This window comes from Bradyrhizobium sp. AZCC 2230 (assembly GCF_036924495.1).
Classification (GTDB): Bacteria; Pseudomonadota; Alphaproteobacteria; order Rhizobiales; family Xanthobacteraceae; genus Bradyrhizobium; species Bradyrhizobium rifense.
In genome coordinates this window covers 8,613,689-8,670,280 of the sequence record NZ_JAZHRS010000001.1, presented here as the reverse complement: position 1 = coordinate 8,670,280, position 56,592 = coordinate 8,613,689, and the positions used below count along the sequence as shown (strand labels likewise).

The window sequence follows — 56,592 nt, the reverse complement described above, 5'->3', positions numbered from 1 at the left end:
GGCGTTGATCAGCGCGCCGACGTCGGTGTCGCGCGCCGTGACTACGCCGTCGAACGGCACGGTGATCTTCTTGTAGCCCGCGAGCGCCTCGAGCCGCTCGACATTGGCCTGTCCGGAATGGACCGCGGCGTTCTTGTTGGAGAGATCGGCGGTGCGCTCGTCGATCTCCTGCGCCGAGACGAAGTTGGAGGCGACCAGCGTCTTGCGCCGGTTCAGGGTTGCTTCCGACAGCCTGGCGCTGGCCTGCTGGCTGGCGAGGTCGGCGCGGGCCTGCAAAAGCTGCTGGTCGAGGTCGGGCGCCTCGATCTCGGCGATCACCTGGCCTGCCCTGACGCGGGCGCCCATGTCGACGCTCCAGCTTTTGAGATAGCCGGAGACGCGCGCGAAGATCGGCGCGCGATAATAGGCCTCGAGCCGGCCCGGCAGATCGATGGTGGAATTGAGCGCCTTGGCATTGGGCAGGGCCACCGCAACACTGGGAACGGCCTGGTCGTCGGTCCATTCCTTCAGCTTGGAGCTCTGGTCCTCGCGAGCGCGAATGCCGGTGCCGACCACGAGGCCTGCCGCAATCAGCGCCACCACGCCGAAAATGCCCAGTTTCCGGTGCGACACCGGGGAGCGGGGTTCAGTGGGCGACATGCGGCGTCTCCAATGGGGCGGCGGCTTTGGCGCCTTGTTTCTTGTGTACCATACTGAACACTACGGGAACAAACATCAGCGTGGCGAAGGTTGCAAAGATCAGGCCGCCGATCACGGCGCGGCCAAGGGGGGCGTTCTGTTCGCCGCCCTCGCCCAGCCCTAAGGCCATCGGCGCCATGCCGATGATCATGGCGAGCGCGGTCATCAGCACCGGGCGGAACCGGACGAAGCCGGCTTCCAGTGCCGCTGCGATGGGATCGCCGAGCTCCTCGTAGCGCTCGCGGGCGAAGGAAATCACGAGCACGCTGTTGGCGGTGGCCACACCCATGCACATGATCGCGCCTGTCAGCGCCGGCACCGACAGCGTGGTCTGGGTCGTGAACAGCATCCAGACGATGCCGGCGAGGGCTGCCGGCAGCGCAGTGATGATCACGAAAGGATCGGACCAGGACTGGAAGTTCACGACGATCAGGAGGTAGATCAGCACGACGGCGCCCAGGAGACCGAACAAGAGGCCGGTGAAGGCGCTGTTCATGGTCTGCACCTGACCGAGCAGCACCACGGAGGAGCCCTTCGGAACTTCCTTGGCGGTATCGGCGATCAGCTGACGAATATCATTGGAGACCGCTCCGAGATCGCGGCCTGACGTCGTCGCAAAAATCTGCACCAGCGTCTGGATGTCGTATTGCGACACCACTGCGCTCGACGTCGAGCGTTTGATGTCGGCGATGCCGCCGAGGATCGGCGACTGCGAATTGCCGGTCCCCGTGATCGGCAGCGTCTGGAGCGCGCTGAGCGAATCGATCTGGTATTGCGGCGTCTGCATCACGATGGAGTAGGACACGCCGTTGTCGGGGTTGAGGTAATAGGTCGGCGCCACCTGCGAGGAGCCGGCGAGATTGACCACGAGACTGTTGGTGACGTCGCGTTCGGTCAGGCCGACATATTGCGCGCGGGTGCGGTCGACATCGATATTGAAGGTCGGGTTGCTTGGCGACTGCTGGATCCGCGCATCGGCGACGCCGGGAATGCGACGGACCTTGGCGAGCAGCTTGTTGGCATAGGCGAAGTTAGCCGCGGCATTGGCGCCACGGACCTGGAGGTCGATCGGCGCCGGCGCACCGAAGTTCAGGATCTGGCTGACGATGTCGGCCGGCAGGAAGGCGAAGCTGACGCCGGGGAACAGCCGCGGCAACTGCTCGCGCAGCACCTTCACGTGCTCCTCGGTCGGCTTGTGGCCCTCTTTCAGCTTGACCTGGATGTCGCCGTCCTGCGGACCGATCACGCCGGTGTTGTTGTAGGTCATGTTGATGCCGGAGATCGGCATGCCGATGTTGTCGGTCAGCGTCTCGATCTCACCCGGTATCAGCTTGCGGATCGCCTTCTGCACGTCGGCGAGCTGGTTGGCAGTCTCCTCGACGCGGGTGCCGACCTGGGTGCGGACATGCATCAGGATGTTGCCGGCGTCGACCGCGGGGAAGAAGTTGCGGCCCAGGAACGGCACCAGTGCGAACGATGCGCCGACCACGCAGAGGAAGCCGATCACGAACACCGGGCGGTGCGCGAGCGCGAGGCCGAGAAAGCCATGGTAGCCGCCGCGAATGCGCTCGAAGCGAGCCTCGAAGCCGCGCTGGAACCACACCAAAGGATTGCGCGATTTCGGCGGCGCGCCCTTGTGGTGGACGTGCGGCTGCAACAGATAATTCGCCATCGTCGGCACCAGCGTGCGCGACAGGATGAACGACCACATCATCGCGAACATCACGGCTTCCGCCATCGGCACGAACAGGAAGCGCGCGACGCCGGTGAGGAAGAACATCGGCACGAACACGATGCAGATACAGAGCAGCGAGACGAAGGCCGGCGTCACGATCTGGTTGGCGCCATCGAGGATCGACTGCTCAACCGGCTTGCCCTGCTCCAGATGGTAGTTGATGTTCTCGATGGTCACCGTGGCGTCGTCGACGAGGATGCCGACCGCGAGCGCGAGCCCACCAAGCGTCATGATGTTCAGCGTCTCGCCGATCGCCGACAGCATGATGATGGCGCCGAGCACGGACAGCGGGATCGAGACCGCGATGATGACGGTCGAGCGCCAACTGCCGAGGAACAGCAGGATCATGACGCTGGTGAGCAGCGCCGCGATCACGCCCTCGAAGGCGACACCCTGGATCGCGCCGCGGACAAACACGGACTGGTCGCCGATGAAGCCGATCTTCAGCGCATCCGGCAGCTGATCCTTGACGTCGATCACCTTCTGCTTGATGCCGGCGATGATATCGAGCGTCGAGGTCGCGCCCGCCTTCAGCACCATCATCAGCACCGAGCGGTTGCCGTCGACATGGACGATGTTGGTCTGCGGCGGATTGCCGTCGCGCACGGTCGCGACGTCGCGCACATAGACCATGGCACCGTTGACGGTCTTGATCGGCAGATTGCCGAGCTCGTCGATCTTGAGCGGCGAGTTGTTGAGCTGGATGTTGTACTCGAAGGCGCCGATCTTCTGGGTGCCGACCGGCGTGATCAGGTTCTGGGCGGCCAGCGCGTTGGCGACGTCCTGGCCGGACAGGCCGCGGGCCTGGAGCGAAGTCGGATCGAGGTCGATCTGGACCTGGCGCTGCTTGCCGCCGAACGGGTACGGGATTGCAGCACCCGGCACGGTGACCAGCGGCGTGCGGAGCTGGTTGATGCCGATGTCGGCGAGGTTCTGCTCGGAGAGTCCCTCGCCCGACAGCGCCACCTGGATGATCGGCACGGTCGAGGCGGAGTAATTCAGGATCAATGGCGGCGTCGAACCGGGTGGAAGCTGCTTCAGCAGCGTCTGCGAGATCGCGGTGACCTGGGCGTTGGCGGTGCGGATGTCGACGGTCGGCTGGAAGAAGATCTTGACGATGCCGAAGCCGTTATAGGAGTTGGCGACGATGTGCTCGATGTCATTGACCGTCGTCGTCAGCGAGCGCTGGAACGGCGTGGTGATGCGGCCGGACATCTGGTCCGGCGGCAGGCCGGTGTACTGCCAGACCACACCGATCACGGGGATACGGATCTCCGGAAAGATATCGGTCGGCGTTCGGAGCGCCGCCAGCGGTCCGATGATCAGGAGCAGGAGCGCGAGCACGACAAACGTGTAGGGCCGGCTCAGGGCAATACGGACCAGAGCAATCATTCGTCAGGCAATTCCAGGTCGAGAGGATAGAATCCGCTCCCCGCGGGGGTTCCTCTTTCCCTTTACCCGAACACCGCCGAACGCGCCAACATGAAGCAGCGTCGCGCCATTCACTTCCCTGCTACCGCACTGCGGAATTGGCATCGCAGCTATGCGAGGGGAAATGTATCGCAGCGTCGTCCCGGCCTAGCTGCGCAAATTGCGCACGGGAGCCGGGACGACATGGGTGACAGCTGGCGCCCGATGTCGACAGCTTACGCCGCGCGGACGTTGGTCAGGAATTTGCTGACCTCGCTCTTCAACCGGGTCGAGTCGTTGGACAGCATCTGTGCGGCCGACAGCACCTGTGAGGAGGCGGTGCCGGTCTCGGTCGCGCCGCGCTGCACGTCGGTGATGTTGGACGAGACCTGCTGGGTACCCTGGGCCGCCTGCTGCACGTTGCGGGCGATTTCCTGGGTCGCGGCGCCCTGCTCCTCCACCGCGGCCGCGATGGCCGAGGAGATTTCCGAGAGACGCTCGATGGTCGAGGAGATTTCCTTGATCGCACCGACCGAGTCGTTGGTCGCCGCCTGGATGCCGGAGATCTGTTGGCCGATCTCGCCGGTCGCCTTGGCGGTCTGCTCGGCAAGCGCCTTCACTTCGGAGGCGACCACCGCGAAGCCACGGCCGGCCTCACCGGCACGCGCCGCTTCGATGGTGGCGTTCAGCGCCAGCAGGTTGGTCTGGCCGGCGATGGTGTTGATGAGTTCGACAACGTCGCCGATGCGGGACGCAGCCTTGGAGAGTTCGCTGACGCGCTCGGTGGTGGCACGGGCCTGGCCGACGGCGTCGCCCGCCATTCGCGCCGATTCCTGCACCTGACGGCTGATCTCGCCGACCGAGGATGCCATCTCCTCGGTGGCTGAGGCCACCGACTGCACGTTGGTGGAGGCTTCTTCCGAAGCCGCGGCAACCGTGGTCGCCAGCCGCTGCGAACGGTCTGCGCTCGAGGTCAGCGTCGAGGCCGAGGCTTCGAGCTGGGTCGAGGCCGACGACACGGTCTGGACGATCTCGCCGATCATGGTCTCGAATTCGCGGGTCACGTTGTCGACGCGGCGGCCGCGCTCGATCTTGGCCTCGGCGTCGGCGGCAGCAGCCTCGTCGGCAGCCTTCTTGGCGATCAGGGCTTCCTTGAAGACCTGAAGCACGTCGGCCATCGAGCCGATCTCGGTCTTCTCGCCGCGGTGCGGGACCTCGGCAGAGAGGTCGCCGCGGCCCAGCGCCTGCATCGGCTGGATGATCGAGTTGATGCCGCTGGAGACGTCCTGCACGAGGTAGAAGCTGACGCCGATGCCGATGATGACAGCGGCGCCAAGGATGATCGAGACCAGCATGAAGGCGTAATAGTAGCTGTCGCCGGCATCCTTGGCAGCCTGATCACCGCCCTGGGTATTGAGCTCGATGTCCTTAGTCAGGACCTCATCAGACGCAAGTCCGATCTTGTTGACGGTCTTGGTGTTCAGCTCCTGGGCATCGTGCGGGACCTTGCCGGCCTCCTTGCGCGACAGCGCAAAGACTTCGTCCGTGCCCTGCTTGTACTGGTCCCAGAGCTTGGCCCATTCGTTGTAGAGCGTACGCTCTTCGGGCGTGGTGATCATCGGCTCGTAGCTCTTGCGGGCCTTGCCGAGCGCCTCCATCACAGTGCCGGCGGTCTTCTCGTTCGCGAGCTTGTCTTCGAGGGTCTCGGCCAGCATGTGCTGGCGGACCACGTTGCGATAAGTGATGACGCTCGCCCGTATCTCGCCGAGCACGCGCACGCTGGGCAGCCAGCTCGTGGTGATGTCGGTGGTGTTGGCATTCATCGACCGCATCTTCATGACGGCGAGCAGGCCCATGCCAGTCATCGCAACCAGCAGGAACGCCACGACACTGATGATCTTGGCGCGGATGGAGATGGTGGCGAGCATAATCGGGTCTCTTTGCGTTGGCGCGGTCGCGCGTCCTAATGAGTCAACTAAAGGAGCGGCGCCGATATCCAACAACAAAGCGACTGAGCAGTTGTTAACTACGACTCCGTACGAGTACGGAGCCTGAAAGAGATGAACAGGCGACTAAGAATGCTCTGCGCTCAGCGCATGAGCCCAATCGCGTCTGCAAAAAACTCAGGTCCACCGAAGTTGCCGGACTTCAAAGCGAGCAGCATATCGCCCGCGGCGGCGCCGACGGCGCGAAGCACCGGCACGCCCGCAGCGATCTCCACGCCGACCAGGAAGCCGGGGATCCCGAGGCGGTCGACGACGGCGCCGGAGGTCTCGCCACCGGCCACAACCAGGCGCCGAACATCTGATTTCACTAGGTTTTCGGCGATGTCGGCCATGGTCTGCTCGATGGCGTGACCTACTGCGTCGCGACCGTGACGCGCCTGGAGCGCAGCGACGTCAGCCGGCGTCGCGCTCGAAGCAATCAGCACGGGACCCTGGGCCAACCGCTCCTTCGCCCAGTCCAGCGCACGCTGCGTTTCGTTCGCGCCCGTAAGAATACGGTCAGGGTCAAGACGAAGCACCGGCATGACGCGTTCGGCGTTGGCGATCTGCTGCAAGGTGGCCTGCGAGCAGCTTCCCGCGAGGCACGCCACCTGCCCGCCGACGGCGGCGCCCTGATCGCTGCTGGCGGCGGCCGACTTGACCTTGCCGGTCGACACGAGTGCGCGGGCGAGACCCAGGCCGATACCCGAGGCGCCGACCGACAACCGGTGCTCTGCGGCGACAAGGCCGATGGTCTCGAGGTCGCGGTCGAACACGGCGTCGATGATCGCGGCGCCGACGCCCTTGCCTGACAATTCAGCAAGCCGGGCCTGCACGGCCTGCGCCCCGCGCGAGAGGGTCGCGAGGTCGACGAGACCGATCTGCGTCTTGCTCTGGCGCGCCAAGACGCGCACCAGATTGGAGTCATGCATCGGGTTGAGCGGATGGTCCTTGAGTGGGCTCTCGTTCAACGGCACGGCGCCGACGAACAGATTGCCCTGATAGACGGTGCGGCCGGTTTCGGGAAAAGCCGGCGTCACCAGCACGACGCCCTCGCCGCAATCGGCGCGCAGCGCGTCCATCACCGGCCCGATGTTGCCTGCATCCGTGGAATCGAAGGTCGAGCAGATCTTGAACAGCACGTGGCTCGCGCCGCGCCCGCGCAGCCATTTCTCGGCCGCGCGCGAGCGCGACACCGCAATCCCAGCCTCGATCGAGCGGCTCTTCAGCGACACCACGACGGCGTCCACTTCGGGCAGCTTCAGATCGTCGGCGGGCACGCCGATGGTCTGCACCGTGCGCAAACCGGCGCGCGTCAGCGTATTGGCGAGATCGGAGGCGCCGGTGTAATCGTCGGCGATGCAGCCAAGAGAAATTTTCGCTGCAAGTGTCACAGCTTCACTCCCGCATAGGGCTTGAACCAGGCGAGCCCATCGGTGGTCTTGCCGCGCGGATTGTATTCGCAGCCGACGAAGCCGGCATAGCCGAGGCGATCGAGCTCATCGAACAGGAACGGATAATTGAGCTCCTCGCCGTCTGGCTCGTTGCGCGAGGGAATGCTGGCGATCTGGATGTGGCCGATGATCGGCATCATCTCGCGCAGCCGCATGGTAACGTCGCCATGGATGATCCCGCAGTGATAGATGTCGAACTGCAGTTTCAGGTTGGGAAGCCGCAACTCCTGGATCAGGTCGCGCGCAAAGCCGAAATCATTGAGGAAGTAGCCGGGCACATTGCGGGAATTGATCGGCTCGAGCACGATGTCGATGCCATGCGGCGCGAAGAATTCTGCGGCCCAGGCCACCGACTTGTAGAAGGCCTCGATTGCGACCCGTTCGCCGCGGTTGGCGATGCCCGCCATCAAATGCAGCCGCTTGACGCCGGTCGCCTTGGCGTAAGGCAGCGCCGTCTCCAGGCTCGCCTTGAGGTCGGCAAAGCGCGCCGGCAGTGCGGCAAAACCTTTCTCGCCGGCATTCCAGTCGCCCGGCGGCAGGTTGAACAGCGCCTGTGTCAGGCCGTTGCGCTTGAGCCGTTCGCCGATCGCCTCGACCGGATGCTCATAGGGAAAGAGAAACTCGATCGCGGTGAAGCCGGCTGCCGCGGCGGCGTCGAACCGGTCGAGGAACGGCACCTCGGTGAACATCATCGAGAGGTTGGCGGCGAAACGGGGCATTGGAATCCTCTTCTACTTGTCGCCGGGAAGTTTGACGCCGGTGACCTGCGCATACATTCGCGCCACCGACGCATCATCGTCACGCCCCATGCCGGCGGCTGATGTCATCAGGAACATCTGGAGGGCCGCGGCGGAAACCGGCACCGGGAATCTGGCGCTGCGCGCCATGTCCTGGATGATGCCGAGATCCTTGACGAAGATCTCGACCGCGCTGCGCGGCGTATAGTCGCCGTCGAGCACGTGCGGCATGCGGTTCTCGAACATCCACGAATTGCCGGCGGACGCCGTGATCACCTCATAGACCTTGCGGATGTCGAGGCCCTGCTTGGCGGCGAACGCGATCGCCTCGCTTGCGGCAGCGATATGCACGCCGGCCAACAGCTGGTTGATCATCTTGAACGCGGCGCCCTGCCCCGCTGCATCGCCGAGCTCGTAGAGTTTTGCCGCCATGGCATCGAGCGCGGGACGCGCTTTTGCGAATGCAGCGGAGCTGCCGGAGGCGAGGATCGTCAATTCGCCTTGGGCTGCGCGCTGCGCGCCGCCAGAGATCGGCGCATCGAGATAGTTCCGGCCAGTCGTCTCCAGTTGTTTGGCGAGGCGGCGCGCCACATCCGGGTCCATCGTGGCAGAGGAGATGAACACGCTGTCTTTCGGCAGGGTCTCGGCGACGCCGTCCTTGCCGAACAGGATCGTCTCTGTCTGCGCGGCGTTGACGACGACGCTGACGACGATGTCCGCACCCTTGGCCGCCTCGGCCGGCGTTGTGGCGCCGATACCGCCGTCCTTGACAAAACGCGCGACCGCATCGGCCGAGACGTCGCAGCCGGTGACGGCATGGCCGGCGCGCTTCAGCGAGGTCGCCATGCCGTACCCCATCGAGCCGAGCCCGATGACGGCGATGCGCTGATTTTGTGAATTGGAGGCGGACATGCAACTCACCCTTGCGAACGTTTCCCGGCAGGCCGGCCTTTGCGGCGGCTCGTGATCTCGAATAACACGGCTTGGCCACGCTGCCAAAGCGTGAGAGAAGCGAGCATGACGGCCATGAAAACTGAAACGAGCAACGAGACAAGGCTGCGTGAGGATATCTGCCGCTTCGGACGGTCCCTGTTCGAGCGCGGGCTGACGCCGGGCTCCTCCGGCAATATCAGTGTCAGGCTGGATGGCGGCGGCTGGCTGGTAACGCCGACCAACGCCTCGCTCGGCTTCCTTGATCCGGCAAAGCTGTCGCGGCTGGACGATCAGGGCCGGCTCATGTCCGGCGATGCGCCGACCAAGGAAGTTCCGCTGCACACCGCGCTCTACGATACGCGCGGAAGCGCGCGGGCAATCGTGCATCTGCACTCCACCCATTCGGTCGCGCTCTCGATGCTACCCGAGATCGACGCGCGCGCCGCGCTGCCGCCGATGACGGCTTATTATCTGATGAAATGCGGCGCCACCGCGCTTGTGCCCTATTACCGCCCTGGCGATCCCGCGGTCGCGGATGCGATCAAGGGACTGGCCGGGAAATATTCATCCGTGCTGCTCGCCAATCACGGCCCGGTGGTCGCCGGCGACACGCTGGAAGCCGCGGTGTTCGCGACCGAGGAGCTGGAGGAGACGGCGAAGCTGTACCTGCTGCTGCGCGGGATGAACCCGCGGTATCTCTCGCCGGAGCAGGTGGCGGATCTGGTGAAGGTGTTCGGGGTGACGTTGCCGGAGCATGGGCATTGAGCCCGGCTCTAACCTCGTCATTGCGAGCGGAGCGAAGCAATCCAGAGTCTTTCCGCGGAGGGATTCTGGATTGCTTCGCTACGCTCGCAATGACGGAGAAACCTACAGCCCCAGATACGCCTTGCGCACGTCCGGATTGCCCCTGATCTCGGCCGCCGGTCCCTGCATCAGCACGCGGCCGGTTTGCAGGATGTAGGCGCGATCGGCGATCTCCAGGCACTCGGCCATGCGCTGTTCGACGATCAGCACGGTCATGCCGGCGTCGCGGATGGTTTTCACCGCCTGGAAGATTTCATCGACCAGCTTCGGCATGATGCCCTGCGAGGGTTCGTCGAGCATCAGAAGCCGCGGACGCGTCATCAGGGCGCGGCCGATCGCGAGCATCTGCTGCTCGCCGCCGGAGAGCGTTTCGGCGCGCTGATCGAGGCGTTCGGACAGGCGCGGAAACAGCTTGAAGACGAGATCGAGCGGTCCCTCGCGATCCGCCTCGCCGCGATAGAGATAGCTGCCGAGGCGAAGGTTGTCGCGCACCGACAGGCGCGGGAACAGGCGGCGGTTCTCCGGCACGTAGGCAATGCCGGTCGCCGTGATGTGATGCTGCGCCATGCCGTCGAGGCGTTTGCCGTCGAACGTCACCGTGCCCGAGCGCGGACGCTCGGCACCGGCGATGGATTTCAGCAGCGTCGACTTGCCCGCACCGTTGGCGCCGGCGACGCAGACGATCTCGCCCTTCTGGACTTCGATCGACACCGCGGAGATCGCGACCAGGCCCTGATAGGCGGTCGTGACTTCATGCACCGACAGCATGACGATCTCCCAGATATGCCTTGATCACCTTGGGATCGCGGACGACGTCGGCGGGCTTGCCCTCGACCAGCACCTTGCCGAGGTCGAGCACGATGGCGCGATCGACCAGCGGCATCACGATCTCCATGACATGCTCGACCATCAGAACGGTGATGCCGGCATCGCGTACTTTTCGCACCAGCGCCACACCGGTCTGCGCCTCGGTCGGCGTGAGGCCGGTGAGGACTTCGTCAAGCAAAAGCAGTTTCGGTTCGGTCGCGAGCGCACGCGCGACTTCGAGGCGGCGTTTCTCGGCCGGCACGAGGTCGCTCGCGAGCACGTCGGCGCGCGCGGCAAGGCCGGTGAACTCCAGCACCTCATGCGCTTTGCGGCGCGCCTCGCGCATCACCGTGTTGCGCACCAAGGCACCGACGATGACGTTGTCGATGACCGTCATGGTCTCAAAGCTCTTGACCACCTGGAAGGTGCGCCCGACGCCGCGCTGACAGCGCTCGGCTGCCGGCAGTTTTGTCACGTCCTCGCCGTCGAACCAGATCGATCCTTGCGTCGGCGGCAGAACGCCGGCGATAAGATTGAACAGCGTCGACTTGCCGGCGCCGTTGGGGCCGATCAGGCCGACGATCTCGCCGCGGCCGACCGAGATCGAGACGTCCGAGTTGGCGACGAGGCCGCCGAACCGCTGCCAGACGCCGCGGGTTTCAAGGAGCGCGGTCATCGCGTGGCCCCTTTTGCCTTCGAACGGGAGAACAGGCTCACCAGGCCTTGCGGCAGAGCCAGCGAGATCGCGACGATCAGCCCGCCATAGACGATGAGGTCGACGCCGCGGCCGGAGCCGCCGATATAGGAGCGCGTCAGTTCCGTCATCGGGATCAGGATGGCCGCCCCCAGCACGGGACCCCAGAGGGTGCCGATGCCGCCGAGCACGGCCGGGAGTGCCATCAGCAGGGAGAACTGGAAGCCCATGACACTTTCGGGATCGATGTAAGCGAGGAACTGCGCGTAGAACGCACCGCCGACGGCGACAAGAAAAGCGGACACGGCAGCCGCGCCCATCTTGGAGTTGAACACGACGACGCCGAGGCTTTCAGCGGCTTCGGGATTGTCCTTCACCGCGCGCCACCAGAAACCCCATTTGGAGTCTTCAAGCCACCAGGTGACGAACCAGGCGAGGCAGCAAAGCGCCAGCGCGAAATAGAAATACGGCAGCTTGCTGCGCATGAACTGGAATTTCAGCCAGCTGTCGCCGCGCACGGGAATGGTAATCCCCATTGCGGCCCCCGCCCATTCCCAATTCTGGAACAGCAACAGCCCGATCTCGGCGATGACGATGGTCGCGATCACGAAGTAATGGCCGCGCAGGCGGAAAAAGGGATAGCCGAGCCCCATCGCGATGAGAGCCGCGATCGCGCCGCCGGCGAGCATCCCGAACCAGGGCAACACGCCGAACTTGGTGAACAAAAGCTCGGTCGTGTAGGCGCCGATGCCGAAATAGAGAGCGTGGCCCAGCGAGATCTGTCCGCAATAGCCGGAGAGGATGTTCCAGCTCTGCGACAGCGCCGCATACATCAAGGTCAGGACCAGGATGTTCTGGATGTAGACGTTCTTGACGAACAGCGGCGCAAGCGCGGCCAGTGCAGCCAGCACCGCGGCAATGATGAGATCGCGGCGACGCCGCGCGGCAAAATTCTTGTCCATCACATCGACCCGAACAGGCCACGCGGCCGGATGAAGACAACGAGCAAGTACACCGCATAGATGCCGACCGACTTCAGTGAGGGCGGCAGCATCAGGGCGGTCACCGCTTCAACCAGGCCGACAATGATGCCGCCGGCAAAGGCGCCGAACACACTGCCAAAGCCGCCGAGCGCCACAGTGACATAGGCAATCAGCGCAAAGGATGCGCCAACGTCGGGATAGATGTAGAAAAACACGGCCATGATCGCGCCGGCGAGGCCGACAAGCGCAGCGCCAAGGCCCCAACCGAACGCGAACACGCGGTTCTTGTCGATACCGACGAGCGCGACCGCACCGGGATCTTCACGGGTCGCTTCCAGCGCGCGGCCGAAATCGGTGCGGTGGATGAAGAAGTAGAGGCCGGCAAAAGCCGCGATCGAGACCAGCGCACCGACCAGCTGCGGCTCCGGCAGGAAAATGCCTGCAATCGAGACGGTTTTACCGCCGAGCCAGGATTGCGGAATGCTGCGATAGTCCGGCGTGAAGAACAGCTGGGCCAGTCCGCGCATGACGATGGCCAGGCCGAAGGTGGTGAAGATCTGCACCATGCCGGCATTGGCCTTGGCGCGCATGGCGAAGCGTACAATCAACAGGTAGACCACCGCTCCGAACACGAACATCGCCGCCGCGACCAGCGGCGCCGAGAGCAAGGGATCGATGGCGAAGAACGCGAACAGGAAGAAGGACGCGTACATCGCGATCATCAGGAACTCGCCATGGGCGAAGTTCGTGACGTCCATCAGGCCGAAGATCAGTGCGAGGCCGACGGCGATCAGTCCGTAGAGCAGGCCCATCAGCAGGCCGCTCGCGAGACTTTGGACAACGGTTTCGACTGTCAGCAACTTGTCCCCCAGAAAAGCTCTCACCCCCGAGGGGCGTCATCGAACGTGCATCGCAAAGAACGGACGGCCCTCGCCTCTCCCGACGCGGGCTCCGTCTTACTCCGCAGGACCAGGATCGGGAGCTATCGTCCGAGCTCCCGATCCATCCTCACTTCATCGGCCAGACAGCTTCGGCCACCGCCGCCTGCGACGGGAAGATGGTGACAAACTTGCCGCCGATATATTGCAGCAGAACCGGATCGGCGTCGTTGTTCTGGCCCATGTCGTCGAACTTGACCCGCTTCCAGGGCATGATGGTCTGGTCGCCCGGAATGTCGGTTGCGGCCATCGCGTCGCGGATCTTCTCGCCGTCGGTCGACTTGGCACGGTTGATGGCGTCCGCAATCACGATCATCGCCATGAACTGCCGCGACGTGTTGTCGTTGAGATCCTTGCCCGATTTCGCCTTGAACAGATCGTTGATCTTGCCGACCATCGGCCGCTTGGCGGCAAGATCGAGCGAGAAGCTGCCGCGGGTGATTGCGCCTTCGAGCTTGTCGCCGACGGCGTCGTAAAGTGCCTTTTCGGAGAAGCCGGCTGCCTGGGCCAGAATCGCGTTCGGCTTGTAGCCGAGCTCCGCCATCGTCTTGACCAGCAGGATGCCGTCCGTGGTGTAGCTCGAGGGCAGCAGCACATCGGCATTGGCGGCCTTGAGCTGCTGGACTTCGGCAGACAAAGACGGCGAGTTGGCGCGGTACTTGATGTCGGCGACGATCTTGTAGCCGCGCTCGGCTGCGAGCTTGGTCTGGGCGTTGGCAGAGTCGGTGCCGAAGATCGTGTCTTCGTGGAACAGCGCCAGCGTGTCGGCCTTGACGCCCTTCTTCTTCATCGAGTCGAGGAAATCGAACATCCCGGCCGAGAACATCTCGTCATGCGGCGAGGCGCGGAAATAGTACTTCAGTCCGCGGCGATGCAGGCTCGGCGAGGAATTGTCCGCCGACAAGAACGGGATCTGGTAGCGCTCGCAGATCTGGCTGACCGTGACCGCGACTGCGCTCTGATAGGAGCCGAGCACCGCGCAGACTTTCTCCTGGGTGATCAGTCGCTCGGCTTCGGCGCGTCCCTTTTGCGGGTCGCCCTGGTGGTCGGCGTACACCATGCGGATCTTGGCGCCGCCGAGACCCGGCAAGCCGACACCCTTCGCCAGCGGAAGATCGAAGTCCTGGTCGTTGTTGATGATATCGATCGCGGTCTCGAATGCGCGCTGCGCGTCGACCCCGACCTGGGCGCCGGCGCCCGACAAGGGATAGGTCGCGCCGATCACCACCTCGGAGGTTTGCGCGCGCGCGGCTAGCGGCAACAGCGCAGCAGCGGCGGTGGCTCCGAGCAGAACGTCGCGGCGAGTGATCGTCATTGGCAAAGTCCCCTGTTATTGCGCGTATCGAATGAAACGATTGGCAAACTGCGTAAAGCCTGAAGAAGCAGCAAATGCTGCCCACTAAATCACGGCCATGTTCCTGTTCTTCAGATCCGTCACCAGCATCAGGCCGGGCGAATGCGTAATCGCGAACGGGACCTTGGCTGCATTGATGACTGATTGCGGCGTCACGCCGCAGGCCCAGAACACCGGAATCTCGTCATCGGCGACAGGTACGGGATCACCATAGTCGGGCTTGGCGATGTCCTTGATGCCGATCAGATGCGGATGGCCGAGATGCACCGGCGCGCCGTGCACGGCGGGATAGCGCGAGGTGATCTGCACCGCGCGGATCGCATCCGCCGGCTTGAACGGACGCATCGAGACCACCATCGGCCCCGCGAACGGGCCGGCCTCGCCGCAGTTGATGTTGGTGCGGTACATCGGCACCCGCACGTTCTGCTCGATGTGGCGGATCGGCATGCCCTCGTCGAGCAGCGCCTCTTCGAACGAGAATGAGCAGCCGAGCACGAAGGTCACGAGATCATCGCGCCAATGCTTGGTGACGTCGGTCGGCTCGTCCACGACCTCGCCGTCGCGCCAGACGCGGTAGCGCGGGACGTCGGTGCGGATATCGAGATCGGCGCCGAGCGCCGGGATGTGCGGGCTGCCGACGTCGGACATGCCGATGATCGGGCACGGTTTCGGATTGAGCTGGCAGAAGCGGTGGAAAGCCCCAGCGAATTCCGCAGGCAGGATCGCCAGATTGCCCTGGACGAAGCCGGGGGCGACCCCTGCGGTGGAACCGACCTCGCCGCCACGATAGGCAAGCCGCGCCTGGCGGCTCGGGAGAGTGTCGGGTGTTTCAGTTTGCTGCACTGCCACTAAAACAGTCATGTGATCGACCTGCCTATGAACTCGACAAGCGTAGCCAACATCAAGCATACTATAAAGTCTAATCGTCCTTTTTAATCGATATCGATAAATCCATTTTATCGATCGGGAAAATCACTCCAATGCTGGACTTCAGGTCGATCGAAACCTTCCTCTGGGTTGTGAAGCTCGGCAGCTTCCGTGGCGCCGCAGCGCGGCTCAATACGACCCAGCCGGCGATCTCCCAGCGCATCGCCCAGCTCGAACGCGAGATGGGCGTAAAACTCCTGAACCGCGATCATCGCGTGGCGTCGCCCACCCCGAGCGGCCGGCAGATGATGGTCTATGCGGAAAAGCTGATCGGCCTGCGCGCTCAGATGATGGCCGAGATCGGCGATCGCTCGGCGATGCGCGGCGTGATGCGGCTCGGCGTCGCCGAGACCATCGTGCACACCTGGCTGCCGCGGCTGGTGAAGAGCATGAACCAGATCTATCCCAACCTGTCGCTGGAGATCGAGGTCGACATCACGCCGAACCTCACCGCGCGCCTGCTCGCGCAGGAGATCGAACTGGCCTTCGTGGTCGGGCCGCTGTCGGCCTCGGGCGTGCACAACCGCGTGCTCGCCGATTATCCGATCGGCTTTCTCGCAAGCCCGTCGCTCGGGCTCGGCCATGGCCCGGTGACGCCGGCGGATCTCGCACGGTTTCCGATCATCACTTTTCCGCGCAAGACCAGACCCTACGAGGTCGTGCGCGAGGTGTTCGACCGGCCGGACTTGCCGCCGATCCGTCTCCACGCCTCGGCCTCTCTCGCCACCGTGATCCACATGGCGGTGGAAGGGCTCGGCATCGCCGTGATCCCCGACGCCATCGTCGAGAACGAGCTCGCCGACGGTCGGCTGCAATTGCTCGACACCGATCTGCAGATCGCGCCGCTGACGTTTACGGCAAGCTGGCTCGCCTCGCCCGACGTCGTCGCGGTGGAGCGCGTCGCCGAGCTTGCATGTCAGATTGCGCAGAGCAGCGTCGCGGTTGACGCGCCCGCGCTGGCGCGTCATTGAAACAGGCGCCGGATAATCGAGAGACCGACCGCATGAGCCGAACCGCCACCAATCTGCAAATCGATTCCGCCCGCCTCTGGGGCTCCATCCACGAGACCGCGCAATTCGGCGCGACGGCCAAGGGCGGTGTGCGACGGCTGACGCTGAGCGGCGAAGACAAACAGGTTCGTGACTGGTTCCGAAAGGCCTGCGAGGAAGCCGGCCTCGAAGTGCATGTCGACGCACTCGGCTCACAGTTCGGCCTGCGCAAGGGCCGCGACATGTCGAAGCTGCCCGTCGGCATCGGCTCGCATCTCGACACCCAGCCGACCGGCGGCAAATACGACGGCATTCTGGGCACGCTCGGCGCGCTCGAGGTGATCCGCACGCTGAACGACGCCGGCATCGAGACCGAGGCGCCGATCTGCATCGTCAACTGGACCAACGAGGAAGGCTCGCGGTTCGCGCCGGCGATGATGGCGTCCGCAGCTTACGTCGGCGATTTCACCACCGACGACATTCTCTCGCGCAAGGACATCGAGGGCACGACCGTCGGCCACGCGCTCGACAGCATCGGCTATCGCGGCGACAAGCCGGTCGGTTTTCAGAAGCTCGGCTGCTTTGTCGAATTGCATATCGAGCAAGGTCCGATCCTCGAAGCGGAAGGCAAGACCATCGGGGTCGTCGATTCCGGCCAGGGCGTATTGTGGTACGACGGCAAGATTTCCGGCTTCGAGAGCCATGCGGGCTCGACGCCGATGCCGCTGCGGCGCGATGCGCTGGCAACGCTCTCCGAGATCGTGCTGGCGATGGAGGCCATCGCCAAGAAGCACGGGCCGAATGCGGTCGGCACCATCGGCGAAGCCGTGATCGCAAATCCCTCGCGCAACGTCATTCCCGGCGAGATCGCCTTCACCATGGACTGCCGCAGCGCGGACGGCGCGATCATGGATGCGCTCGATCGTGACCTGCGTGCCGCGATCTCGGAGATCGCCGCGCGCCGCAAGGTCGAGGTCAAGATTGATCTCGTCTGGCGCAAGCCGCCTACGCATTTCGACCCGAAGCTGATCGCAGCCGTCGAGAATGCCGCGAAGACGCTCGGCTATTCCTCCCGCCGCATCACCTCCGGCGCCGGCCACGATGCCTGCAACCTCAATACGGTGATGCCGGCGGCGATGGTGTTCGTGCCCTGCAAGGACGGCATCAGCCACAACGAGCTGGAAGACGCCACGCAGCCCGACTGCGCCGCGGGCACCAACGTGCTGATGCATACCGTGCTGGCGATCGCCGGCGTCGCATCCTGATCGGAGACAGACATGCGCGGAGTTTTCGTCGACGCCAATGAAGCGCTTGCCGTGATCATGGAGCGGCTGGAGATATCAGGCGATCCCAAGGTGCGGATCCACCGGGATCCCGATATCAAGCCCGAGCAATATCCGGAGATCCTCGACGGCGCCGAGATCGCGATCGTGGACCACACCGCGCTTCCCACCGAAGTCGCGAAAAAATGCGCGGGCCTCAAGCACGTCGTGTTCCTAGGCACCGGCGCGCGCAGCTATATGAATCCCGAAGAACTCGCCGAGCTCGGCATCTCCGTGCATCTGATCAAGGGCTATGGCGATACGGCGGTCGCTGAATCCGCGATCGCGCTGATGTGGGCCTCGGCCCGTGTCATCGCGATGATGGATCGCGAGATGCGCGTCGGCAACTGGCTGCGCGAGGACGGCATGCAGCTCACCGGCAAGACGCTGGGCCTGATCGGCTTCGGCGGTATCGCCGCCGAAGTCGCGCGCATCGCGTCCGGCAGCGGCATGAAGGTGATTGCCTGGAACCGCTCGCCGAAGACCTATCCCGGTGTGGAGTTCACTGATCTCGACACGGTCCTGGCGAAGAGCGACGTGGTCTCGTTGCATCTGCTGCTCAATGACGAGACGCGCGGCATGATCACGCGCGAAAAGATCGCGAAGATGAAGCCGGGCGTCATCCTCATCAACACTGCGCGCGCCGCCGTCGTGGACGAGCAGGCGATGATCGACGCCCTGAAGTCAGGCCACATCCGCCATGCCGGCCTCGACGTCTTCAACATCGAGCCGCTGCCGGGCGATCATCCGCTAACCAAGCTGCCGAACGTGACGTTGTCGGCGCATTCGGCGTTCCGCACGCCGGAGGCGAGTGAGAACCTGATTGAAGCGGCATGGGTCCATTGCCGCCGGATCGTGAAAGGATAAGAGCAACAACAATGGCCGACTATCGCACCATCAAGGCAGAACCGCTCATCAACGTCATCCGCGCCATCGTCAAGGCGGGCGGGTCTACGGATCGCGAAGCCGAGCTCGTGTCCACCAATCTCGTCGAGGCTAATCTGAAGGGACATGACTCGCACGGCGTCGGCATGATCCCGCGCTATGTCTCGAGCGTCACCACGGGCGGCCTCGCCGTGAACCAGCACGTCAAGATCGTGCTCGACACCGGTCCGCTTCTCACCCTCGACGGTCTCACCGGCTACGGCCAGGTGATCGGCCATGAAGCGATGGAGCTGGCGGCAGAGCGCGCCAAGCGCAACGGCGTGTGTCTCGTCGGCCTTTCCAACGCGCACCACATCGGCCGCATCGGCCATTGGGCCGAGCAGTGCATCGACCACGGGCTGGTGTCGATCCACTTCGTCAACGTGATCTCGCGTCCGATCGTGGCGCCGTGGGGCGGCAGCGATGCGCGCCACGGCACCAACCCGTTCTGCGTGGGCATCCCCCGCAGGGGCAAGGACCCCATCGTGCTCGACTTCGCCACCAGCCGGATCGCACAGGGCAAGACCCGCGTCGCCCACAACAAGGGCGTCGAACTCGAGCCCGGCACCATCATCGACAACGAGGGCAAGCCGACAACCAATCCGCGCTACACCGTGATCCCACCGCACGGCGCCATCCTGCCATTCGGCGAGCACAAGGGCTCCGGGCTCGCGCTGGTGTGCGAAATCCTCGGCGGCGCGCTTTCCGGCGGGCAAGTGGTCAAGGGCCCGTCCGACGGCAAGTACAACGTCCTCAACGGCATGCTCTCGATCATCATCGATCCGGGCAAGCTCGGCACCGGCGAGAACCTGGCGCGCGAGGTCGAGAGCTTCGTCGCCTGGCACACCGGCTCGCCTCCCGGCCTCGGCGTCGACAAGGTCAAGATCGCCGGCGAGCCCGAGCGCGAGACCAAGAAAAAGCGGCTCGCCGAAGGCATTCCGGTCGATCCAACCACCTGGCAGGAAATTCTGGAAGCCGGGAAGAAGTTCGGGCTGGACGAGGCGGCGCTCGAGAAGATTGCCGGCTGAACGAGAGCCAACTCGTTACAAGCGATGTCGTCCTGGACAAGCGAAGCGCAGATCCGGGACCCATACGCCGCAGCAGCCGTTTGGCGAAGACAGGCAATGACCTTCTCGCGCAACAACAACGGCTGCGGCGTATGGGTCCCGGCCTGCGCCGGGACGACACCGGAGTCCGTTGCGCGAGTTCGCCTTAATCCACCATATCCGCGACCGCCTTGCCGCAGGCGGTCGTGTCGGCGTTGCCGCCGAGGTCCTTGGTGCGCAGCGTACGCTCAGCCAGAGTCCGTTCGATCGCATCGACAATCGACTTGCCGGCGACCTTCTCACCGAGATGCTCGAGCATCATCGCGCCTGACCAGATCGCACCGATGGGGTTGGCAATGCCCTGCCCCGCGATGTCAGGCGCCGAGCCGTGCACCGGCTCGAACACTGACGGGAAATCGCCCTCGGGATTGATGTTGCCTGACGGCGCGATACCGATCGTGCCGGTGCAGGCTGGGCCGAGGTCGGACAGGATGTCACCGAACAGGTTGGAGCCGACCACGACATCGAACCAGTCGGGATGCAGCACGAAGTTCGCGGTGAGAATGTCGATGTGGTACTTGTCCCACTTCACGCCCGGAAACTTCTTCGCCATCGCCTCCACGCGCTCGTCCCAATAGGGCATGGTGATGGAGATGCCGTTGGACTTGGTCGCCGAGGTCAGATGCTTCTTCGGCCGCGATTGCGCGAGCTCGAAAGCGAACTTGAGGATGCGGTCGACGCCCACCCGGGTCATTACCGTCTGCTGGGTGACGAACTCGCGATCGGTGTCCGGGAACATGCGGCCGCCGACGGAGGAATACTCGCCTTCGGTGTTCTCGCGCACGACCCAGAAATCGATGTCACCGGGCTTGCGGCCCGCCAGCGGCGACGGCACGCCGGGCATCAGCCGCACCGGGCGCAAGTTAACATACTGGTCGAACTCGCGGCGGAATTTGATCAGCGAGCCCCACAGCGAGACGTGATCCGGAATCTTCGCCGGCCAGCCGACCGCGCCGAAATAGATTGCGTCGTGCTTGCCGATCTTCTCTTTCCAGTCGTCCGGCATCATCTGGCCGTGCTTCTCGTAATATTCCCAGGACGAGAAGTCGAAATGATCGAAATGCAGGGCGACCCCGTGCTTCTTCGCCGCTGCCTCCAAAACGCGCAGGCCCTCGGGCATCACTTCCTTGCCGATGCCGTCGCCGGGAATGACTGCGATCCGGTATTGTTTCTTGCTCATCGAGAACGTCCTTTTTTGGTCCGGCAGCCGCCGTCTTTTTGACCGCACTGCAATGGACCAAAGTCAGCGGCAGTGCAACGCTGCACTGCAATGTTGACCGTGGCGCGACGCACCGCCTACTGATTTCATTCAGTTCCCACCGAGCGAGTACCTCTCATGGATCTGCATCTGCGTGGCAAGCGCGTCCTGATCACAGGCGCGTCCAAGGGCATTGGCGCTGCTGCCGCCGAAGCGTTTGCCGAGGAAGGCGCGCATCTCCTGCTTGCTGCCCGTAACGGCGAGCAGCTCAAGGCGCTCGCGGATCGGTTGCGATCCGCACACCAGATCGATGCTGCGACAAGCATTGTGGATTTGCGCAAGGCCGAGGATTTGGCACGGCTCGCCAAGGAGGCCGCCGACATCGACGTGCTCGTCAACAATGCCGGCGACATTCCCGGCGGCTCGATCGACAAGATCGATGAAGCCACCTGGCGCCACGCCTGGGAATTGAAGGTGTTCGGCTATATCAACCTGACGCGGCAGATCTACGCGCAGATGAAGGCCAAAGGCGGCGGCGTCATCGTCAACGACATCGGTGCTGCCGGCGAAAAGTTCGACGCGAATTACATCTGCGGCAGCGCCGGCAATGCCGCGCTGATGGCGTTCACACGCGCGCTCGGGGGCAAGAGCCTCGCCGACAACATCCGCGTGGTCGGCATCAATCCCGGCCCTGTCGGCACCGACCGTCACGTCACGCTGCTGAAGACACGGGCCAAGCACCAGTTCGGCGACGAGAGCCGCTACAAGGAATTCCAGAAGGGCCTGCCGCTCGGCCGCCCCGCGCATGCGCGCGAGATCGGCGACCTCATGGCGTTCCTCGCGTCCGATCGTGCCGGCTATACATCAGGTGTGATCTACACGGTGGATGGCGGTATCAGTGCCGGCTGGGGCTAGATTCTTTCCGTCATTGCGAAGCTAGAGTGAGTTAGGAGTAAAATAGTTGTCTCAAGACCTGATCCACGAAACCGCCTGCACAGTCGTCGACAAGCTGCGTTCCGGCGCCGTTTCCCCACTCGAGCTGCTGGACGTGGTGGAGAAGCGCATCAGTGAGGTCGACGGCAAGGTCAACGCACTGCCGACATTGTGCTTCGATCGCGCGCGGAGCAATGCGAAGGCTCTCATGCAGAAGCCAGCCGGTGCACGCGGGCTGCTGGCGGGTCTGCCGCTGCCGATCAAGGACCTGACCGATGTCGCGGGCGTGCTGAACACACAGGGCTCGCCGATCTTCAAGGACAACATTCCCGCGACCTCCGACCTCATGGTCGAGAATCTCGAGGCCAACGGCGCGGTCGTCTACGCAAAATCCAACACGCCGGAATTCGGCGCCGGCGCCAACACCTTCAACGAAGTGTTCGGCGCGACGCTCAATCCCTGGGATACATCGAAGTCGGCGGCCGGCTCCTCCGGCGGCGCAGCGGTGGCGCTTGCGACGGGCATGGCGTGGCTCGCGCAGGGCTCTGACATGGGCGGCTCCTTGCGCAGCCCCGCGGCCTTCTGCGGCGTCGTCGGCATGCGGCCGAGCATCGGCCGCGTCGCACATACTCCCAAGTCGGGCATCGATCGCAATCTCGGCGTCGTCGGCCCGATGGCGCGCAATGTCGAGGACCTCGCATTGCTGCTCGACGCCATGAGCGGCGACTATGCGGACGATCCGCTGTCGCTGCCGGCGCCGACGACCTCTTTCCTGTCGGCCGCGCGCTCGGGCGGCAAGCCAAAGCGCATCGCCTACTCACCCAATCTCGGCATCACACCGGTCGATCCCGAGGTGAAAGCAATCACGCGCAAGGCGGCCGAGCGCTTCGCAGAAGCCGGCGCCATCGTCGAGGAGGCGCATCCCGATTGGCGCGAGGCGCATGAATGCTTCCACGTGCTGCGCGCCTTCGATTTCGCGATCACCAAGGCCAATCTGCTGCGCACCAAGCGCGACCTGCTCAAGCCCGAAGTGATCTGGAACATCGAGGAGGGCCTCAAGCTCACCGTCGAACAGCTCGCGCGCGCCGAAGCCCAGCGCGTCGGCATGACCGCGCGCGCCATCGAGTTCTTCAAGACCTACGATCTCCTGCTGACGCCGACGACGATCGTGCCGCCCTTCCCGATCGAGAACCGCTATGTCGCGGAGTGCGCCGGCAAAAAGTTCGAGAATTATGTCGAATGGCTCGGCATCGTCTACGCCATCACGCTGGCCTGCTGCCCGTCACTGTCGCTGCCCTGCGGCTTCACCGCCTCGGGCCTGCCGGTCGGCGTACAGGTCGTCGGTGCGCCGCGCGCGGATGCGCAGGTGATCGCGGGCGCCAAGGTGCTGGAGGACATTCTGGGCCTGCGCGGGCAGACGCCGATTGATCCCCGGGTGAAGAAGTAGGGCGCTGCGCGCTCGGTGCGCTCCCTCGCCCCGCTCTTGCGGGGAGAGGTAAAAAGCCCTCACCTCGCGCTCGTCGCCTCCAGGCTGCGGCTATATCGCGACATCGCGAAACAGAAGACGAAATAGATCGCGGCGACGAAGATATAGACCTCCACCGAAAACTGCTGCCAGGCCGGGTCGATGATCGCGGTCTTCGCCGTCGTCAGCAGGTCGAAGATGCCGATGATCAGGACCAGGCTGGTGTCCTTGAAGAAGGCGATGAAGGTGTTGACCAGCGGCGGGATGACGTGGCGGATCGCCTGCGGCAGGACGACCAGCCGGTGTTTGCGCCAGTAGGACAGCTCGAGCGCGTCAGCGGCCTCATATTGCCCACGCGGCACGGCCTGGAGGCCACCACGGATCACTTCGGCGAGATAGGCGCCCGCGAACAGAATGATCGCGATCTGCGCCCGCAACAGCTTGTCGATGTTGAATCCAGCCGGCATGAACAGCGGGAACATCACGCTCGCCATGAAGAGAAGGCTCACCAGCGGCACGCCGCGGATCAGTTCGACATAGAGCACCGAGAGCGAGCGGATCGCCGGCAGCTTTGAGCGCCGGCCGAGCGCGACCAGAATGCCCAGCGGGAAACCGAACGCCAATCCGAACGTCGCCAGGATCAATGTCACCGGCAGCCCGCCCCAGCGATCCTGCGAGACGAAGGACAGCCCGAGCACGCCGCCCCACATCAGCACGCTGTTCAGCGCGAGCGCGCCGATCCAGAGATAGGCCAGTTCGCGCCGCCAGAGCGCGCGCCGCGTGGAGAGAAAGAACAGCGCGATGAACAGCACGACGGAGAGCGCCGGCCGCCATTGCTCGTCGAACGGATAGGTGCCGAACAGGATGAACCGGTATTTCTCGGGGATGACGGCCCAACAGGCACCAAGGCCGCGCGCTGCCTTGCAGGCGCTGGAATCGTTGGCCGGCGCGAACCAGACCGCGTTCGCAACGCCCCACTGAACGAAGCTCACCACGCCTTTCGTCAGTACCGCCAGCAGAACGACCGTCAGAATGCCATTGGGAATCGACGAAAACAGATTGGTACGCAGCCAGCGCAGCACCGGATTGCCGATTTGCGGACGGCGGGCGGCGCGCGGCACGTCCGGCGTGTCAGTGATCGCCGTCATGCTCAGCGCTCCGCCAGCGCGATGCGCGCATTGAACCAGTTCATGAAGAAGCTGATACCGAGGCTGATGGTCAGGAACACCGCCATGATCAGCGAGATCGCCTCGATCGCCTGCCCGGTCTGGTTCAGCGTGGTGTTGGCGACGGAGACCACATCCTGGTAACCGATCGCGACGGCGAGCGAGGAGTTCTTGGTCAAATTGAGATACTGGCTCGTCATCGGCGGCACGATCACCCGCAGCGCCTGCGGCAGGATGATCTGCCGCAGCATGAAGCTGCGGCGCAGGCCGAGCGCGCTGGCGGCATCCCACTGCCCGCGCGGCACCGACTGGATGCCGCTGCGGACGATCTCGGCGATGAAGGCGGAGGTATAGGTCACGAGGGCGATCAGCAGCGCGAAATACTCGGGCGCCAGCGTCAACCCGCCGACGAAGTTGAAGCCGCGCAGTTGCGGCCATTCGATTGTCCAGGCCACGCCGAGCACCAGCGATACCGCCGCCGGCAGCACGACAATGAGACCAAGCGCAAATGGCCACGCCGGTCGCGGCTTGCCGTCACGGATCTGCTGCACGACCAGCCATCGCTGAATGACAAAGAATGCAGCGCAACCCAGCACGGCCGTGCCGAGCACCCAGAGCTGTGGCGAGCCAACCGGGATCGCAGGCAGGATCAGGCCGCGATTAGAGAGGAAGACGCCGTCGACCGGCCGCCACGCCGCACGTGCGGCCGGCAACGCCTGCATCAGCACGTACCAGAACAACAGCTGAAGCAGCAGCGGAATGTCGCGCAGGACCTCGACGTAGACGGCGGCGAACCGCGACAGCAACCAGTTCGCCGACAGCCGCGAGATCCCGATCAGCGTGCCCAATATGGTCGCAAGCGCGATGCCGATCACGGCGACGCGCAGGGTGTTGGCGATACCGACGACGAAGGCCCAGAGGTAGCTGTCTCTCGGATTGTAGGCGAGCAGGCTGTCGGCGATCGGCATACCCGCCTCACGGCCGAGAAAGGCAAAGCCGGTGGTGATGCGGCGAGCCGAGAGGTTGGTGACGGTGTTGGACCAGAGGAACACGATGACCGCGACCGCGATGCCGACCACCAGCACCTGCCAGAACAGGCCCTTCAATTCGTTCGGCCCTAGCGTGCCGAAAAAGCTGCGGCGCGGCGGCGGCCTGGGATCGTCTGAGGTCACGGCACAAAAATCCTTCCTGAACAGCGATTTCCGGCGGCGCACGTCAACTGTTGCACCAAAACAAGAACCGTGCAACAAATGTTTCATGGTCGAGCCCGCGAAATCCTCGCCGCTGAGCGAACTGCGCATTGCGCTGCCGTCGCTCCCCCTGCGCTTGCAGGAGGTCGGACGTTTCGTCGCAGCCAATGATTACGACGCCACCACGCGTTCGATGCGCGATCTGGCGGCGGAAGCCGGTGCAGATCCTGCGGCGTTCACGCGCCTTGCGAAGGCGATCGGCTATTCCGGCTGGGACGACTTGCGCGCCGCGCTGACGGAGGCACGGCGGCCGTCGCAGACCTCGCCCTTCTCGGCTCGCGCCAAAGGCCGCCGCCACGGCCCGAACGCAGACGTCACGCTCATCACCGACAAGCTCGAGGCCGAGGCTGCGGGCCTGCCGCGCATCTCCGCCCACGCGATCGCGGACGCGGCCCGCACGCTGCACGATGCAAAACGGATCTGGATCACCGGCTATCGCAGCTGCCGCAGCGTCGCGGAATTGCTCAACTACGAGCTCCGGCTGTTTCGCCCCGAACAGGTGCAGATTGTTGGCGCATCCGGCCCCGACGATCTCGATCTCGGCGCCTTCCGCCCCGGCGAGGCCGTGATCGTCATCGGCTTCATGCCCTATACCAATGCCAGCGTCCGGGTCGCGCAGGCCGCCTATCGCGCCGGCGCGACGCTGATCGCGATCGCGGACAGCGTGACGGCACCGATGGCCGAAGGTGCCGACCACGTCTTGCTGTTCGAAGCCGCCTCCTCGCCCGGATTCTTCCCGAGCCTCACCGGCGCGCTCGCGATTGCGCAGTCGCTCGCCGCGGTGACGTTCTCGCTCGGCGGCACCGCCGCAAAGAAGCGCCTTCAGGACACCGAGGCGCGGCTCGCGGCGACTTCCACCTACGTCTCAGAGAAAGGTTGACTCATGAGCACCCGCACCAGCCGCGTGCTGCACCGCTCGTTGCGCGAGACGCCCCCCAAGGCGATCGGCGGCGAAGGCGTCTATCTTTTCGCAGAGGACGGACGCCGCGTGATCGATGCCTCCGGCGGCGCGGCGGTGTCCTGCCTCGGGCATCAGCATCCCCGCGTGATCGCGGCAATGGGAAAGCAGGCCTCTACGCTGGTCTATGCGCACACCGCCTTCTTCTCCTCCGAGCCGGCCGAGGCGCTTGCCGAGACGCTGGTTGGGCACGAGCCGGGTGGGCTCGCCTACGCCTATTTCGTCAGCGGCGGATCGGAGGCGATCGAGGCCAGCATCAAGCTGGCGCGACAATATTTCATCGAGCGCGGCGAGCCGCATCGGCAGCATTTCATCGCGCGGCGGCAAAGCTATCACGGCAACACGCTCGGCGCGCTCGCCGCCGGCGGCAACGCCTGGCGCCGCGCGCCCTACGCACCGCTGCTTTCGGCTGCATTCAGCCATGTGACGCCGGCCTTTGCCTATCACGAGAAACACGACGGCGAGTCCGACGCGCAATTCGTCGCGCGGCTCGCCGCAGAACTCGAAGCCGAATTTCAGCGCCTTGGCCCCAACACTGTCGCAGCGTTCCTGGCCGAGCCAGTCGTCGGCGCCACCGCCGGCGCGGTGACCGCGCCCGACGGCTATTTCAAGGCGGTGCGCGAGATCTGCGACCGGCACGGCGCTCTTCTCATTCTCGATGAGGTCATGTGCGGCATGGGCCGTACCGGCACCACGCACGCCTGGCAGCAGGAAGGCGTCGCCCCTGATATCCAGGCAATCGCAAAGGGGCTTGGCGGCGGCTACCAGCCGATCGGCGCAATGCTGGCGAGCGGCAAGATCATCGACACCATCCGCTCAGGCTCGGGCGCATTCCAGCACGGCCATACTTATCTGGCGCACCCCCTCGCCTGCGCCGCTGCGCTCGCGGTGCAGGACGTGATCCGGGAGGACAATCTGCTTGAGCAAGTCAAGCACCGCGGCAAGCAGCTCGAACAGCGGCTCACCGAGCGCTTCGGCAATCACCGCCATGTCGGAGATATCAGGGGCCGCGGGCTGTTCTGGGCGATCGAGCTCGTCGCTGATCGCGCCAGCCGCACCTCGTTCGACCCGGCGCTCAAGCTGAACCAGAAGATCAAGGCGGAAGCCTTTGCCAACGGGCTCGGCTGCTATCCGGGCGGCGGCACCGTGGACGGCGTCCGCGGCGACCACGTGCTGCTGGCGCCGCCCTATATCGCTTCGGCTGACGAGATCGATCAGATCGTCGACAAGTTGGGTACAGCCGTCGACAACGTTTTGCGTAGTGTCAATCACTGAGGGGAGAGTCACATGATGAGGACAATGGTTATCGTAGCTGGTGCGCTTGCGGCATCGGCGGTCGTAGCCCAGGCGGCGACGCTCGACACGGTCAAGAGCCGCGGCACGCTGGTGTGCGGCGTCAGCGCGGGCTTTGCCGGCTTCTCGGCACCGGATTCGCAAGGCAATTACAAGGGCCTCGACGTCGACTATTGCCGCGCCCTCGCGGCCGGTGTGCTCGGTGATGCCAACAAGGTGCGTTACGTCTCTCTGACCGCGCAGAACCGCTTCACCGCGCTGCAATCGGGCGAAATTGACGTGCTCTACCGCAACTCGACGCAGACTTATCTGCGCGGCGTCACGCTGGGCCTGCGGCAGGGTCCGATCAACTTCTACGACGGCCAGGGTTTTGTCGTGAAGAAAGACCTCGGCGTGAAGGAGATCAAGGACCTCAAGGGCGCCACCGTTTGCGTCGCGCAAGGCACCACGCACGAAGTTACGCTCGGCGATTACGGCCGCGCCAATGGCATCGACTGGAAGCCGCTGGTGTTCGACCGCGTCGACACCATGTACCAGACCTTCTTCGGCGGCCGCTGCGATGCGATGACCCAGGACGCCTCCGCGCTTGCCGGTGCCGTGACGACCGCCGCGCCAAATCCGGCCGACTACGTCGTACTGCCGCAGACCATCAGCAAGGAGCCGCTCGGGCCCTTCAGCCGCAACGGCGACGAGGTCTGGAGCGACATCATCACCTGGCTGCATTACGGCCTGATCGAAGCCGAGGAGCTCGGCGTCACCCAGGCCAATGTCGACGAGATGACGAAGTCGCAGACTCCCGCAATCCAGCGGCTACTCGGCGCCTCCGGCGATCTCGGCTCGCGGCTTGGGCTGGACAACAAATGGCTGGTCACGGCGATCAAGACCACCGGCAATTACGGCGAGATCTACGAGCGCAACGTCGGCAAGGCGAGCCCGCTCAAGCTCGAGCGCGGCCTCAACGGTCTCTGGAGCAAGGGCGGCTTGATGTACGCGGTGCCGTTCAAGTAAATGTCTCGCGTGTCCCGGACGCGCTGCAGCGTGCAACGCTGCTGCGCTGAGCCGGGACCCAGCGCCACAATGGGCCCCGGCTCTGCAGCGCAATACTGCGCATTGCGCTGCGTCCGGGGCACGAGACCACCAGGTAGCCACGTTCAATGACGACGCCCCCTCGCATCGCCCTGATCCACGCCCTCAAGCACTCCATCGCCCCGATCGAGGCGGCGTTCGCGCAGGCGTGGCCGGAGGCGCGGCTGATGAACCTGCTCGACGACAGCCTGTCGGCGGATCTGGCGCGCGACGGCAAGCTTAGCGATGCCATGACCGAGCGCTTTCTTGCGCTCGGCGATTATGCGACAGCGACGGAGGCGAACGCGATCCTGTTCACCTGCTCGGCCTTCGGTCCCTGCATCGATGCCGTCGCGCGGGCGCATGCGCCGATGCCGGTGCTCAAGCCGAACGAAGCCATGATCGAACGGGCCGTGACGATGGGCAAGAAGATCGGCCTGCTCTCGACCTTTCCGCCGACGCTGGCCTCGATGCCGCCGGAGTTTCCGACCTCCATCCAGATCGTGCCAAAACTTGCCGAGGGTGCGCTGGCGGCACTCGACCGCGGCGACCGCACCACGCATGACCGGCTGATCGTCGAGGCATCAAAGGACCTGCGCGACTGCGATGTCATCGCGCTGGCCCAGTTCAGCATCGCCGCAACTGCGCCGCTCGTTGCGGAGGCCACCGGCCGCCCCGTCGTGACCACGCCGGATAGCGCAGTCGAAAAGCTGATGCGGCTGCTGAAAGCGACGGCCTAAGCGTCGGCCTTCTTTCGACGCTGCGCGTACTTGATCGCGAGGGCGAGCGCGGCCTTCGTCTCGTTCACAAAATCCTCGACCAGTTCCTCGCGCGTGGCGTGAGCAGCCTCACCGGTGAACAGACCCTGCTCGGCCAGCATCACCACGCCGTGCAGCGCCGCCCAGATCTTGAGTGCCTGGCGCTCGCGCAAATATCCGACGGCTGGGGCTTCCAGTGCTTCGATCACCAGCGCAAACGTCTCGCGGGTCGCCTCGTGCAGCTCGCTGCCCTTGGCTGCGCAAGACACCGTCCGCGAGGCGAACATCAACCGGTAGATGCCGTTGCGGCGCAGGCCGAAATCAAGCGTTGCCTGCGCCAGCCGCGACAATTTTGATTGCTTCGACGGCTTCGCCATAGCCTCCCGAAGAAGCGCGCTCAGCTGCCGGAACGCCTCCGCCGTCACCGCGGCAAGCAATGCCTCACGGTCAGCGAAATGACGGTACGGCGCTGGCTGCGAAACCCCGAGTTGCTTTGCCAGCGCCTTGATGCTGATCGCTTCCACTCCGCCCTGTTCCGCCTCGCGTAACGCAGCCTTGATCAAGGCGTCGCGGAGATCGCCATGGTGGTAGGTGTTTTCGGGCTTGCGAGCGAGTTGTGAACGCATGTTACGGCGAAGCCTATAAGTTTGCGCTTGACAGGGGAAGCCTGCCGCGAATGTAATAGCATATAACTTAGAATAAGCGGCAAATGTCGCAGACAACATTGACAAGAGGAACGCGCCGCCCTCCGGGCCATGCGCAGACGACCGAGGGAGCCGCAATGGCAGAACGACTGAGAGTTCACGTCGATCCCGACAAATGCCAGGGCCACGCGCGCTGCAAGGCGCTGGCGCCGGAGCTGTTCGAGCTCGATGAATACGGCAACGCCCACGAGGCCGGAGACGGCACAGTTCCACCGGGCCTCGAAGACAAGGCCTGGCTTGCCAAATCCAACTGCCCGGAAATCGCGATCGATGTGATCGAGGAGTAGCGCGGCCCCTGCCGCTTGCGTGCCTTCAGCGAACACGAGCCCCAAGGGATATTCAAGGGATTTCCTGCCATGTCCGACGTGAGCCAGCCCACTGCCCATCCGCCCGTGACCGACTGGGTCAATGATTTCGACCACACCGATCCGCAATGGACGGACGATCCCTTCCCGATCTGGGAAGAGCTGCGCGCCGCGAGCCCGGTCGTGCATACCGAGCGCTTCCTCGGCTGCTATATGCCGACGACCTATGAGGCGGTGCGCGAAATCGCCAACGACACCGAGCATTTTTCGTCACGCCGCATCATCGTCCGAGATGTGCGGCCCGAGGTCGCCAGAAACGCGGCCCCGCCGATCACCTCCGATCCGCCCGTGCACAAGCCGGCCAAGCAATTGCTGCTGCCGCCATTCACGCCGGATGCGATGAAGAAGCTCGAGCCGCGCATGCGTGCGATCTGCAACGAGCTGATCGACGGATTCATCGCCGACGGCAAGGTCGATGCCGCAGCGCAGTACGGCAAATACATCCCGGTTCGGGCCATCGCGCACATGCTCGGTATCCCCGAGAGCGACAGTGATCTCTTCATCAACTGGATCCACATGATCCTGGAGCTCGGCATCAAGGACGAGAACAAGCTGCTCCAGGCCGTGCATGAGATGAGCGACTATTTCAGGACGCATATCGAGGAGCGGAGGTCGAAGCCGACTGACGACCTGATCTCCTATTTGATGAATGCCAAGGACAAGGAAGGCCAGCCGCTGGAAGAATCTCACGTGCTGGGTTCGCTGCGGCTGCTCCTGATCGCCGGCATCGATACCACCTGGAGCGCGATCGGCTCCTCGCTCTGGCATCTCGCCCGGACGCCGGCCGACCGCGAGCGGCTGATCGCCGAGCCCGGGTTGATCCCGATCGCCGTCGAGGAACTGCTGCGGGCCTATTCGCCGGTGACGATGGCCCGCGAGATCGTCAAGGAGACCACGGTCTCGGGCTGCCCGGTCAAGGCGGGCAACATGGTGCTGTTGTCCTTCCCGGCCGCCAATCGCGATCCCAAAATGTTTCCGGACGCCGACAAGGTCGTGATCGACCGGCGGGAGAATCGTCATGCCGCCTTTGGCCTCGGCATCCACCGCTGCGTCGGTTCCAACCTGGCGCGGATGGAGATGCAGGTCGCGCTGGAGGAGTGGCTGAAGCGGATTCCGGACTTCCGGCTCGACCCGGCGGGCACCGTAACCTGGTCACAGGGCACGGTAAGAGGCCCCCGCCAGTTGCCATTTCTGCTTGGAAAGGCGATGTAGGCACCCAGAAATCAAATTCCTGGGGAGCCGGACGTGACAGAGCAAGCAATCAAACCGGCCTCCGACCACATCGATCTCGCCGACGCCGAGCGGCGGATCAAGGCGATCTTCATCGGCTCGATCGGCAATCTCGTCGAATGGTATGACTTTTACGCCTATACGGCGTTTGCACTCTACTTCGCCCCGGCCTTCTTCCCCGGCAGCGATCCCGTCGTCCAGCAATTGAACGTCGCCGTGGTGTTCGCGGCGACCTTCCTGATGCGTCCTCTCGGCGGCTGGCTGTTCGGCTACATCGCCGATCATTACGGCCGGCGCATCTCGCTGACGCTGTCGGTCGTGTTCATGTGCTTCGGTTCGCTGATCATCGCGCTGACACCGACCTATGCCACGATCGGCTTTGCCGCCCCGGTGATTCTGGCGCTCGCCCGCGTCATCGAGGGACTGAGCCTTGGCGGCGAATATGGCGCCAGCGCCACTTACCTCAGCGAAGTCGCCGATCCCAAGCATCGCGGTTTCTATTCGAGCTTTCAGTACGTCACCCTGATCGGCGGCCAGCTCACCGCGATCATCGTGCTGCTGCTCCTGCAAAAGGTCTTCCTGACGCCCGACGAACTGAAGGCCTGGGGCTGGCGCATCCCGTTCGCGATCGGCGCTGCGCTCGCGATCTTCGCCGCGGTGATGCGGCGCAACCTGCATGAGACTGAAGCCTTCGAGGAAGCCAAGAAGGTGGTGCAGCCGACCGGCTCGATCACCAATCTGCTGAAGTACCCGCGGGAGCTTTTGCTCGTGGTCGGCCTCACCGCCGGCGGCACCGCGGCGTTCTACACTTTCACCACCTACATGCAGACCTTCGTCAAGCTCTCGGTGGGCCTGACCGAAGACCAGACCACCTTCGTGATCTTCGGCACGCTGATCTTCGCGACCATCCTGCAGCCGATCTATGGCGCGATCTCCGACAAGATCGGCCGCAAGCCGCTTTTGATCTTCTTCGGTGTCGCCGGCTCGCTGGCGACCGTGCCGCTTTTGATGACGCTGAAGGAGACCAAGTCGCCTTTCATGGCCTTCATCCTGATCTGCTGCGCCTGGCTGTTCGTCGCCGGCTATACCTCGATCAATGCGGTGGTGAAGGCCGAGCTGTTCCCGACCAATGTCCGCGCCCTCGGTGTTGGCCTGCCCTACGCCATCACCGTCTCGATCTTCGGTGGCACGGCGCCCGCGATCGCGCTCTATTTCAAGAGCATCGGGCACGAGGAGTGGTTCTACTACTATCTCGCCGGCGTCATCTTCCTGTCGCTGATCATCTATTCCACCATGCGCGACACCAAGCATGCCTCCGCGATGCATCGCCACGAGTAGCCGATTCACGAGCAGATCATGGCCGACGAGACGCCATCCGACAGCAAGCTGACGCGCTCCAAGGAGAGATGGGCGCGCGAGGGTCGCTTTCTTACGGGCAAAGTCACACGGCCTGAGGACCAGCGGCTACCGCCCGGCCAGCATCTGACAAAAGATTGGCCCGTGCTCGATCTCGGGGTCATGCCGCCGGTTTCGCGCGAGCGTTGGCGGCTTGACGTCTATGGCGCGATCGAGACCCCCGTGTTCTGGACCTATGCCGAGTTCGCCGCGCAGAGGCAAGACCGGTTCACCTCCGATATCCATTGCGTCACGACCTGGTCGCGTTACGACAATGAATGGGAAGGGCTGGCGACGCGCGAATTGCTCGCGGCCTGCCAGCCTCGGGGCGATGCGCGCTTCGTGGTGCTGCATTCATCTGATGGCTACACCACCAACCTTGCACTGGAAGACTTTGCCGCCGAGGACGCGCTGCTCGCCCATAGCTGGTCGGGCCAGCCGCTGTCCGACGAGCATGGCGGCCCGGTGCGGCTGGTCGTGCCGCATCTGTATTTCTGGAAGAGCGCGAAATGGCTCCAGGCCGTCGAATTCGTCACCGAGGACGCACCCGGCTTCTGGGAAGTCCGCGGCTACCATAACCGCGGCGATCCCTGGGCAGAGCAGCGCTATTCAGCCGACTAAGGTCAAGCAAAGACAAGGGGGAGCCCATGCCGACGGAACGCTTCCAATTCACCGGCGAAGGTGGTCATCAGCTCGCGGCCGCGCTGGAACTGCCGGACGGCGCGCCGGCCGCATACGCGCTGTTCGCGCACTGCTTCACTTGCGGCAAGGACACGCTCGCCGCCAAGCGTATCTCGGTCGCGCTTGCCGCCAGGGGAATCGCGGTGCTGCGCTTCGATTTCACCGGGCTTGGCTCCAGCGAAGGCGATTTCGCCAATTCGACGTTCTCGTCCAACGTCGCCGATCTCGTGCATGCCGCCGATCACCTGCGTGCGACCCGCAAGGCGCCGTCGATCCTGATCGGGCACAGTCTCGGCGGCGCGGCGATCCTGGCGGCCGCCGGAAAGATTCCGGAAGCCAAGGCGGTGGCAACCATCGCGGCGCCGTCTGATCCTGCTCACGTCACCGGACTTTTCAAAGAACATATCGACGACATCCGAGCGCAGGGTGAGGTCGAGGTCTCGCTCGCGGGCCGCCCATTCCTGATCAAGCGGGAATTCCTCGACGACATCGCCGAACACGAGTTGATGAAGGACATCACCGGCCTGCACAAGGCGCTGCTGGTGATGCAGTCACCGATCGACGACACCGTCGGCATCGATAATGCGACCAAGATCTTCGTTTCGGCAAAACATCCCAAGAGCTTCGTCTCGCTTGATCATGCCGATCATCTGCTGACCAAGCCGGCCGATGCGCTCTACGCCGCCGATGTGATCGCGGCCTGGGCGAGCCGCTACATCGACGCGGCAAAGCCCGCGAATACCACGGGTGCCGCGGATGAGCCGCGAAAAGTCGTGGTGCAGGAGACCCGCAAGAGCAAATTCAACCAGATCATCACCGTCGGGCCGCATCATCTGGTGGCGGACGAGCCGGTGGCGGCCGGCGGCGAAGATGCCGGTCCCGGGCCCTATGATTTCCTTCTCGCCGGTCTCGGTGCCTGCACCTCCATGACCATGCGCCTCTATGCTGACCGCAAGTCGCTGCCGCTCGACCGCGTCACCGTCACGCTGAAGCATTCAAAAATCTACGCCAAGGACTGCGCGGAGTGCGAAACACAGGATGGAATGCTCGACCAGATCGAGCGCGATATCGCAATCGACGGCGCGCTCGACGCCGAGCAACGCAAGAAGCTGATGGAAATTGCCGACAAGTGCCCGGTGCACCGGACCTTGACATCGGAGATTCGCATCGTGACGAAAGCGGTAGGCTAGCACGTTATTGTTTGAGCATGATCTTTTCGGAAAACCGCTTCACACTTTTCCGGATCATGCTCTAGAAGCACGACGCCATCGTTCGCACCGCAGCGCTGATCTCGCTCTCACGCCACGCCGCAAAGCCGAGCAACAGGCCATGATCGCACGGCTTGCCCAGCGCCAGGCTGGATAGAGCGCGGGTTTCAACGCCTGCGTCGACCAACCGCTTCACCGCTGCCTGATCGGCACGACCGCGCTTGAGGCGGGCGACGAGCTGGATGCCGCCCGAGGGCACCTCGACGGAGAGCACTTCGCCGAGATGACGTTCCAGTCCCTCGACGAGGTGATCGCGCCGTGCGTGATAAAGACGGCGCACCCGGCGCAGATGCGCCAGAAAATGCCCATCGGCGATAAATTCGGCGAGCGCTTCCTGGATGTGACTGGAAGCGATCAGCCCGATATGCCGCTGCGCGATCTCGAATGTGCTGACCAGCGCCAGCGGCACGACGAGATAGCCGAGCCGGATATCCGACGTCATCGCCTTCGAGAACGTGCCAACATAAAACACCCGGCCATGGGCATCGAGCCCCTGCAAGGCCGGCACCGGCCGGCTGTCATAGTGGAATTCACCGTCGTAATCGTCCTCGACGATCCAGGTCTTGCCGGGCCTGCTTGACCTGAGAAACGCGGTGCGCCGGGCCAGCGACATCAGCCGTCCGGTCGGATGCTGGTGCGATGGCGTCATGAAAACGAGCTTGGGCACGGCCATTCCCGGCATCGGCTGCATGCCCTGCGCATCCAGCTTGATGCCGGTCACGCGCGCGCCTGACGCACGGAAGGCGGCCGCGGCGCCGGGATAGCCGGGATCCTCGACCCAGACGTCGTCGCCCGGCCTAACGAGCGCAGCCGCTATCAAGGTCAGCGCGGCCTGTGCGCTCGGCAGGACCATGATCTGGTCCGCCGTGGCGCGAACGCCTCTGCTGGTCGCGAGATAATGCGCCAGCGCCTCGCGCAGCCGTGTGCGGTTGACCGGACCAAGCTCGCGCCTGGCCGCGCGCACGGCGCTGCGGCGCAGGCAGCGCGCCCACACCTCGTTCGGAAACTCCCTGAAATCGCCATGCCCCGGACGCAAGGGCTTGAGCGGAGCCTGATAGGACATCGGCCAGTCCGTCTGCCTGAGCTGCGAAGCCCAAGGCGAGAGCTGAGGCTTGGCGGAGCGAACGCGCGAAGCGACGGCGCCCGCTGCTTCGATGCGCTCAGCACCATCGACCGTCACCACGGGACGACGTCCGTGCGACGCCTCCAGATATCCTTCAGCGGCGAGTTGCTCGAACGCATAGGTGACGGTGTTGCGGGAGACGCCGAGATCGCTCGCAAGCCGGCGGCTCGACGGTAGCGCGCGGCCTCTGACGAGACGGCCGGCCGCGATCAGGCTTCGGAGCTGGCTCGTCAGTTGCGCCACCAGCCCCTCATCGTCGGCCCGGTTCAGGCCGATCAGGCCGGAGATCATGCTTTCCGAAACTGGCACTTCATTCTTCTCCGATCTGGCACTTATTCAGGTGCCAGTCGGGATGCTATCTCGCAGACCAAATTGCTTCAAGGATTCTGCGATGAACTCTTCCCTCTCTCCCCGCACGGCCATCGGGCTGTTCCTCATCGTCGTGCTGGCCTGGGGCGTGAACTGGTCGATCACGAAGCAGCTCGTGCAATTCCTACCGCCCCTCTGGACGTCGGCGATCCGGAGCTGGATCGCGCTGGCTGGATTGTTCGTGATCCTGGGACTGAGCAACAATCTGGTGATCCCGGAACGGCGCGACATTCCCGTGGTCCTCAGCGTGGCGCTGCTGCACATGACGGTGTTTTCGGTCCTGGTTGCGGCCGGTGTGCGCTTCCTGCCCGCGAGCAAGGCCATCGTGCTCGGCTACACGACGCCGCTCTGGGTCGCGATCGCCGCACCCCTGCTCGGGAAGGACACCCTGACGGCGCCGAAGCTCGCCGGCGCCCTGCTCGGACTGGTCGGGCTTGCCGTGATCCTGAACCCGACGTCGATCGACTGGACCAACGCGAACGTCGTGCTCGGCGCCGGCATGGTGATCCTGGCCGCGATCTTCTGGGCCGCGAACATCATCTATATCCGCGCGCATCGCTGGATCGCCTCCCCGCTCCAACTCTTGATCTGGCAGGTGCTCGTGGCGACCATCGTGCTCACGGGGTCGGCGCTGATCACGGACGGCCTGCCGCATGCGGAATGGTCGTGGAGGCTCGTGCTGCTGTTCCTGTATTCCGGCCTGATCGGGACCGCGCTGGCCTATTGGGCGATGTCGATGGTCAACAAGAGCATCTCGGCCCTGACGACGGCGCTCGGCACCACCGGGACGCCGCTCGTCGGCATCGCCAGTGCGGCCATCCTGCTGGGTGAGCCCATCGACATCAGTCTGGCCGTTGCAGCCGGACTGATCGTGGCCGGCATTGGCCTTGCGACGCTTGGCGGCCGGCTGCTGCGCCGTCAGGCCACCGCCAGCGGCTGAACGCGCAAGCTGCCGCGCAGGCCTGCCGTCGTGCCGAGCAGGATGCCGGCGACCGCAATGAACGAGCCCAGCGCGAGCGTCGAGACTCCCGTGAGCCCCTGCCCGATCGAGCAGCCAAACGCCATCACGCCGCCGATCCCCATCAGCGCGGCGCCACCAGCCGACCGCAGCATGTGGCGTGGCGATGAATAGCCTTCGAGATGGAAGCGGCCCGTGGCGAGCGCAGTCACCAGACTGCCGGCGAAGACGCCGGCAACGGTCGCGATGCCGAAGTTGAGCATCAGGCCCGTCGAGAGCATCGCGTATTGCAGGCTATCGGCGATTGGCGCGATGAAGGTGAGCGACGTCACCGGGACGGGATTGAAGTCGTCTGCACCGAGATAGCCGGTGACGTACCAGCCACCGGCAACGAGCAGACCGACAATGACGCCCGCCGCGATCTGGCCCGGCGAGCGGCGAAACACTGGATGCGCGAAAGCAAACAGGATCAGCGCGGCGACGATCGCGGCTGCGGCCAGCGCGCGCGAACCGGCTTCACCGAGACCAAGCGTCGTCAATAGTGTGGGCAGCGAATTAACGCTGACGGTCGTTTGAGAAGCCTGAACCAGCGCAATGCGTGCCGGCGCGATCAGGCCTTTGAGCGTCATCTGCGCGGCAATGGCGAGCACGATCACGACGACGAAGGCGCGGAGATTGCCGCGGCCGAGCAGCACCAGCGCGCGCGAGCCGCAGCCGTTCGACAGCACCATGCCGTAACCGAACAGCAGGCCGCCCAAGAAAAGCACCGGCACCGAAAAGGTTGCTTGCAGGTAGATCGACTTGCCGAGGTCGACCATGCCCTTGCCGGCGAGGAACTGGCTCGCGGCAATCGCGACCGCGATCGCCAACGCGTAGCTGCGCACCAGCCGCCCGTCCCCATCCGCTAGAAAGCCGCGCATGCTGCTCATCAGGCAGAAGCCACTGAGCAGGCCGACGGCGCCATAGACCAGGCCAATGACGAGGCCGGCGAGGATGACGAGCTGGGCGGACGACTCCATGGTTACGGCTTCAGGATCACGCGATCCCGCGAGGAGCCGGCGACCGCAACGTAGGCTTCCTTCGCGCGCTCGAGCGGATAGATCGCATTCGCGTTGATCGGGAACGGCTTCAGCTGCCCGCTCGCAAAGCCGGGACCGAGATCGCGCAGCACGGCAGCCGTCGCGACCGATGACAGGCCAAGTGTGTCGATGCCGACATAGGTGTGCTGTCCCCGGTAGAATTCGAGGATGTTGAACTGCACGATGCGGTCGATGGCGGCAATGAGGATCTGGCGGCCGCGCAGCGCAAGCGACTTGTGCGCCGCCTGGAAATAGGGATCTCCGACCGTGTTGAAGACGATGTCGGCGCCCTTGCCGCCGGTCAATTCGCGCACGCGTGTGGCGACGTCCGTTGCGGAAGCGTCGATGACCTCGATCGGCGCATTGCTGTGGCCTTCATAGGCTTCCGCCTTGCGCACCACGCCGATGACGCGCGCACCCTGCCATGTCGCGATCTGCACCGCGGCCTGACCGACCTTGCCATTGACGCCGAACACGAGAACCGTCTCGCCGCTCTTCGGCACGCCCGCGCGGCGAAAGCCTTCCATCGCGGTGACGAAGGGCACACCGATGCCGGCGGCCTCCTCCCAGGATACGCTCTTCGGCTTCTCCACCACCGCGTCAGCTTCGACCACGAGATGGCTCGCGTGGGTGCCGTCGCGGCGGATGCCGAGGTCACCGGAGGAGCCGAACACCTCGCGGCCGACCGTGCCGGCCGGCCCGTCGATCACCACGCCGGCATAGTCTCGGCCAGGTGTACGCGGGAACACGGCATAGGGCATCAGCCCCGTCGCAGCCTTGACGTCGGACGGGTTGACGGCGGCAGCCTTCACCTCGATCAGGAGATCGTCCGCGCCACGCACCAGCCTATGGCGCTCGACGCTGGGCGCAACCGCAGCGGCGTTTTCGGCCTTGGCATTGAGGCGGACGCAACGCGCCTCGACGGCTTTGGTATCGGCTGGCGACATGAGAAAGACCCGCGATGTCTCGCGGGCCTTGTCGCCTTTGGGGGCGGTCAAGTCAATCCGTCAAGTCAGTCCTTGGGCCGCTTGTCGTAGAGGCGCTTGGCCTTGCCGAGCGAGCGCTCCAGCGTGGCGGGCGCGACGACCTGCACCCTGGAGCTGATACCAATCGTGTTCTTGATCTGGGTCGAGATCCGCTCGGCGTGGTCGACCAACCCGCGGCCGTCCCAGCTCTCGGGGCGCGCCTCGGCGATGATGGTCAGCTCGTCCATGCGGCCTTCGCGGGTCAATTCGAGTATAAAGTGACCGCCGCACCAGTCGGTCGCGAGCAGCACTTCCTCGATCTGGGTCGGGAACAGGTTGACGCCGCGCAGGATGATCATGTCGTCCGAGCGGCCCGTCACCTTCTCCATGCGCCGCATGCCCGGCCGTGCTGTGCCCGGCAACAGCCGCGTCAGGTCGCGGGTGCGATAGCGGATCACCGGAAAGCCTTCCTTGGTCAGCGAGGTGAACACCAGTTCGCCCTTCTCGCCGTCCGGCAACACTGCACCCGTCTGGGGATCGATCACCTCGGGATAGAAATGGTCTTCCCAGATGTGCAACCCATCCTTGGTCTCGATGCATTCCTGCGCGACCCCAGGGCCCATCACCTCGGAGAGACCATAGATGTCGGTCGCATCCATATCGAAGGCATCCTCGATCTCGCCGCGCATCGCGTTGGTCCAGGGCTCGGCACCAAAGATGCCGACCTTGAGCGAGCACTGGCGCGGATCGAGCTTCTGGCGCTTGAACTCGTCGAGGATCGCCAGCATGTAGCTCGGCGTCACCGTGATGATGTCGGGCCGGAAGTCGTTGATGAGCTGCACCTGCCGCTCGGTCATGCCGCCCGAGATCGGCACCACCGTGCAGCCGAGCCTTTCGGCGCCGTAATGCACGCCAAGGCCGCCCGTGAACAGGCCGTAGCCATAGGCATTATGGATGATCATGCCGGTGCGGCCGCCGGCGGCACGGATCGAGCGTGCCATCACCTCCGACCAGGTCTCGATGTCGCGTTGGGTATAGCCGACGACGATGGGCTTACCCGTCGTGCCGGAGGACGCATGCACGCGCACCAGTTTTTCACGGGGCACGGCGAACATGTTGAAGGGGTAGTTGTCGCGGAGATCCGTCTTCACCGTGAACGGAAACTTTGCAAGATCGGAGAGCTCTCGAAAGTCGGATGGATGCACGCCGGCCTTGTCGAAGGCCTTGCGATAGTGCGCGACGTTGTCGTAGGCGTGCTTCAGCGACCAGGCGAGGCGCTGGGTCTGGAGCGTCTTGATCTCGTCGCGTGACGCGCGCTCATGCGCGTCCAGCTCGGCCTTATAGGTGTGGCCGCCTTCCCTGAGCCTGGTCAAAGCCATCCTCGTTTCCCCACATTGGTTTGTTCTTTTCTTTATTGATCTCTTACTGTTCTTGCGCCGGCAGCCACGTGCCGGGAATGACACGCGAATGCCCGCGGAATTCAGCGATGACGGTGTCGCCGGCGGTGACACGCACGTCGTAGATACCGGAGCGGCCGCCACGGGTGACCTCCCGCGCTTTCGCGACGAGGCGATCGCCGAGCTTGCCCGGCTTGATGAAGGTGATCTGGCCCTGTGCGGCCACGACACGGTCATTGTGCGAGTTGCAGGCAAAGGCGAAGGCGGAATCGGCGAGGGTGAAGATGAAACCGCCATGGGCGATGCGCTGGCCGTTGACCATGTCCGGCCGCACCGTCATGGCGAGCGTCGCGAAACCCGGCCCCACCTCGACGATCTCCATGCCGAGGCCTTTGGAGGCATCGTCCTCCGCCCACATTGCATCGGCGCAGGCACGGGCAACATCCTCAGGCGACAGGGCGGCTTTGACGTTCACACGCTTCTCCCGGCGAAATGTTTGCTCATGATGTTCTGCTGGTTGGCCAACACTGTCAAACGTGGTCGTAATCGACTACGACCCGCTCCGACGATGGCTTGGCCTGACAGGTCAGGACGAAGCCGGCCTTCAGTTCCCACGGCTCCAGCGAATAATTGAGGTCCATCGGCGCCTCGCCCTCGACCAGTTTTGCGCGGCAGGTCGAGCACATGCCGCCCTTGCAGGCGAAGGGCAAATCGACGCCAGCGCGCAGCGCAGCATCGAGGATCGCCTCGTCCTCGGCGACCGGCACATCGCGGCGCTTGCCGTCGATGATCAGGGAGGCGATCGCCTTCGGTGGCGCGTCGGGAGCGACGGTCTTCTTCGGCCGTGGTTTGCCGCCAAACTCCGAGACGAAACGCTCGACATGAATGCGATCATCAGCGATGCCGATATCGCGGCAGGTCGCTTCGACCTCCTCGCTCATGCCTGATGGACCGCAGACGAAAACATGATCGACGCTCGCGGCCGGCACCAGCGAGCGCAGCAGCACCCTCACCTTGTCGCCATCGAGCCGGCCGTGCAGGATCGGGATGTCCTGCTCCTCGCCGGAGATGACGTGGAAGATCGAGAGGCGGTCGATGAAACGGTCTTTGAGCTCCTCGAGCGCCTCGAGGAACATGATGTTGTCGGTCGCGCGATTGCCGTAGAACAGGAAGAAGCGGCTGTCGGGCTCGCGCGACAGCACGCCCTTGACGATCGACAGGATCGGCGTGATGCCGGAGCCGGCAGCAAAGCCGACATGGACACGCCCGGCTTCAGCCGGCGGGACCACGCCAAAACGCCCGGTCGGCGTCATCACATCGAGCTCGTCGCCGCGCTTCAGCTCGTCGGCCGCCCAGCTCGAGAACGCACCGCCGTCGACCTTCTTCACGGCGATGCGGATCTCGCCGTCGTCGGGGCCTGAGCAGATCGAATAGGAGCGGCGCACCTCCTCACCGTCGAGCGTGGCGCGGAGCGTGAGATACTGGCCGGGACTGAAAGCATAGTCATCGGCGAGCTCGCGCGGGATGGCGAAGGTCATCGAAACGGCGTCCGAGGCCTCGCGGCGGAGATCGTTGACGGCCAGGCGATGGAAACGCGGTGCGGCTGCTGACATGGTCAATGACACTTGAAATAATCAAAGGGTTCGCGGCAGGACTTGCAGCGCCAAAGCGCTTTGCAGGAGGTCGAGCCGAATTCGGACAAGACTTCCGTATTCCCTGAGCCGCACTGCGGACACGTGACGGCCTGCTCGCCGAACAGCGCGCGACGCGACTGCGAGGCCTGCGGTGGCGCGATGCCGTAGGCGTGCAGCTTCCGGCGCCCCTCTTCGCTCATCCAATCCGTGGTCCAGGCGGGCGACAGCACGGTGCGCACTTTTGGCTCGCGGAAGCCTGCGCGCTCCAGCGCGACCTCGATTTCGAGCGCGATCATGTTCATGGCCGGACAGCCTGAATAAGTCGGCGTGATCGCGACCTCGACGTGGTCGCCGTCGAGAACGACGTCACGGAGCACACCGAGATCGGCGATGGTCAGCACCGGAATTTCCGGATCGACAACGCTTGCCGCGGCATCCCAGGCGCGCTGGCGCAGCTCGCTATCGGACTCCAGCACCGTCACCATGTCTGCCCCGGAAATGTGCGCTGCATCGATTGCAGTTCGGACAGGAGATGGCCGAGATGCTCGCTGTGGCGGCCCGAACGGCCACCCTGCTGCATCCAGTCGTTCTGCGGCAGCGTGAGCGTTGCTTCACTGGCGACATTGGAGAGCGTCGTCAGCCAGCGGCCGCGCAAGGTTCCGGGATCCACGGCGATACCGGCATGGATCAGAGCACGCTCGCCTTCATCGACGGCGAACATCTCCCCGGTGAAGGCCCAGAGGTGATCGATCGCGGCCTGCGCCCGTTGATGGCTCTCGTCCGTGCCGTCGCCGAGCCGGATGATCCATTCCGAGGCATGGCGCAGATGATAGGCGCTCTCCTTCTCCGACTTCGCGGCGATCGCCGCGAGCGTCGCGTCGCGCGAGGTCATCATCGCGCGCCAATAGAGATCGGCGAAGGCGGAATAGAAGAACTGCCGCACCAGGGTCTGGGCGAAGTCACCATTGGGTTGCTCGACCAGCAGCAGATTGCGGTACTGCCTGATGTCGCGCAGATAAGCGAGCTTGTCCTCGTCGTTGTCCTTGTCTTCGGTCTTGGCGGCGTAGGTATAGAGTTCGCGCGCCTGGCCAATGAGGTCGAGTGCGATGTTGGAGAGTGCCATGTCCTCTTCCATCATCGGCGCGTGCCCACACCATTCCGACAGCCGGTGGCCGAGGATCAGCGCATCGTCGGCGCGACGCAGCGCGTAGAGCACCAGCGGCGTCTCGGAGACCTGGATGTTGGCGGCGGGCATCACATGTGCCCCACTTCTTCCGGCACCTCATAAAACGTCGGGTGCCGGTAGATCTTCGATTCCGCCGGCTCGAACATCATGCCCTTCTCGGCGGGATCGCTTGCGGTGATCGCGGTCGACGGCACGACCCAGATCGACAGGCCCTCGCCGCGGCGGGTGTAGATGTCACGGGCGGCTTGCAGTGCCATGGTGGCATCGCTCGCATGCAGCGAGCCGACATGCTTGTGCGCGAGCCCGTTGCGGCTGCGAATGAAGACTTCCCACAGCGGCGTGTTCGGCGTGGCCATAATAATCTCCCTACTCGGCGGCTTGTGCGGTCTGGCGATGTGCGCGCTTCGCCGCGTAGGCGGCTGCCGCCTCACGCACCCAGGCGCCGTCGTCATGCGCTTTGCGGCGCGCAGCGACGCGATCGCGGTTGCAGGGACCGTTGCCGGCGAGCACCTGCTTGAATTCGGTCCAGTCGATTTCGCTGTAGCGCCAGTGCCCCTCTGCGTCCTGAGTCATGCCGGGATCGGGGATGGTGAGGCCGAGATATTGGGCCTGCGGCACGGTGGCATCGACGAACTTCTGGCGCAGTTCGTCATTGGAGAAGCGCTTGATCTTCCACTTGGTCGAGACGTCGCTGTGCTGGCTGGTGGCATCGGGCGGGCCGAACATCATCAGCACCGGCCACCACCACCTGTTCAGCGCGTCCTGCGCCATCGCCTTCTGCTCGTCAGACCCGCCGCACAGCGTCAGCATGATCTCGTAGCCCTGGCGCTGGTGGAACGACTCTTCCTTGCAGACGCGGATCATCGCGCGCGCATAGGGACCGTAGGAGCAGCGGCACAGCGGAATCTGGTTCATGATGGCGGCGCCATCGACCAGCCAGCCGATGGTGCCGATGTCGGCCCAGGTCAGCGTCGGATAGTTGAAGATCGAGGAATATTTGGCCTTGCCTGCGAGCATGGCGTCGACCAGCTCTTCGCGTGAGGTGCCGAGCGTCTCGGCCGCGGCATAGAGGTAGAGCCCGTGACCGCACTCGTCCTGCACCTTGGCGAGCAGCGCGGCCTTGCGGCGCAAGGTCGGCGCACGCGTGATCCAGTTACCTTCGGGCAGCATGCCGACGATTTCAGAATGAGCGTGCTGGGAGATCTGGCGGGTGAGCGTCTTGCGATAGGCCGCCGGCATCCAGTCGTTCGGCTCGATGCGCTCTTCGGCATCGATGCGGGCCTGGAAATGCGCGGCCTGTGCCGCATCCTCGAGGTGGCGGTCATCCGCCTCGGCCGTGTTCAGCGCTTGGGTGTACATGCGCATCCTCCCGATTGATTGGGAGGCAATATATATCAGAAATTAGTTCATGCAAGATATTTCTGTAACATAAAAATCAGGCGCTGAACCTCCGCTCCAGCTGCTTCCGCGCCGGCGGCAGCAGCCCCTTCTCATTGGTTCCATGGCCGTCAAGCCATTGTTCGGACGGGGCCAGCAGTGCGCGATAGATTTCGGCGCAGAGTTCGCGGGCAGCCCTGCCCGGCCAGTCCGCCGGCAGCAGGCTCTCGGGCAGCCGCGGATCGCGCAGCACAACGCGGCGGTAGTAGTGGATCAGGAGGATGCGCGCGGTGAAGGCGTCGGCCGCGGACAAGTCCGTGCCGCGCACAAGCGCGGTACGGAGTGGCTCGAACGTCTTCATGAACTTCAGATAAGCGTCGGCGGTGCGCTCAAGCGGCCAGCTCGCGCTGAGCAGGCGACGCCCGCTGTCATCCTCGGCCGAGACTTCGAGCCGGATGGCGCCCGCAGCTTCCTCCGGCACCGGAACACCTGACGGAGCGACCCAGACGCCCGGCAGCGGGCTGCCGAAGCCGGCATTGCGCAAGGCTTCGCGCGAGGCGTCGCGGTCCTCGCCGTTGCCGATCAGCAGCAGCTCGAAGCGGCCGGTCCAGTCCGACGGTGGCGGATCGTAGATGTGGCGCGTCGCCGCCTCGAACGTTTCGCGGCCCTTCTCGGCAAGACGATAAAAGCTGTTGCGGCCGACCTTTTCGCGCGTCAGCCAGCCATCGGCAGCGAGGCGCGACATCGCAGTGCGCACGACGCCGGCATCGATGTCCAGGCTCTCGAAGAACGCCAGCAGCGTGCCGAGCCACACCGAACCGCCGCGCGGCACGATGGCATCGCCGAACATGGTGATGACGATGGAGCCGGTGCGTGACGGCTCACGCTTGAGCTGGTCGATGATGCGGGACAGCGGATGCGCCATGCGCGAGGCATAGCGCGTTTGGTGCGGGTGCGACAATGGACGGGAGCGACGCTTTTATTTCGCCCTCTCCCCGCAAGCGGGGCGAGGTGAAAAAGAGCGCTACCGATGCGGATCGGGATACGCCAGGCTGCGCCAGCCGCTGCGGTCGAACGGCCGCCACTGGCCTTCCTTCTGCGCGAGGCGGTCGGCCACCGCATAGACTGCAGCGGGATGATGACCCATGCCGCAATGGCTGCTGTCGATCTCGATGCTTTCGGTCTGCACACCCGTCTTCTCCATGCAGCCCTGCCAGGCGCAGACGCCATCGGTGCGGCTGAAGATGGCAGTGGTCGGCACCGGCGGCGTCACGGCGAGCTCGCCGCCGAAGCGCGGATCGACCTCGTCGGACTTCCGCCCGCTCGCCCATTCATAGACGCGCCAGGCATTGGTCGACCGGGGATCGCCGGCAAAGGGGCTGCCGAGCGTGATCACCTGGCGCACGCGCTCGGGCATCATCTTGGCGAGCTGGCGCGCGTAGAGACCGCCCAGGCTCCAGCCGACCAGGCTGATCTTGCGACCATGCTTGTCGCTGAGCTCCTCAACCAGATCGACCATCGCATGCTGCACGCCCTCGCGCAGGCCGTAATTGCGGCCCTGGCGCCAGCCGCTCACCGCATAGCCCTTGCTGCTCAGAAAGGTGCGCAGCGCGCGCGTGGACTCATCGGAGGCCACCAGGCCCGGCAGCACCAGCACCGGATGCCCGTCGCCGCGCGGCGCGAGGCTTAGCAGCGGCAGCGCGCCGAGGAATGCGCCGAACTCGTGGATCGCGCGTCCTTCCAAAAACATCAGAGTACGGGACGGCGGACGCAGCGTCTGGGCAGTAGCGGTCATCAATGAGTCCCCTTGGCAAGAATTCCTGGAAAGCCCGCCGGCCGCGATGCCGGCAATGGGCATGAATTCCAATACGCCGGCTTCTTGAACGTTCCGCAGCGCAACATGAATCAGCTAGGCGGCCGGTTCCCGACATTCAACCCGGTGCAGCACTGCGCCACAATAGGCCCGCGCGTTAATGCTAACGGGCGTGACGCAAAAGTCACAACCATCGGAGCAGGAATTCTACGGAGTAGAGCGCAAGACCGGCGAGGCCACCGATCAGCGAGCCGTTGAAGCGGATGTATTGCAGGTCGCGCCCGATGTTGATTTCGATCAGCGAAATCAGCTGCGCCATGTCCCAGGCCTTGACCTGGTCGGAGATGAAAGTCGAGACGCCGCTCTTCTGGTCGGCAACGAAGCTGCGCAGCACCGTCACCAGGCCCTTGTTGATCTCGCCACGCAGCTCGGCATCGCCGGCGAGCGCATCGCCCGCCGAAACGAACATGCCGGCGAGATGATGCTGGAGCACCTGGGTCTCGCCGGACGCGCTGCGCTCGATGAAGGAGCGCGTGTTGGCCCAGACGGTGCGGGCGAGATCGGCAAGCTCGGGACGCGCCAACAGATCGCGCTTCAATCCGTCGATACGGTCGATATAGGCCTGATCGGTGCCGAGCCGGTCGACGAAGCTCAGCACCATGCGGTCGAACTCGCCGCGGAACGGGTGCTTGGGATCGCTGCGCACTTCATTGAAGAAGGCGGTTGCCGACGACACGATCTTGTTCACCAGAAACTTGTCGGCTCGGTAGAGCTTGAGCAGGGTCGGCAATTCCGCGCGCACCTTCTCGCGGATCATCGCCATCGTCTCTTTCTGGTTCAGCGTCTCGTGCATTACGCGCAGGAGATCGTCGAACAGGATCTGGTGCCGTCCCTCCGCCACGAAGCCGCGCAGCGTGCCGGCGGCGAGCGGCGCAAGATCGATCGCCTGGAGCTGCGAGGACATGCGGCGGATGATGAAGGTCATCAGGCCGGAGCTTTCCGTCGCCGAGAACGCCTCCGGTAGCAGGCGCAGCGCAAAGCGCGCAAGGTCATCGCTGCGCTTGCGGTCGCGCAGCCAGTCGGCAACGAAGGAGCCGAAATCGATCTCCTGCAGCTTGGCTTCGACCGGGCCGGCCTCGAGGAAATGCACCTGGATGAACTCGCCGAGCTTGTCGGCGATGCGGGCCTGGTTGCTCTGGATAATGGCCGTGTGCGGGATCGGCAGACCGAGCGGCCGCTTGAACAGCGCGACCACGGCATACCAGTCGGCGAGCCCGCCGATGGTTGCGGCCTCTGCGAAGGCGGCGATGAAGCCGAACACGGGATGCACGGGCAACAGCCACTTCGCGACGATGAACAACAGAAGCGTCGAGGCCAGCACCAGCGTCGCTAGCGCTTTCACGCGGCGCAGCTCGGCCGCGCGTTCGGCATCGCCGGGAGTGTCGAAGGAAAAGGTGGCGGGTGGAGTCATCACTGTATCACCCTACTCGTCATTGCTAACGAAGCGAAGCAACGACGGCGGCACACAACAAAAGGCCCGCCGAAGCGGGCCTCAAATTTCAATTTGGACTCAGGGCGCCAAATCAGGCGGTCTTGGTGTAGACCTTGGCAAAGTTGTCCTGAGCGGACTTCGCACCGTTGGCGGCGAGCTTGCCGAGATAGTCGGTGGTCGCCTTGGCGCGCGAGACGAACGCTTCGCCGCGGGCGCGGAGCAGGCCCGACTGGATCTCGACGGCTTCGCTGAACGACTTGGCGGACGCGAGCTTGTCGATGCCCGAGAAGAACGCCTCGGCGTCTTCATAGATCGCCTGCTGGATGTTGCGGCTGATCTTGCCGGCCTCAGCGACGGATTCGGTCACCGCGTTCTCGACGGCGGCGGTCACGCGCTCGGAGCCAGCGAAGGCCTCGGCAGCACGGTCCTTGGCAGTGTTGGCAGTCTTCTTGACGAACTCACGGGCCGCCTCGGGAACTTCCAGATTCTGGATGTTCTTGAACGCGTCCTTGAAGCCTTCGAAAGCGGTGTTGGTTTCGGTGGTCATTGGGGTCTCTCCATCCTCATTGGGTTGAGCTATGGGCTCACCCCGTCCGTTTGGCCCGGGGCAGGGCTTATATGGCATAGTTAATGGTGCGATGCAACATTCGTATTGCACTGCGATATCACTAAATCGTGAACAGCCGAAAGAGCAGGCAATCTGCTGCCTTCCTGGCCCGCCGCATACTGTGCATGGGGTTGATTTCCAGTTTTGGGGTTGCCGAATGGCCGTCTCAGTGCTGGACGGCGCTCCTAGTGCTGGACGGCACTCCTAGTGCTGGACGGCGCCTGGCAGCCCGTAGGCTTCCATCTGGGCCTGGACCTGTGCGATGTTGTGGCCAAGCACGACGATGTCGTGGGTCTTGCCGCCGACATCCCGGACATGGTCGCGCAGCAGGGCCTCTGCCTTGAAGCCGAGGCTCTCGAACAACGCGATCGCCGCCTGCTGGTCGACCGTCATCTGGACGGAGAGCTTTTCCAGCCCCGCGCCGAGCGCGAGCGCAAAGGTCTCCTGCGACAGCGCCTTCCCCACCCCCTTCCCGCGCACGTCGTGCGATACCACCATGCGGATCTCGCCGACATGGGGTGACCAGGAGTGCGGGTCGCGCACCAGCGTGCCGCAACCGACGACCTTGCCGTCCTTCACCGCGAGCAGGCTCTGAATGGCACCGCGCTCGATCTCCTTGACCCAGGCCGACAGCACCTTCGGTTCGCTGATGTTGCGCGGCAGGAACAGCAAGTCATGGGTCGGCAAGCCCTTGCCGAAGGCCAGCACTGCGGCTTCGTCTGCAGGCGACATCAGGCGGATCTCGATATCGCCGGCCTCGGTCTTGACATGACGCGGATAGGAACGCTGCTCACTCATGTCGATCTTGTCCCCAGCCAGGAATCGAGTTTCGGCCACAACCGCTTCACCGCGTTGGCGCCGGCGACGAGAGAGACGTGACCGCCTTTCAGCATCACTTCCTCCTTGTCTGCGGAGCCGATCTTCGCGATCAGATGTTTTGCGGCCTCATACGGCACGATGTGATCGTGCTCGGCGACTGCGTGCAGGAATGGCACCTTGATATTCTCGAGCTTCGCTGGCCGCCCGCCGACCGACATGGTGTCGTTGTAGAGCTTGTTGTCCCACATCAGGTCTTTGGTGATGGTGCGGAAATACTCGCCCGCCAGCGGCAGCGTATCGGTCGCCCAGCGGTCGAACATCCGGTAGGACTTGACGAAATCGTCGTTCCAGATGTTTTCCCAGAGCTGGATCTGGCTCACCGTGCGCGAGGCCGGACGCAGCATCTCGAACGACGACAGGATCATCTCCGGCGGCACATTGCCGACGCCGTCGACGAGGCGGTCGACATCGAAATAGCGGCGGTCTGAGAAATTCGAGAACAGCTTCATCTCGCGGAAGTCGATCGGCGTGGTGAAGCAGATCAAATTCTTCATCGGCCCGTCCGGGAAGATCGAGCCGTAGAGCAGCGACAGCACTCCGCCGAAGCAATAGCCAATGACTGAGACATCCTGTTCACCGGAATCGGCCTGCACGCGGCGAACGCAATCCGGGATGAAGTCGAGGACATAGTCCTCCATCCGCAGGCTCTTCTCCTCCGGCCGGGGGGCGCTCCAGTCGAGCATGTAGACGTCGTAGCCGCGCTTGAGCAGGAACTCGATAAAACTCTGGCCCGGCACGAGATCGAGGATGTAGCCGCGATTGGTCGTCGCCATGACGACGAGCACCGGCACGCGGTAGATCTCGTCCGACATCGGCCGATAATGATAGAGGCTCATCGTGCCGCGCGCATGCAGCACATCCTTCGGCGTCGACCCGAGTGTGGGACCGGAGGTCGAGAAATATTCGACGCCCTTGATGCTGCGCTGGATCGCGCGCTGCACCTCGGACTGGATACGCTCCGGGATCGCTGCGAAATCAAGTCCCGTCGGCGCGTTCATTTTTGCTCTCCGCCTTCGGATGGCGGACGTTTGGTGCGCGGCGGTCGCGCTGCGACACCCATTCGGGTCTCGCCCGAATTAGCCGCCATCTGGCTCAGCATCGACTTGATCTCGCCGATCTGGCCTTCCATGGCTTGCAGCCGCTCGGCGATGCCGGTCATCTGCTCGCGGCTCGGCAGGTTCATCGAGAGCAGGTACTTCTCCATGAGATCGCCGAACTGCTTCTGAGCACCTGCAGCAACGCCGCCGGCGCGGTTCATGGCTTGCGAGAATTCCGGCGTCTCCATCGCCTTGGTGGCGAAGGAGTTGAAACCCTTCTCCATGTCGCCGACCATCTTCTGCCACAAGGCGACCGGATCGGTGATCTTATCGGTCATCAGCGTCCTCCCAATGTGGAGGGCTTGTGCCCTTCTTTTCCCGCCATACCACACCGTTGCGCGGTGCCGGTCAACCGGCAAGCGGCGGGGCGCCGCGCACACGGCTTCTTTGCCGCGGGAAACCGTGCGATACAGCATTGATCAAAAGCCAAATTGGCCAAAGTTAAGGGAACACGCCTGTGAACGCCCATCAGCCGCCCCAGACCCTCCGCGCCAACGGCATCGACATCTGCTACGAGATTTTCGGCAATGACAATGCCGAGCCGCTGCTGCTGATCATGGGGCTCGGGGCGCAGATGATCCATTGGGACGATGGGTTCTGCGAGCAGCTCGCTGCGCGAGGCTTTCGCGTGATCCGTTTCGACAATCGCGACATCGGCAAGTCGAGCCATCTCGCCGGCGGCAAGCGGCTGACGCCGCTTGAGCTGCTCAAGCTTCGCTTCCTCAGGATTCCCGTGGCCGCAACCTACAAGCTGATCGACATGGCCAAGGACACGGTGAGTCTGATGGACGCGCTCGGCATCAAGTCGGCGCATCTGGTCGGGGCGTCCATGGGCGGCATGATCGCGCAGGAGGTGACGCTGTCGTTTCCGCAGCGCGTGCGCTCGCTGACCTCGATCATGTCGACCACCGGCAATCCACGCGTGCCGCCGCCGACGCGGGAGGCTGCCGCCATGCTGATGGCGCCGCCGCCGCGCAGCAAGGAAGAGTTCATCACCCGCTTCGGCGAGACCTGGAAGGTCTTGCGCGCCGGCTCCTTTCCGGAGGAGGAAGCGCTCGATCCCGGCCGCGCCGAACGCGTCTTCGCCCGCGGGCTCAATCCGGCCGGCGTCGGCCGGCAGCTCCGCGCCGTGCTAGCCTCCGGCAGCCGCAAGGAGCGGCTGCATGGCGTCAAGACGCCGACGCTCGTGATTCACGGCACGGTCGATCCGCTGGTCCGTCCCGAGGGCGGCAAGGACACAGCGGCCTCGGTCCCCGGTGCAAAGCTGCTGATGATCGAAGGCATGGGCCACGCACTGCCCGCACGATTCTGGCCGCAGATCATCGACGCCATCGCCAAGCACGCGCGCGGCGCGGCGGCGAAAGCGGCGTAGACCGACGCCCTCGGTCTCCTTGCGGTGACCATGTGAGCTGCCGGTTACTCTCTTAACGAGTGCCGGCGCGACGGCTATACAGGCCTCCCTCAATCGCAAGACAGGGGCTGCGGCCTCTCGGAGCTCACATGCATCTCATCGTCCGGTCGGCCGCAATGGTGGCCGCTTCAATTCTCACGCTGTCCTTCGCCGGCGGCGCCGCGATGGCCGGCAGCACACAAGAGGAAGCCAATCGCAAAGCGGTGCTGGCCTTCTACGAGAAAGGTCTCAATCAGAAGGACGTCGACGCGGCCCTCGCCTATGTCGGCGACCGCTATACCCAACACAATCCGAACGCTGCCGATGGTCCGGAAGGCTTCCGAAAGTTCATCGGCTTCCTGCGTGAAAAGTTCCCGAACTCGCACAGCGAGATCAAGAGTTCTTTCGTGGACGGCGACTACGTCATTCTCCACGTTCACGCGGTCCGCGAACCCGGCACCAAAGGCAACGCGATTGTCGACATCTTCAAGCTCGAGAACGGCAAGATCGTCGAGCACTGGGACGTGGTGCAGCCGATCCCGGAGAATCCGGCGAACAGCAACACGATGTTCTAGCTCTTCTCCGCGATCCAGATCACGTGGCGTGCGCCGCCGCCCCTGCCGGTGGCGCGCACGTTGACCTCGTTGACGTCGAGACCGGCACTGCCGAGACGCTTGGTGAAGGCGGGGTTGGGTCCCGACGACCAGACGCCGAGCACGCCACCTGGCCGCAGCGCCGTCTTCGCCGCTCTCAGCCCGCTTGCGCTGTAGAGCGCGTCGTTGCCCTTTCTTGTCAGCCCTTCGGGCCCGTTGTCGACGTCGAGGAGAATGGCGTCGAAGGCCGAGCTCTTCGCCCGGATGATTTCGCCGACGTCGGTCTGCCGGATGCTCACCCTCGCATCATCGAGACTGTCACCGAAGACCTCCGCCATCGGACCTCGCGCCCAGGCAACGACCGCCGGCACGAGCTCGGAGACCACGATCTTCGCCTTGGCTCCGAGCACGGTGAGCGCCGCACGCAGGGTAAAACCCATGCCGAGGCCGCCGATGAGGACGACCGGCTTTGCGACCGTCTCGATTCTCTTCGCCGCAAGCGTCGCAAGCGCGGCTTCGGAGCCCGACAGGCGGTTGTTCATCAGCTCGTTGGTGCCGAGCTTGATCGAAAACTCCTTGCCCCGCCGCATCAGGCGGAGCTCCTCGTCGGAGCCGGGGATTTTGGCGGTGTCGATCTTTTCCCAGGGAATCATGCCTGACGTTTAACACGATTGGGCCGGCGGTCACCCTCCCGCCCAAACGTCCAGCACATAGCGGTTCTTCGCGCCCATCTCCTCGATCCAGCGCGCACTGGCAGCCGCATCGCCGCTGCTCTTTTCGCGGTGGATCGCGACCAGAGCCGCCTTCACGTCGGGCTCCATCTTGCTGCCGTCGCCGCAGACATAGATGATCGCGCCCTGCTCGATCAGCGGCCAGACCTTGTCCTTCTGCGCGGCAAGCACCTGCTGCACATAGGTCTTCGGTCCGTCCGCGCGCGAGAACGCGGTGAAGAGCTCGGTGATGCCGCTCGCTGCCAGCCCCTTCAGCTCATCCGCGTAGAGAAAATCCTGGTCGGGATGGCGACAGCCGAAGAACAGCATGGCCGGCCCAAGGGCAGCACCCTTGGCCTTGCGCGCGGCGCGCTCCTGAAGGAAGCCGCGGAACGGCGCCAGTCCCGTGCCCGGGCCGATCATGATGATCGGCACGGATGGATCATCCGGCAGCCGGAAGCCGGCCTTGGTCTCGCGCACCGTCGCGTAAACCGTGTCGCCTGTGCGGCGGTTGGCGAGATAGTTCGAGCAGATGCCCTTGTAGGTGCCGCGCCCGGATGCAGCCGGCCCTTCGACCACGCCGACCGTGGCGCTACAGCGCGTTGGATCGACCGAAGGCGAGGACGAGATCGAGTAATAGCGCGGCGCCAGCAGCGAGAGCATTTCCAGATAGACGTGGAACGGCAATTCGCAGGCCGGATACTCCAGCAGCAGGTCGAACACGGATTTGCGCCTGGCCAAAATCTCGCTGCGGTAGCGCTCGAGCGGTTCGGCCTCCTCGCCGACGTAGGCCAGCAGCTTCGGCTTGGTCACGGAGCAGCGGGTGTGCTCGGCCATGATCTGGATCTGCTTCCGCGTCGCCACCTGCTGCAGCTCGACGAACTCGCTGAGCAGGCGGCCGACCGACACGGCATCGCCGACCGGCAATTGCGCGCGACGACCTTCGGCGACCTGAAGCCTGATCTGGTCGGCCGGCAGGAAGCCGAACCGGCGGGCCACCGAATCCACCAGCGTCGGGTCGTTGCGTGGAACCACGCTCAAATGGTCGCCGACCCGGTAGGTGACGTTGGATGGTAGCTGCACCTCGATATGACGCGTCGAGCGTTCGGACGGATCGGCGCCGGACTTGTTCTGGAGCTCGTCATTGACCAGCACCTTCATCACGACCGCGCCACCCTGGGCAACGATGGTGTTGACGGCGGTCACTGCGACTGGCTCGATCGCGTAGAGCGGATCGTCCTCCGCGGTGCGGGTGAAATTCCAATCGATGCCGAATTCCTTGGTCGCGACCTGGGCCGCGGCCGGGAACCATTTCTGGAACTGGCTGTCGAGATCGCTGCGCGCATCGCCCTCGCCGCGCGGATAGACCGCACGTGCGCCGTGCTTCGACAATTGCTCGTCGATGAAGCGCGGCACCGATTGATAGGTCGCCGCCCAATCGCTGTTGCCGCAACCGAATACGGCGTAGCGGACATTGGCGAAGGCGTCTTTCGGCAAGTCGTCGCCGAGCCATTTGACAAACTGCGTCGCATTGTCAGGCGGCGCCCCATTGTAGGAGGCGCAGATGATCAGCACGCCGCCGTCCTGCGGCAGATTGCCGACGTAGTCGTCGAGCGGCCCCAGATGCACGGCAAAGCCGTTGATCTCCGCGAGGTCGGCCATGCGCGTCGCAAGCTCCTCGGCCGTGCCGAGATTGGAGCCGTAGAGCACCAGCATCGGCGTGTTGTGGTCGAGCCGCGCCGTCGGCTGACGCGGTGCCATCGGTGCCGAAGCCGCCGCCGCGACCGGACCGCCATAAGCACCGCGCTCGCGATCCGCACGTAGCCGCACTTTGATCTTGAAGCCTTCCGGCTTCATCGTCAGCGTTTCCTTCAAGTGCATCTGATAACGCTGATGGTCGATCAGCCTGAAGCGCTGGAGGATCATGCCGAGCGCGAGCGCGGCCTCGTGCATGGCGAACCCGCGGCCGATACACGCGCGCTGGCCGTTGCCGAACGGCTTCCAGGCATTGATCGGCCGTTTGGCTTCGGCTTCCTTGCTGAAATTCTCTGGATCGAACGCGTCGGGATTGGGCCCCCAGACAGAGGGGTCGCGATGCAGCGCCGTCACCAGGATCGTGGTGAAGGTTCCTTTCCTGAGCTTGTACTTGCCGCCGCCGATGGTCTCGTCCTTGAGCGGCGAGATGCCATAGGCCGGCGCAGGCGGCCACAGCCGCAACGCCTCCTTCAGGATCTGCGTGATGTAGGTGAGCTGCGTCACCTGCTGATAGGTCGGCTTGGCGTTGACATCGGGGCCGAAGACGCGATCGACCTCGTCATAGGCCTTCTTGAGAATATCCGGGTGCTTCAGGAGCGCATAAAGCGTGTAGGAGAGCAGGCCGCTGGTGGTCTCGTGCCCCGCGATCAGGAAGGTAT

The 56,592-nt window shown here is 64.3% G+C and carries 54 protein-coding genes (2 of these 54 only partly in view); 19 read left to right on the top strand and 35 right to left on the bottom strand.

All coding sequences use genetic code 11. The features are described 5' to 3' along the window. The 6 genes from V1280_RS41280 to ltnD all read right to left on the bottom strand — a co-directional run. Positions 1-639 carry the 5' portion of an efflux RND transporter periplasmic adaptor subunit gene (locus tag V1280_RS41280; RefSeq protein WP_334536515.1) on the bottom strand. 558 nt of this gene lie to the left of the window's left edge, so 639 of the gene's 1,197 nt are visible here — the first part of the coding sequence; the start codon lies at positions 637-639; the stop codon falls past the left edge of the window. Beyond that, the gene (locus V1280_RS41275; RefSeq protein ID WP_334536513.1) at positions 626-3,805 is read right to left on the bottom strand and encodes an efflux RND transporter permease subunit; all 3,180 of its coding nucleotides are present in this window, start codon (positions 3,803-3,805) and stop codon (positions 626-628) included. The genes V1280_RS41280 and V1280_RS41275 overlap by 14 nt, the downstream gene beginning before the upstream one ends. Positions 3,806-4,059: 254 nt before the next feature. Continuing rightward, positions 4,060-5,751: a methyl-accepting chemotaxis protein gene (locus V1280_RS41270; protein WP_334536511.1), complete on the bottom strand. Its 1,692-nt coding sequence runs from the start codon at positions 5,749-5,751 to the stop codon at positions 4,060-4,062. Positions 5,752-5,912: 161 nt separating this feature from the next. Next, positions 5,913-7,202: a 3-oxo-tetronate kinase gene (gene otnK / locus V1280_RS41265; RefSeq protein ID WP_334536509.1), complete on the bottom strand. Its 1,290-nt coding sequence runs from the start codon at positions 7,200-7,202 to the stop codon at positions 5,913-5,915. Further along, complete coding sequence (gene otnI / locus V1280_RS41260; RefSeq protein WP_334536507.1) at positions 7,199-7,981, bottom strand: 2-oxo-tetronate isomerase; 783 nt, start codon at positions 7,979-7,981, stop codon at positions 7,199-7,201. Before otnI ends, otnK begins: the two co-directional genes overlap by 4 nt. A 12-nt stretch (positions 7,982-7,993) precedes the next feature. Continuing rightward, positions 7,994-8,911: an L-threonate dehydrogenase gene (ltnD, locus tag V1280_RS41255; protein WP_334536505.1), complete on the bottom strand. Its 918-nt coding sequence runs from the start codon at positions 8,909-8,911 to the stop codon at positions 7,994-7,996. A gap of 105 nt (positions 8,912-9,016) precedes the next feature. Here ltnD and otnC point away from each other — a divergent pair, with 105 nt between their 5' ends. Beyond that, entirely contained in the window at positions 9,017-9,697 is a 681-nt protein-coding gene (gene otnC, locus V1280_RS41250) for a 3-oxo-tetronate 4-phosphate decarboxylase (protein WP_334536503.1), read from the top strand. A gap of 102 nt (positions 9,698-9,799) precedes the next feature. On the opposite strand, the gene V1280_RS41245 is transcribed toward otnC, so the two are convergent. From V1280_RS41245 to V1280_RS41220, 6 genes are all read right to left on the bottom strand, one after another. Continuing rightward, complete coding sequence (locus V1280_RS41245; RefSeq protein WP_334536501.1) at positions 9,800-10,504, bottom strand: ABC transporter ATP-binding protein; 705 nt, start codon at positions 10,502-10,504, stop codon at positions 9,800-9,802. Then, positions 10,488-11,219: an ABC transporter ATP-binding protein gene (locus V1280_RS41240; protein WP_194476945.1), complete on the bottom strand. Its 732-nt coding sequence runs from the start codon at positions 11,217-11,219 to the stop codon at positions 10,488-10,490. Before V1280_RS41240 ends, V1280_RS41245 begins: the two co-directional genes overlap by 17 nt. After that, complete coding sequence (locus V1280_RS41235) at positions 11,216-12,199, bottom strand: branched-chain amino acid ABC transporter permease (RefSeq protein ID WP_334536496.1); 984 nt, start codon at positions 12,197-12,199, stop codon at positions 11,216-11,218. Before V1280_RS41235 ends, V1280_RS41240 begins: the two co-directional genes overlap by 4 nt. Beyond that, a complete protein-coding gene (locus tag V1280_RS41230) occupies positions 12,199-13,077 on the bottom strand; it encodes a branched-chain amino acid ABC transporter permease (protein WP_334538554.1) in 879 nt (292 codons plus the stop codon). The genes V1280_RS41235 and V1280_RS41230 overlap by 1 nt, the downstream gene beginning before the upstream one ends. 151 nt (positions 13,078-13,228) lie before the next feature. Then, positions 13,229-14,473 (bottom strand): ABC transporter substrate-binding protein, encoded by a 1,245-nt coding sequence (locus tag V1280_RS41225; protein WP_334536494.1) that lies wholly within the window; start codon positions 14,471-14,473, stop codon positions 13,229-13,231. Between the two features lie 84 nt (positions 14,474-14,557). Next, entirely contained in the window at positions 14,558-15,373 is an 816-nt protein-coding gene (locus tag V1280_RS41220) for a putative hydro-lyase (RefSeq protein ID WP_334536492.1), read from the bottom strand. 119 nt (positions 15,374-15,492) lie between these two features. Between V1280_RS41220 and V1280_RS41215 the strand changes: the two genes are divergently transcribed. The 4 genes from V1280_RS41215 to V1280_RS41200 are packed head-to-tail and all read left to right on the top strand — an operon-like array spanning position 15,493 to position 19,702. Continuing rightward, the gene (locus tag V1280_RS41215; protein WP_334536490.1) at positions 15,493-16,410 is read left to right on the top strand and encodes a LysR family transcriptional regulator; all 918 of its coding nucleotides are present in this window, start codon (positions 15,493-15,495) and stop codon (positions 16,408-16,410) included. A gap of 32 nt (positions 16,411-16,442) precedes the next feature. Continuing rightward, on the top strand, positions 16,443-17,693 hold the full coding sequence (locus V1280_RS41210) for a Zn-dependent hydrolase (RefSeq protein WP_334536488.1): 1,251 nt from the start codon (positions 16,443-16,445) through the stop codon (positions 17,691-17,693). A gap of 12 nt (positions 17,694-17,705) precedes the next feature. Then, positions 17,706-18,617, top strand: a complete 912-nt coding sequence (locus tag V1280_RS41205; protein WP_334536486.1) for an NAD(P)-dependent oxidoreductase — start codon at positions 17,706-17,708, stop codon at positions 18,615-18,617. A gap of 11 nt (positions 18,618-18,628) precedes the next feature. After that, positions 18,629-19,702, top strand: coding sequence for a malate/lactate/ureidoglycolate dehydrogenase (locus tag V1280_RS41200; RefSeq protein ID WP_334536484.1), 1,074 nt, complete (start codon positions 18,629-18,631; stop codon positions 19,700-19,702). A 184-nt stretch (positions 19,703-19,886) separates the two neighbouring features. Here V1280_RS41200 and V1280_RS41195 read toward each other — a convergent pair whose 3' ends face one another. Next, complete coding sequence (locus tag V1280_RS41195) at positions 19,887-20,960, bottom strand: tartrate dehydrogenase (RefSeq protein ID WP_334536483.1); 1,074 nt, start codon at positions 20,958-20,960, stop codon at positions 19,887-19,889. Positions 20,961-21,116: 156 nt separating this feature from the next. Between V1280_RS41195 and V1280_RS41190 the strand changes: the two genes are divergently transcribed. Together V1280_RS41190 and V1280_RS41185 are read left to right on the top strand one after the other, a co-directional pair. Then, the gene (locus V1280_RS41190; protein WP_334536481.1) at positions 21,117-21,893 is read left to right on the top strand and encodes an SDR family oxidoreductase; all 777 of its coding nucleotides are present in this window, start codon (positions 21,117-21,119) and stop codon (positions 21,891-21,893) included. Between the two features lie 46 nt (positions 21,894-21,939). After that, the gene (locus V1280_RS41185; RefSeq protein WP_334536479.1) at positions 21,940-23,358 is read left to right on the top strand and encodes an amidase; all 1,419 of its coding nucleotides are present in this window, start codon (positions 21,940-21,942) and stop codon (positions 23,356-23,358) included. A gap of 59 nt (positions 23,359-23,417) precedes the next feature. On the opposite strand, the gene V1280_RS41180 is transcribed toward V1280_RS41185, so the two are convergent. Both V1280_RS41180 and V1280_RS41175 read right to left on the bottom strand, forming a co-directional pair. After that, complete coding sequence (locus V1280_RS41180; protein ID WP_334536477.1) at positions 23,418-24,524, bottom strand: amino acid ABC transporter permease; 1,107 nt, start codon at positions 24,522-24,524, stop codon at positions 23,418-23,420. Positions 24,525-24,526: 2 nt separating this feature from the next. Beyond that, on the bottom strand, positions 24,527-25,714 hold the full coding sequence (locus tag V1280_RS41175) for an amino acid ABC transporter permease (RefSeq protein WP_334536475.1): 1,188 nt from the start codon (positions 25,712-25,714) through the stop codon (positions 24,527-24,529). A gap of 85 nt (positions 25,715-25,799) precedes the next feature. On the opposite strand from V1280_RS41175, the gene V1280_RS41170 reads away from it, so the two are divergent. From V1280_RS41170 to V1280_RS41155, 4 genes are all read left to right on the top strand, one after another. Continuing rightward, positions 25,800-26,672 (top strand): MurR/RpiR family transcriptional regulator, encoded by an 873-nt coding sequence (locus V1280_RS41170; protein ID WP_334536473.1) that lies wholly within the window; start codon positions 25,800-25,802, stop codon positions 26,670-26,672. A gap of 3 nt (positions 26,673-26,675) precedes the next feature. Next, positions 26,676-28,025: an aspartate aminotransferase family protein gene (locus V1280_RS41165; protein WP_334536471.1), complete on the top strand. Its 1,350-nt coding sequence runs from the start codon at positions 26,676-26,678 to the stop codon at positions 28,023-28,025. A gap of 12 nt (positions 28,026-28,037) precedes the next feature. Beyond that, positions 28,038-29,051, top strand: coding sequence for an amino acid ABC transporter substrate-binding protein (locus tag V1280_RS41160; RefSeq protein ID WP_334536469.1), 1,014 nt, complete (start codon positions 28,038-28,040; stop codon positions 29,049-29,051). A gap of 146 nt (positions 29,052-29,197) precedes the next feature. Further along, complete coding sequence (locus tag V1280_RS41155; RefSeq protein ID WP_334536467.1) at positions 29,198-29,848, top strand: aspartate/glutamate racemase family protein; 651 nt, start codon at positions 29,198-29,200, stop codon at positions 29,846-29,848. Here V1280_RS41155 and V1280_RS41150 read toward each other — a convergent pair. Next, on the bottom strand, positions 29,845-30,492 hold the full coding sequence (locus V1280_RS41150) for a TetR/AcrR family transcriptional regulator (protein ID WP_334538552.1): 648 nt from the start codon (positions 30,490-30,492) through the stop codon (positions 29,845-29,847). The genes V1280_RS41155 and V1280_RS41150 overlap by 4 nt on opposite strands. A 155-nt stretch (positions 30,493-30,647) precedes the next feature. Between V1280_RS41150 and V1280_RS41145 the strand changes: the two genes are divergently transcribed. The 5 genes from V1280_RS41145 (at position 30,648) to V1280_RS41125 (ending at position 35,431) form a co-directional block, all read left to right on the top strand. Beyond that, the gene (locus V1280_RS41145) at positions 30,648-30,857 is read left to right on the top strand and encodes a ferredoxin (RefSeq protein WP_148774408.1); all 210 of its coding nucleotides are present in this window, start codon (positions 30,648-30,650) and stop codon (positions 30,855-30,857) included. A gap of 69 nt (positions 30,858-30,926) precedes the next feature. After that, complete coding sequence (locus V1280_RS41140) at positions 30,927-32,147, top strand: cytochrome P450 (RefSeq protein ID WP_334536464.1); 1,221 nt, start codon at positions 30,927-30,929, stop codon at positions 32,145-32,147. A gap of 33 nt (positions 32,148-32,180) precedes the next feature. Further along, complete coding sequence (locus tag V1280_RS41135; RefSeq protein ID WP_334536462.1) at positions 32,181-33,503, top strand: MFS transporter; 1,323 nt, start codon at positions 32,181-32,183, stop codon at positions 33,501-33,503. A gap of 18 nt (positions 33,504-33,521) precedes the next feature. Beyond that, positions 33,522-34,181 (top strand): sulfite oxidase-like oxidoreductase, encoded by a 660-nt coding sequence (locus V1280_RS41130; RefSeq protein ID WP_334536461.1) that lies wholly within the window; start codon positions 33,522-33,524, stop codon positions 34,179-34,181. A gap of 26 nt (positions 34,182-34,207) precedes the next feature. Then, positions 34,208-35,431, top strand: coding sequence for a bifunctional alpha/beta hydrolase/OsmC family protein (locus V1280_RS41125; protein ID WP_334536460.1), 1,224 nt, complete (start codon positions 34,208-34,210; stop codon positions 35,429-35,431). 61 nt (positions 35,432-35,492) lie between these two features. Here V1280_RS41125 and pdxR read toward each other — a convergent pair whose 3' ends face one another. Continuing rightward, a complete protein-coding gene (pdxR, locus tag V1280_RS41120; protein ID WP_334538551.1) occupies positions 35,493-36,923 on the bottom strand; it encodes a MocR-like pyridoxine biosynthesis transcription factor PdxR in 1,431 nt (476 codons plus the stop codon). Between the two features lie 100 nt (positions 36,924-37,023). Here pdxR and V1280_RS41115 point away from each other — a divergent pair, with 100 nt between their 5' ends. Next, entirely contained in the window at positions 37,024-37,941 is a 918-nt protein-coding gene (locus tag V1280_RS41115; RefSeq protein WP_334536459.1) for a DMT family transporter, read from the top strand. On the opposite strand, the gene V1280_RS41110 is transcribed toward V1280_RS41115, so the two are convergent. The 16 genes from V1280_RS41110 to V1280_RS41035 form a co-directional block, all read right to left on the bottom strand. Continuing rightward, positions 37,920-38,978: a YeeE/YedE family protein gene (locus V1280_RS41110; protein ID WP_334536458.1), complete on the bottom strand. Its 1,059-nt coding sequence runs from the start codon at positions 38,976-38,978 to the stop codon at positions 37,920-37,922. The genes V1280_RS41115 and V1280_RS41110 overlap by 22 nt on opposite strands. A gap of 2 nt (positions 38,979-38,980) precedes the next feature. Further along, on the bottom strand, positions 38,981-39,985 hold the full coding sequence (locus V1280_RS41105) for a quinone oxidoreductase family protein (protein WP_334538550.1): 1,005 nt from the start codon (positions 39,983-39,985) through the stop codon (positions 38,981-38,983). A gap of 65 nt (positions 39,986-40,050) precedes the next feature. Then, positions 40,051-41,382 (bottom strand): phenylacetate--CoA ligase PaaK, encoded by a 1,332-nt coding sequence (paaK, locus tag V1280_RS41100; RefSeq protein WP_334536457.1) that lies wholly within the window; start codon positions 41,380-41,382, stop codon positions 40,051-40,053. Positions 41,383-41,425: 43 nt separating this feature from the next. Then, a complete protein-coding gene (gene paaI, locus V1280_RS41095) occupies positions 41,426-41,875 on the bottom strand; it encodes a hydroxyphenylacetyl-CoA thioesterase PaaI (RefSeq protein WP_334536455.1) in 450 nt (149 codons plus the stop codon). A gap of 55 nt (positions 41,876-41,930) precedes the next feature. Next, positions 41,931-43,013 carry a 1,2-phenylacetyl-CoA epoxidase subunit PaaE gene (gene paaE, locus V1280_RS41090; protein WP_334536454.1) on the bottom strand — a complete coding sequence of 361 codons (1,083 nt, stop codon included), beginning with the start codon at positions 43,011-43,013 and terminating at the stop codon, positions 41,931-41,933. A 2-nt stretch (positions 43,014-43,015) separates the two neighbouring features. Continuing rightward, positions 43,016-43,519, bottom strand: a complete 504-nt coding sequence (paaD, locus tag V1280_RS41085; protein WP_334536453.1) for a 1,2-phenylacetyl-CoA epoxidase subunit PaaD — start codon at positions 43,517-43,519, stop codon at positions 43,016-43,018. After that, positions 43,513-44,289, bottom strand: a complete 777-nt coding sequence (gene paaC / locus V1280_RS41080) for a 1,2-phenylacetyl-CoA epoxidase subunit PaaC (protein ID WP_334536451.1) — start codon at positions 44,287-44,289, stop codon at positions 43,513-43,515. Before paaC ends, paaD begins: the two co-directional genes overlap by 7 nt. Next, positions 44,289-44,576, bottom strand: coding sequence for a 1,2-phenylacetyl-CoA epoxidase subunit PaaB (paaB, locus tag V1280_RS41075; RefSeq protein ID WP_008136594.1), 288 nt, complete (start codon positions 44,574-44,576; stop codon positions 44,289-44,291). The genes paaC and paaB overlap by 1 nt, the downstream gene beginning before the upstream one ends. A gap of 10 nt (positions 44,577-44,586) precedes the next feature. Continuing rightward, the gene (gene paaA, locus V1280_RS41070; RefSeq protein WP_334536448.1) at positions 44,587-45,579 is read right to left on the bottom strand and encodes a 1,2-phenylacetyl-CoA epoxidase subunit PaaA; all 993 of its coding nucleotides are present in this window, start codon (positions 45,577-45,579) and stop codon (positions 44,587-44,589) included. A 76-nt stretch (positions 45,580-45,655) separates the two neighbouring features. After that, positions 45,656-46,522 carry a phenylacetic acid degradation operon negative regulatory protein PaaX gene (paaX, locus tag V1280_RS41065; RefSeq protein WP_334536446.1) on the bottom strand — a complete coding sequence of 289 codons (867 nt, stop codon included), beginning with the start codon at positions 46,520-46,522 and terminating at the stop codon, positions 45,656-45,658. A 99-nt stretch (positions 46,523-46,621) separates the two neighbouring features. After that, complete coding sequence (locus V1280_RS41060; RefSeq protein WP_334536444.1) at positions 46,622-47,392, bottom strand: esterase/lipase family protein; 771 nt, start codon at positions 47,390-47,392, stop codon at positions 46,622-46,624. 202 nt (positions 47,393-47,594) lie between these two features. Next, positions 47,595-48,881, bottom strand: a complete 1,287-nt coding sequence (locus tag V1280_RS41055) for a DUF445 domain-containing protein (protein ID WP_334536442.1) — start codon at positions 48,879-48,881, stop codon at positions 47,595-47,597. A gap of 112 nt (positions 48,882-48,993) precedes the next feature. Next, positions 48,994-49,449 (bottom strand): phasin, encoded by a 456-nt coding sequence (locus tag V1280_RS41050; RefSeq protein ID WP_334536441.1) that lies wholly within the window; start codon positions 49,447-49,449, stop codon positions 48,994-48,996. A gap of 264 nt (positions 49,450-49,713) precedes the next feature. Further along, positions 49,714-50,307 carry a GNAT family N-acetyltransferase gene (locus tag V1280_RS41045; RefSeq protein WP_334536440.1) on the bottom strand — a complete coding sequence of 198 codons (594 nt, stop codon included), beginning with the start codon at positions 50,305-50,307 and terminating at the stop codon, positions 49,714-49,716. Then, the gene (locus V1280_RS41040) at positions 50,304-51,386 is read right to left on the bottom strand and encodes an alpha/beta fold hydrolase (protein WP_334536439.1); all 1,083 of its coding nucleotides are present in this window, start codon (positions 51,384-51,386) and stop codon (positions 50,304-50,306) included. Before V1280_RS41040 ends, V1280_RS41045 begins: the two co-directional genes overlap by 4 nt. Then, positions 51,383-51,763: a hypothetical protein gene (locus V1280_RS41035; RefSeq protein ID WP_334538549.1), complete on the bottom strand. Its 381-nt coding sequence runs from the start codon at positions 51,761-51,763 to the stop codon at positions 51,383-51,385. Before V1280_RS41035 ends, V1280_RS41040 begins: the two co-directional genes overlap by 4 nt. Positions 51,764-51,942: 179 nt before the next feature. Between V1280_RS41035 and V1280_RS41030 the strand changes: the two genes are divergently transcribed. Then, on the top strand, positions 51,943-52,857 hold the full coding sequence (locus V1280_RS41030; RefSeq protein WP_334536438.1) for an alpha/beta fold hydrolase: 915 nt from the start codon (positions 51,943-51,945) through the stop codon (positions 52,855-52,857). A gap of 128 nt (positions 52,858-52,985) precedes the next feature. Then, complete coding sequence (locus V1280_RS41025; protein WP_334536437.1) at positions 52,986-53,450, top strand: nuclear transport factor 2 family protein; 465 nt, start codon at positions 52,986-52,988, stop codon at positions 53,448-53,450. Here V1280_RS41025 and V1280_RS41020 read toward each other — a convergent pair. Both V1280_RS41020 and V1280_RS41015 read right to left on the bottom strand, forming a co-directional pair. After that, on the bottom strand, positions 53,447-54,121 hold the full coding sequence (locus tag V1280_RS41020; protein WP_334536436.1) for a spermidine synthase: 675 nt from the start codon (positions 54,119-54,121) through the stop codon (positions 53,447-53,449). The two genes, V1280_RS41025 and V1280_RS41020, sit on opposite strands and share 4 nt — an antisense overlap. Before the next feature lie 30 nt (positions 54,122-54,151). Further along, positions 54,152-56,592, bottom strand: the 3' portion of a protein-coding gene (locus V1280_RS41015) for a bifunctional cytochrome P450/NADPH--P450 reductase (RefSeq protein ID WP_334536435.1). Its footprint extends 796 nt past the window's final position; the window shows 2,441 of its 3,237 coding nt (coding positions 797-3,237); its start codon lies off the right edge, out of view; its stop codon occupies positions 54,152-54,154.

What these genes read in the sequence shown, in the direction of transcription:
- V1280_RS41275 (WP_334536513.1), bottom strand. Translation starts at nt 3,805, where the DNA reads ATGATTGCTCTGGTCCGTATTGCCCTGAGCCGGCCCTACACGTTTGTC.
- V1280_RS41270 (WP_334536511.1), bottom strand. Translation starts at nt 5,751, where the DNA reads ATGCTCGCCACCATCTCCATCCGCGCCAAGATCATCAGTGTCGTGGCG.
- otnI (WP_334536507.1), bottom strand. Translation starts at nt 7,981, where the DNA reads ATGCCCCGTTTCGCCGCCAACCTCTCGATGATGTTCACCGAGGTGCCG.
- ltnD (WP_334536505.1), bottom strand. Translation starts at nt 8,911, where the DNA reads ATGTCCGCCTCCAATTCACAAAATCAGCGCATCGCCGTCATCGGGCTC.
- otnC (WP_334536503.1), top strand. Translation starts at nt 9,017, where the DNA reads ATGACGGCCATGAAAACTGAAACGAGCAACGAGACAAGGCTGCGTGAG.
- V1280_RS41245 (WP_334536501.1), bottom strand. Translation starts at nt 10,504, where the DNA reads ATGCTGTCGGTGCATGAAGTCACGACCGCCTATCAGGGCCTGGTCGCG.
- V1280_RS41240 (WP_194476945.1), bottom strand. Translation starts at nt 11,219, where the DNA reads ATGACCGCGCTCCTTGAAACCCGCGGCGTCTGGCAGCGGTTCGGCGGC.
- V1280_RS41235 (WP_334536496.1), bottom strand. Translation starts at nt 12,199, where the DNA reads ATGGACAAGAATTTTGCCGCGCGGCGTCGCCGCGATCTCATCATTGCC.
- V1280_RS41225 (WP_334536494.1), bottom strand. Translation starts at nt 14,473, where the DNA reads ATGACGATCACTCGCCGCGACGTTCTGCTCGGAGCCACCGCCGCTGCT.
- V1280_RS41220 (WP_334536492.1), bottom strand. Translation starts at nt 15,373, where the DNA reads ATGACTGTTTTAGTGGCAGTGCAGCAAACTGAAACACCCGACACTCTC.
- V1280_RS41215 (WP_334536490.1), top strand. Translation starts at nt 15,493, where the DNA reads ATGCTGGACTTCAGGTCGATCGAAACCTTCCTCTGGGTTGTGAAGCTC.
- V1280_RS41210 (WP_334536488.1), top strand. Translation starts at nt 16,443, where the DNA reads ATGAGCCGAACCGCCACCAATCTGCAAATCGATTCCGCCCGCCTCTGG.
- V1280_RS41205 (WP_334536486.1), top strand. Translation starts at nt 17,706, where the DNA reads ATGCGCGGAGTTTTCGTCGACGCCAATGAAGCGCTTGCCGTGATCATG.
- V1280_RS41200 (WP_334536484.1), top strand. Translation starts at nt 18,629, where the DNA reads ATGGCCGACTATCGCACCATCAAGGCAGAACCGCTCATCAACGTCATC.
- V1280_RS41195 (WP_334536483.1), bottom strand. Translation starts at nt 20,960, where the DNA reads ATGAGCAAGAAACAATACCGGATCGCAGTCATTCCCGGCGACGGCATC.
- V1280_RS41190 (WP_334536481.1), top strand. Translation starts at nt 21,117, where the DNA reads ATGGATCTGCATCTGCGTGGCAAGCGCGTCCTGATCACAGGCGCGTCC.
- V1280_RS41180 (WP_334536477.1), bottom strand. Translation starts at nt 24,524, where the DNA reads ATGACGGCGATCACTGACACGCCGGACGTGCCGCGCGCCGCCCGCCGT.
- V1280_RS41170 (WP_334536473.1), top strand. Translation starts at nt 25,800, where the DNA reads ATGGTCGAGCCCGCGAAATCCTCGCCGCTGAGCGAACTGCGCATTGCG.
- V1280_RS41165 (WP_334536471.1), top strand. Translation starts at nt 26,676, where the DNA reads ATGAGCACCCGCACCAGCCGCGTGCTGCACCGCTCGTTGCGCGAGACG.
- V1280_RS41160 (WP_334536469.1), top strand. Translation starts at nt 28,038, where the DNA reads ATGATGAGGACAATGGTTATCGTAGCTGGTGCGCTTGCGGCATCGGCG.
- V1280_RS41155 (WP_334536467.1), top strand. Translation starts at nt 29,198, where the DNA reads ATGACGACGCCCCCTCGCATCGCCCTGATCCACGCCCTCAAGCACTCC.
- V1280_RS41150 (WP_334538552.1), bottom strand. Translation starts at nt 30,492, where the DNA reads ATGCGTTCACAACTCGCTCGCAAGCCCGAAAACACCTACCACCATGGC.
- V1280_RS41145 (WP_148774408.1), top strand. Translation starts at nt 30,648, where the DNA reads ATGGCAGAACGACTGAGAGTTCACGTCGATCCCGACAAATGCCAGGGC.
- V1280_RS41140 (WP_334536464.1), top strand. Translation starts at nt 30,927, where the DNA reads ATGTCCGACGTGAGCCAGCCCACTGCCCATCCGCCCGTGACCGACTGG.
- V1280_RS41130 (WP_334536461.1), top strand. Translation starts at nt 33,522, where the DNA reads ATGGCCGACGAGACGCCATCCGACAGCAAGCTGACGCGCTCCAAGGAG.
- V1280_RS41125 (WP_334536460.1), top strand. Translation starts at nt 34,208, where the DNA reads ATGCCGACGGAACGCTTCCAATTCACCGGCGAAGGTGGTCATCAGCTC.
- pdxR (WP_334538551.1), bottom strand. Translation starts at nt 36,923, where the DNA reads ATGATCTCCGGCCTGATCGGCCTGAACCGGGCCGACGATGAGGGGCTG.
- V1280_RS41115 (WP_334536459.1), top strand. Translation starts at nt 37,024, where the DNA reads ATGAACTCTTCCCTCTCTCCCCGCACGGCCATCGGGCTGTTCCTCATC.
- V1280_RS41110 (WP_334536458.1), bottom strand. Translation starts at nt 38,978, where the DNA reads ATGGAGTCGTCCGCCCAGCTCGTCATCCTCGCCGGCCTCGTCATTGGC.
- V1280_RS41105 (WP_334538550.1), bottom strand. Translation starts at nt 39,985, where the DNA reads ATGTCGCCAGCCGATACCAAAGCCGTCGAGGCGCGTTGCGTCCGCCTC.
- paaK (WP_334536457.1), bottom strand. Translation starts at nt 41,382, where the DNA reads ATGGCTTTGACCAGGCTCAGGGAAGGCGGCCACACCTATAAGGCCGAG.
- paaE (WP_334536454.1), bottom strand. Translation starts at nt 43,013, where the DNA reads ATGTCAGCAGCCGCACCGCGTTTCCATCGCCTGGCCGTCAACGATCTC.
- paaD (WP_334536453.1), bottom strand. Translation starts at nt 43,519, where the DNA reads ATGGTGACGGTGCTGGAGTCCGATAGCGAGCTGCGCCAGCGCGCCTGG.
- paaC (WP_334536451.1), bottom strand. Translation starts at nt 44,289, where the DNA reads ATGCCCGCCGCCAACATCCAGGTCTCCGAGACGCCGCTGGTGCTCTAC.
- paaB (WP_008136594.1), bottom strand. Translation starts at nt 44,576, where the DNA reads ATGGCCACGCCGAACACGCCGCTGTGGGAAGTCTTCATTCGCAGCCGC.
- paaA (WP_334536448.1), bottom strand. Translation starts at nt 45,579, where the DNA reads ATGTACACCCAAGCGCTGAACACGGCCGAGGCGGATGACCGCCACCTC.
- paaX (WP_334536446.1), bottom strand. Translation starts at nt 46,522, where the DNA reads ATGGCGCATCCGCTGTCCCGCATCATCGACCAGCTCAAGCGTGAGCCG.
- V1280_RS41060 (WP_334536444.1), bottom strand. Translation starts at nt 47,392, where the DNA reads ATGACCGCTACTGCCCAGACGCTGCGTCCGCCGTCCCGTACTCTGATG.
- V1280_RS41055 (WP_334536442.1), bottom strand. Translation starts at nt 48,881, where the DNA reads ATGACTCCACCCGCCACCTTTTCCTTCGACACTCCCGGCGATGCCGAA.
- V1280_RS41050 (WP_334536441.1), bottom strand. Translation starts at nt 49,449, where the DNA reads ATGACCACCGAAACCAACACCGCTTTCGAAGGCTTCAAGGACGCGTTC.
- V1280_RS41045 (WP_334536440.1), bottom strand. Translation starts at nt 50,307, where the DNA reads ATGAGTGAGCAGCGTTCCTATCCGCGTCATGTCAAGACCGAGGCCGGC.
- V1280_RS41040 (WP_334536439.1), bottom strand. Translation starts at nt 51,386, where the DNA reads ATGAACGCGCCGACGGGACTTGATTTCGCAGCGATCCCGGAGCGTATC.
- V1280_RS41035 (WP_334538549.1), bottom strand. Translation starts at nt 51,763, where the DNA reads ATGACCGATAAGATCACCGATCCGGTCGCCTTGTGGCAGAAGATGGTC.
- V1280_RS41025 (WP_334536437.1), top strand. Translation starts at nt 52,986, where the DNA reads ATGCATCTCATCGTCCGGTCGGCCGCAATGGTGGCCGCTTCAATTCTC.
- V1280_RS41020 (WP_334536436.1), bottom strand. Translation starts at nt 54,121, where the DNA reads ATGATTCCCTGGGAAAAGATCGACACCGCCAAAATCCCCGGCTCCGAC.